This is a genomic window from Amycolatopsis sp. NPDC004747, from assembly GCF_053601335.1.
Genome location: NZ_JBSGBQ010000033.1, coordinates 1 through 57469 on the forward strand (window position 1 = coordinate 1; position 57469 = coordinate 57469).

Below are 57469 nucleotides of genomic sequence, written 5' to 3' on the forward strand. Positions count from 1 at the left end.
GCCGGGGGCCGCGCCCCCCCCGGGCGGGCGGGCGGCTCTCGGGCCCCGCGGGGTCGTGTCTTGTGTGCACCGCGGCCACCCACCCCCCAAACCCCCCCACGACGGTGTCAGTGCACGGGGTTCCACCCGTCACTGCCGGCGAGGTACTTCTGCGCGGTGTAGTTGCCGGCCTGCGCGGCGGGCAGCTGCGGCCGGTCGGCGCCGGTGCCCGCACCCGGGCCGGTGTTGCGGTACTCGGTGAACCGGGCGTCCTTCCACGAGAAGCCCGACATGTCGGTCCACGGCGCCGGCTTGATCGCCGCCGGCAACGACGTCTCGCGGAACAGGACCTGGGCGATGGCGTCGACGTCCCCGCTCGGGTGCCACGGGCGCCCGAGGTGGAAACTGGCGTTGGCCGCCGAGCTGAGCACCTTGCTGCCGACGACCAGGAAACCGTACGGGTTCGACCGGCGGGTGCTGGCCGCGGTCAGGAAGCCGTTGTTGCTGCTGGAACCGCGGTCGAGCGCGGTGATCGTCGCCCGGTCGAACACCGCGGTGGCGCGGCCGAAGAGGAAGTCGACGTCGCCGCTGATGGCGCAGTTGCGGTAGTACTGGCGGCCGATCGTGCCGACGGCCGCGGTGTCGGCGTACAGGGTGTCCTGGTGGCCGAGGAAGGTGACGTTGTCGAAGACCATCCGGTCGCCGGTGGTCTTGACCGCGACGGCCTGGGTGTCCTTGATCTCCGGGTGGGCGCCCCGGTCGAAGGAGTTGCGGAAGGTCAGCGCGGTGGCGGTGAAGCCGTTCGCGGCGATCGTCGCCGTCGCGCTGCCGGACGTCCCGTACGTCGAGCCGTCGGGCTTCTTGGTCCCGCTGGCGTTGTCGTAGTCGATGACGACGTCGGCGGCCTTCCCGGTGGTGCCGCGCACGGTGATCCCGGTCTTGCCCGACGGCACCGAGACCACTTCACGGTAGGTCCCGGGCTTGATGGAAACGGTGCCACCGGCGGAAACCGCGTTGATCCCGGCCTGCACCGTCGAGTAGTTCCCGGAACCGTCCTTGGCGACGACGACGTTCGCCTCCGCCACCCCGGCCGGCGGTGCGGCCAGCGAAACGAGCACCGACGCGACGAGCACTGTGCTGAACATGGCGCCCCTACCTGTAGGTGATGTTGGCGGCGGTGTAGAGGCAGTTCGTCGAATCCGGGCCGCTGCCGATCTTCGTCGGCTCGCCGCTGGTCACGCCCTGGTACTTCTGACAGGGCTCGATCTTGCGGCCGGAGTCGCCGACGATGGTGATCCGGGTCAGCTTCGCGGTGTCGCCGTAGTTGGTGTTGATGCCGACCAGCGCCTTGCCGGGCACGGTGGCGGTGACGTTGTCCGCGACGACGTTGCGCTTGTACTGCGTCTTGCAGTTGCCGCAGGAGCGGTACAGCTTGCCGAAGTCGTCGACCTGGAAATTGCGGATGTACATGGTGCCGGGGCCGTTGTGCTGGAACACCTTGTCCGAGGCCTTGCGCGCGCCGCCGCCGTCGATGGTCATCGTCTGCGAGGCGGCGGTGCCCTTGAAGGTCGCGGCGTCCTCGCCGACGTCCTCCCACCAGACGTTGAGCAGCGTGCAGGTGCCGAGGCAGTGCACGCCGTCGGCGGCGGGGCTGCCCAGGACGACGTTCTTCAGGGTGGTGCCGTTGGCGAGCTGGAAGATCGGGCTCTGGCCTTCGCCCTGGCCACCGCTGCCGAGGTCGCCGGTGCCGTAGAACCGCTTGAGCCCGCCGTCGTAGGTGCCGCCGGCGACCTTGATCGTCGCGCCCACCGGCACGCTGGAACTCGGCGTCGGCCACGAGGCCGCCGACGCGGTGGCGCCGGTGCCGACCGCCGCCGAAACGGCGAGCGCGGCGACCGCCACCACCCAGGTGATCCGGGACATCGCTGGGGGAACCATTCGTCACTCCCTGGTCTCGTGCGTTCAATCGGCGCTGACGGAAACGTCCGACCGGGTTGTGAAAGCGCTTTCTAGCCCCGAGTTTCGAGGGCTCGCCATGGCGTGTCAATGTCGTTCGCCGCAGCGGCGGGCATGTCGCCCGGATGGTCGCCGACGGTGGCGCGTTTCAGAAAACACCGTCCGGAACTCGAAACTGTCGGAGTTGTCAGCGACCGGGGCCGGCGCCGGCGAGCACCAGCGCCGGAACAGCCCACGCCGGATCGAGGCGTTCGACGAGGGACGGCGTCCAGCCCACGTCCGCACCGAGATCGGGATCGTTCGCCGCGTTGTATTCGGCGAGCAGGTCGACCGCGCGCGGCCACTGGTCACCTTGGGCGACCAGCGTGCCGGTCGCGTGCAGCACGGTGCCCTTCCAGTAGTGCACCAGCTGCCCCAGCGGCAGCCCGGCCGGGATCCGGAAGAAGTTGTTCTCCGCGTGGATCCGGGATTCCACGCCCACGCCGAGGGAATACGTGTAGGCGGCGGGATCCGCGACCGAATAGAGGTTGTCGTAGACGTGCACCTGGCCGTAGCGCACCCGTGGCGCGCGCTGGCCGATCTCGGAAAACAGGTTGTGGTGCAGGGTGACGCGCAGCTTGCCGACGTCGTAGGTGGGCCTGTCGGTGTTGCCGATCAGCATGGTCTTGTCGTGGTCGTGCAGCCGGTTGTAGGACACCGTGACCAGGTCCGAGCCGTTGACGATGTCGAGCAGCCCGTCGTGGACCTCGTACTTGCGGCCGAAGTACGTGGGCTGTTCGTCGTTCCCGCCGTCGCTGAACTCGTTGTGGTCCACCCAGACGTGCGTGGCGCCGACCAGGTCGAGGTTGTCGTACTCGGAGTTCCAGTTGCCGTCGGCGGTGTCGAGGGGATCCCACTGGGGGAAGCAGTCGTGGGCGTCGGCGAAGTGCAGGTTCCGCAGGATGACGTTGTCCCCGGTGACGCGCAGGGTCAGCCCGTGCAGGGTGGCCTGCCCGCCGAGCCCGACGATCGTCGTGTTCGGGCCGACGTCGAGCACGACCTGCTTGGCCTGGTTGGCCTGCGACCGCTCCCGGGCTTCTTCCAGCGGCCCGGACGGCGGCACTCTCCCCCACGTTGCCGGGTCGTAGGCGGCCAGGTACGCCGGAAGGCGGTACGCGGGATCGGCGAAACTTTCACAGCTCGCCGGCCGGTCGGCGGCGTCCACGTTGCCCTCGATCGTGCCCCGGACGTACACGATCTTGGGCGCGCCCGGGTGCGCCGCCAGCGCCGCCGCGAGCTCGGAGCGCCTGCTCACCGTGCGGACGTCCGCGGGAGCCGCGGCCGCGCCGCCGGTGGTTCCCGTGGTCGCGGCGGCCCAGCCGTCGTGCGCGCCGAGCACGACCCGCCCGGGGTCGCGGCCGTGGGCTTGGGCCGGTGCCGCGGTGAGCGTGAGCGTGAGCCCGAGCAGGGCGACGCACCCCGCGAAAGCCTTCCAGCGCACGGTGCCGATCCGGCCGAAAGCAGACCGTCCCCCGCGCGGAAAGCAGCCGTTGCCACCAAGGCGTTCGGCCGCGGCTGTGGTCGGATCAGCAACCATTGGCACAGTGGCTCCTTCGGTCGGCCGCCCGGGCCGCGAGCTCGGACAGCCGGGCGGGGTCCGGTGCGCCGTCGATGACGACGACGTGGTGGGTCAGCGCCAGCTCCGCGTCCGGCTCGAGCAGCCACGGCCGGTGGTAGGTGGCGGCGAAGCTGACCACGGGGAACGGCTCGGCCCGGACGTACCAGGCCGTCGGGTGGGCCGGGTTCGCCGGGCTGTCGGCGAACAGCAGCGTCGAGGTCCGCAGGCTTTCGTCGTGCCGTCCGGTGAAGGCCAGCCACGGCGCCCGGTGCCCCATGGCGTCGGCCGCGGGCTTCCCGTCCGACGTCCGGACCGTGCCCCCGACGAACGAGCGCGGCCCGCGCCAGAACAGCCCGCCGTAGCCGGCGGTGTCCCGTCCTTCGGTGACCGGGCTCCCCCAGCGCAGCTGGTGGCCGCTGGTGTTGCGCAGCCGGCTGGTCCAGGTGAGCGTCCAGTGCCCGCCCTCGGCCGAGACGTCGCCGAAGCGCAGCGTGCGGTGTTCGGTGAGCCAGCGGCGGCCGGCCGCGGTGCGCCAGGCCAGCTCGTGCCGGAGTTCGCAGTGGCCGGCCGCGCTGTCGACGTGCTCCCAGCGGACGTGGCCGATGGTGCCGTTGTTGTCGAGCGGGGTGTAGCCGCGGCCACGCACGTAGGTGCGCCCGCCCCAGAAGTTCTCGCCCGAAAGGTGGGCCATGGTGAACTGCAGGCCGTTGTGCCAGGTGTGGTCGTGCGGGCGGACCGCGGTCACGGTCTCCCCCGCGGTGGTGCGCAGCGGGTGCAGGTACGGCTTCGGCGAGTCCGCGGCCGGTGTCGGCGGCGAGACCACGTACTCGGCCAGGACGACCTCGCCGAGGCGGACCCGCACCCGGCCGTCGTCCGCCCCGGCCGGCTCCAGCGCCAGGTCGCCCACGGCCGCCCGGCTCACCCCGGTTCCCCGATCTCGCCGAGCAGCTCGGTCACCGCGACCGGACGGCCGGTGGCCAGCGACCGGTTCGCCGCCAGCCCGGTCAGCAGGGCCTGCAGGCCGGCGTCGTGGTCGGCCGCGCAGCCGAGCGCGTCCGGTTCGGCGTCGCCGAGCAGCTCGGCGAGCATCCGCTCGTCGCCGCCGCCGTGTCCCTCGCCGAGGAGCCCGTCGAAGACGGTTTCCGGCGGTTCCCAATGCCGTTGCAGGGTCAGCCGGGCGCGCCCCGGCTCCGGCCTCGGCTCGGCGCCTGCCGCGTACTCGTTCTCCCGGACGTCCAGCTCCAGCCGCCCTTCGCTGCCGGAGAACGCGACGCGGTAGCCCTCCCGCGGCGAATACGCGTGGAGGTGGTAGTTCAGCACCGCCCCGCCGTGGTGGCGCACGAGCACCGACAGGTCGTCTTCGATGGTGACGCCGGGCGCGAACACGTCCTGGTTCCGGACGTAGCCGTCCTCCCGCGCGGCCTCGAGGTAGAGCGCGCGCAGCTTGGGTGACGCTGCGAGGTCCAGCGCGAACCGGTCGCCGCGGTGCCCGGTCTTGTCGCCGTAGAAGAACAGCTTGCCCAGCGCGAACACCGTCTCGGGGCCGCGGCCGAGCCACCAGTTGACCAGGTCGAAGTGGTGGCCGGACTTGTGCACGAGCAGCCCGCCGGAGTTCGCCTTGTCCCGGTGCCAGCGGCGGAAGTAGTCGGCGCCGTGCGCGGTGTCGAGCAGCCAGCTGAACTCGACCGAGCCGATCTCGCCGATCGCGCCGGCGGCGAGCAGCGCACGCACCCGGCGGTGCACCGGGTTGTACCGGTAGTTGAAGGTGACCCGCACCGAGCGGCCGGTCTCGCGCCGGGCCGCGAGGATCCGCCGCGCGCCATCGACGTCGGTCGTCATCGGCTTCTCCGTGACGACGTCACAGCCGGCTTCGAGGGCGGCGACGACGTAGTCGGCGTGCGTGTGGTCCGGCGTGCAGACCACGACGACGTCGATGCGCTCCTTCGCCAGCATGGCGCCGAAGTCCGCCGGCCGGTAGCCGGGGACGTCCGTGCCGAGCCAGCCGTTGTGGACCCGCATGCGGGTCTCGTTGCGGTCGCAGAAGGCCGCGAGCTCCGCCCGCGGCGACGTGGCCAGTGCCCGGGCGAACAGCTGGGCCCGGGAGCCCAGGCCGACGATCGCGTGGCGACGCACCGCCATCACCTCATCTCGTTCGGGCGCGCGTTCCGGCGCCGGTCCAGGGCAGGGCGAGTTCGGAGAAGAGCGCGAGCCGCTCGGCCGCGGTGTCGACGGCCCGGTCGACGCCCGGCACGACGAAGTGCCGTTCGGGCCCGGTGCCCACGGCCCGGACCCAGGCGCCGGGCAGCGGCCGGGGTTCGGGCGCGTCGCGGACCGCCTCCACCAGGGCGGTGAAGGCGCGGGTGGCGGCCAGCGGGGCCAGCAGCGGCTCGCCGTCGCGGACGTGGGCGACGAGGTTGGCCAGCAGGTCACGGGGACCGGCGACCGTGCGCTCTTCGCCGCCGACGGTCACCAGATCGGTCTTGTAGTGCCAGCGGATCCGCCCGTTCGTGCCGTGGACCAGCACGTACGGGTCGTGGTCGGCCTCGGCGGCGAGCGTGGCCGCGACGACGACGTCCGGTGCACCGGTGAAGCTCAGCCGGGCGCAGGCGGTGTCGTCGGACTCGATGTCCCGCGCCCGGTAGAGCTCGACGACGGTCCGCTCCGGCAGGTCTTCGGCGGTGCCGTTGACCAGCAGGGCGGTCGCCACGGCGTGGGCGAACGGGTTGGTCAGCGCCCCGTCCACCACCGGACGGCCGCCCACCCGGCGGCGGCCCGCCCATTCGGTGCGGGCGAAGTACCGGTCGCGCCGGATCCACGCCCCGGCGGCGGCGATCCCGGTGACCGCGCCGATTTCGCCGTCGTCGATCGCGGCCCGCACGACCGGGACGGCCGCGGAGCCGAAGCTCTGGAACCCGGTCTGGCAGGCGCGGCCGCGGGCCAGCCCGGTGAGTTCGGCGAAGGCCGCGAGGTCGAGCACCGGCGGTTTTTCGACGAGCAGGTGGCAGCCCGCGGCGAGGGCGAGCTTGGCCAGGGGCAGGTGCGTGTGCGGCGGGGTCGCCACGACGGCGACGTCCGGCGTCGTGGCGGCCAGCAGCTCCGCCGCGTCCCGGGCGAGGACCGCGCCCTCGGGCAGCAGGGCGCGGGCTTCTTCCGGCGGTTCGCGGATGTCGCACGCGCCCGCGAGGACGAGCTCACCGCGGTCGTGCAGCGCGCGGGCGCGCCGAAGGTGCCGGCCCGCGTAGCCGGCCATGCCGAAGACGACCACCGCCGGCGTCATCGGCGGCCGCCGGTGGCCACCGCGGCCAGGGCGAGCGGCCCGGCCACCACGAGGGCGAGGACCGGCAGCATCCAGACGAGCAGCACGGCAAGACCGACGGCGGCGGCGAGGAGCAGGGCGTTCTTGGGGCCGGCGGCGGTTTCTCGCGCCGCTGTCGCGAACCCCCGGCGCCAGACCGGCACCCGCCCGGCACCGCTTCCCGTCGAGCCGCCCGGGGCGCCGGTGGCCACCACCTCGCACGTCCGGACCGCCACCACCACGCCCGCCACCGCGAGCACCCACAACGCCGGCCGCAGCACCTCCGCACCCGGCATCGAAGCCACCACCTCCAGGTCCACCGCGAACAGCACCACCGCCGCGACGCACCCGAGCCCGAAACCCACCCCGCCGCGAGCCGCCGAGCGGAAGCCGGCCCAGAAGGTCGTCCACAGTGGACTTCCCACGCCGTGCCGGGTCCGGTCCAGGACCCGGCAGCCCGCCACCAGCGCCGGGGCCGCCGTCACCACCGGCACCGACGCCAGCGCGACCAGCAGCCCGGCCAGCAGGCAGTCCGAGAAGTCGCCGAGCCCGGTGCGCCACGCCGTCGACCGCATCGCCGTCACCCCTTCAGGCCGCTGGTGCTGACGCCTTCGACCAGCAGGCGCTGGAAGGCGAGGAAGAACAGCACGATCGGGACCAGCGCGAGCGCGGACATCGCGAACATCGCGCCGAAGTTCGACTCGCTGCTGGTGTCGACGAACAATCGCAGGCCCAGCGGCACGGTGAACTTCTCGGTGTCGTTCAGGTACACCATCTGCGTGAAGAAGTCGTTCCACGTCCAGATGAACGTGAAGATCGACGTCGTCACCAGCGCCGGTTTCGACAGCGGCAGCACCACGTGCCAGAACGTGCGGTACACCGAGCAGCCGTCGATGATCGCCGCTTCGTCGAGCTCGCGCGGGATGCCCCGCATGAACTGGACGATGAGGAACACGAAGAACGCCTCGGTGGCCAGCAGCTTCGGCAGGATCAGCGGGACGAACGTGTTGACCAGCCCGGCCTGCTGGAAGATCACGTACTGCGGGATCAGCGTGACGTGGTAGGGCAGCATCAGCGTCGTGATCATGAACGCGAACAGCGCGCCGCGGAACCGGAACTTCAGCCGGGCGAAGGCGAACGCGGCCAGCGAGCACGACAGCACGTTCGCCGCGACCGACAGGCCGGCCACCAGGAACGAGTTCAGGAAGAACCGGCCGAACCCGACGTCCGCCGCTCCCTCCCAGCCCTTCGTGTAGCCGTCGAAGACGAACCGGGTGGGCAGCAGCGCCAGCCGGGACAGGATCTCGTCCGGCGGCTTGACCGACGCGAACGCCAGCCACACCAGCGGGTAGAGCACCACGGCGACGATCACCAGGCACAGCACGTGCCGGCCGAACGAACGAGCGGGGCGCGGGAGCACCGTCACTTCCGATCCTCCGCATCGTCGTAGAACACCCACAGCCTCGCGGTCCGGAACACGATCGCCGTCACGATCGCGATGACCACCAGCAGGACCCACGCCATCGCCGACGCGTAGCCCATCCGGAAATCCTGGAAGCCGACCTCGAACAGGTACAGCGTGTAGAACAGGTCCGCGTCGGCCGGGCCGCCGCGGCCGCCGCCGATGACGAAGGCCGGGGTGAACGCCTGGAAGGCGTGGATCGCCTCCATCACCAGGTTGAAGAAGATCACCGGCGACAGCATCGGCAGCGTGATGTGCCGGAACCGGCGGAACGCGCCCGCGCCGTCGATCGCGGCGGCCTCGTGCAGCTCCGCCGGGATCTGCTTCAGCCCGGCCAGGAAGATCACCATCGGCGCGCCGAACTGCCAGACACCCAGCAGCACGATCGAGGCCAGGCTGAACTGCGGGTCGTCGACCCAGCTCGGGGTGTGCCAGCCGAAGAACGCGAGCACCTCGTTCACCGGGCCGCCGCCCGTGAACAGCGCCCGCCACACCAGCGCCGCCGCGACGCTCGCACCGAGCAGCGAAGGCGCGTAGAACGCCGCCCGGTAGAAACCGTTGGCGCCGCGGCGGGTGTTGAGCAGCATCGCCACCAGCAGCGACACCGTCAGCTTCAGCGGCACCGAGACGAGCACGTAGACCAGCGTGACCTTGACCGACTGCAGGTAGCGGTCGTCGCCGGCGAACATGTGCGCGAAGTTGCCGAACCCGACCCACTTCGGCGCGGTGAACAGGTCGTAGTCGGTGAACGACAGGTACAGCGAGACCACCATCGGGCCGACGGTCAGCGCCACCGCGCCGAGCAGCCATGGCGTCAGGAAGGCGAACGCCTCCGGCTGGCTCTTGCGGCGGCGCCCGGCCGGGCGGTCCCGGCGCCGGACGCGCGTGGCCGACGCCGGGGGCGCGACCGGCGGGTCCGGCGTGCGCAGGGTCGTCATCGGCTACGACAGTCCCTTCTGGGCTTCGGTCATGAACCGGCTGACCGCGTCGTCGATGCTCATCCGGCCGAACGCGACCTCTTCGTACGTGCGCTGGAGGAGCTTCTGGATCGCGCCGGCCCCCTTCGGCGGCACCGGCGGCGCGGCCCCGAGCTTCGGCTCGAGCGCGGCTTCGTAGTCGTAGAGGGTCTTGTCGTTGCCCTTCGCCTCGCCCGCGAGCTGCGCGCGGACCTTGAGGTTCGGGGCGAGACCGCGGTCGGTGCCGACGATCTTGCCGACCTCGGGGTCGTTGACCAGGAAGTCGACCAGCTTGGCCGCGGCCTCCTGCTGCTCGCTGCGCGCGGACACGGCCAGGAACATCGCCGGGCGCCGGTACTGCCCGGTTTCGCCGTTCGCGCCGCTCGGGTACGGCGCCACGTTCAGCGGCTTGCCGTTCGCCTTCTGGTAGGCCGGCAGCAGGTTGTCGTAGGCGAACTCCGAGCTGGTCTGCTTCTTGCCCAGCGGGGACTGCTCGGGGGACGTGTTGTAGGACGCCGTGACGTCGGCCGGCGAGGCGGCCTTCGTCTCGCGGAACCGGCTCGCCAGCTGCCAGTAGCCGCGCAGGTCGGCACCGGTGAAACCGAGCTTGCCTTCGGCGGTGTAGAACTGCTTTCCCTGCTGGCGCAGCCAGATCTCCAGCGTCGTGTCGAGGATCCCGAAGTCGGTCACCCCGCGGGCCGGCCCCGCCGTGCCGGCCTTCTGGGCCGCCTCGGCGTACTGGTCCCAGGTCAGCCCCTTGGCCGGGTCGGCACCGGCCGCGGTGAACGCCGCCGGGTCGTAGATCATCGCCGGGGTGTTCTGCGCCCACGGGACCGCGTACCGCTTGCCGTGGTAGACGCCGGTGGCCGCCAGCTCCGGGTTGACGTCGGCGAGCGAGATCGCCTTGCCCGCCCCGGAGTTCAGGTCGGCCAGGACGTTGCGGCCGCCGTATTCGGCCAGGTAGCGGCTGTCGACGTTGAGCACGTCCGGCGGTTTGCCCCCGGCGGTCTGCGTCGCCAGCTTCTCCCAGTAGGCCGCGTAGGCCGAGAACGACGTCTGCACCTTGATCTTCGGGTTCTTCTGCTGGAAGAGCTCGACGGCCTTCTTCGTCAGGTTCGCCCGCCCTTCGCTGCCCCACCAAACGAAGTTGATGGTCACATCGCCGCCGCCACCGGAGCCCGAGCCGCAGGCGGCCGCCCCGGTCAGCAGCAGCGGGACCACCACGGCCAGCGCGGCGGCACCCCGCCCCTTGGTCCTGCGCTCAGTTGTCCGCCCCATCGAACTCTCCGTCCTCAGCCGGTCAGCACTTTTCTGAAAACGCTGTCAGCGCGTTCACGGTAGGCAGTGCGGCACACCGGTGTCAACGGACGTCAAGGTCAATAACCCCTGTGCAGCAACGGTTTTGCTCGTCTGAGGGCAGCTTGAGAAAGCGCTTACCGGAACCGGGCCGACAGCCGGGCGGCGAGCGCGGTGAGCACCGGCGGTCAGCCGGTGCGTTCGGCGGCTGGACCGCCCGCCCGCCGCCGGGCGGCACTCGCCCAGGGGACGCCGATTTCCGAAAACAGCGCCAGCCGGTCCGCGGCGACGGCGACCTCTTCGCCGATCCCGCGGACGACCGGGTGCCGGCTCGCCCCTTCGCCGACGGTGCGGATCCAGCCGGCCGGGATCCGCGACGGCGACGGCGCGTCCCGCACCGCTTCGACCACCGACGCGAACGCCCGGGTGCCGGACAGCGGCGCGAGCAGCGGCACACCGTCCGGGTCGAGGCGGTGGGCGATCAGGTTGCGCAGCAGGTCGGCCGGTTCGCCCAGGTGGCACCGCTCGTCGTCGATTTCGAGGCGGTGGCTCTTGTACCAGAACTTCGCGCGCGCCCGCTCACCGTGCACCACGACGTAGGGCTCGTGGTCCTGTTCGGCGCACAGCGACGCGGCCACGACGATTTCGGGCCCGTCCCCGAACCGGATCCGCAGGCACGCGGTGTCGTCGGCCTCGATGTCGCGCGTGCCGTACAGCTCAAGGGCGATTTCCGCCGGGTCGCGCCCGGCGACCCCGCCGACCAGCAGCGCGGTGGCCACGGCGTGGGAGAACGGGTTGGTCAGGGCGCCGTCGACGACGGCCTCGCCGTCGAGCCAGCGGCGGCCGGCCCACGGGTTCCGGCGGTAGTAGGCGTCGGTGCGGATCCAGGCCCCGGCCGCGCCGACGCCGGTCACGGTGCCGAGCCTGCCGTCCGCGATCGCCGCCCGGAGGACGGGCAGCACCGGGGAGCCGAAGCTCTGGAACCCGGTCTGGCAGGCCGCTCCGGTCTCCCCGGCCAGCCGGGACAACGTGGTGAAGCCGTCGAGGTCGAGCACCGGCGGGGTCTCCAGCAGCAGGTCGCTGCCCGCCCGCAGCACCGCGGCGCCGGTCCGGACGTGCGCGTGCGGCGGGGTCGCGACCACGGTGACGTCCGGGCGGCAGCGGCGGAGCAGGTCGTCGACACCCGCGTGCGCGGTGCCGCCCGGCGGCAGCAGCGCCGCGGCGGCGGCCGACGGCGGCCGGATGTCGGCCATGCCGGCGAACCGGACCAGTCCTTCGTCGTGCAGGATCCGCGCGCGGTGCAGGTAGCTGAAGGCGTAGCCGGACGTGCCGACGACCGCCAGCTTCGGCGGGTCCGCCACGGTGCGGCTCCGGCTCCCCGACATGGATCTCCGATCGGCGGGTGCCGGTGGGGCGCCCGCGCGGAACTGACGAATGGGTCAGGCTCTGGGAGAAACTTCCGGTCGCCACCGTAGGGCGTGCGCGACAAACGTGTCAATCATCAGGACGCCGGCGTCGAAATCGTCGATCCCCGCATACTCCGAATGGGCGTCGGCGTTTTCAGATAGCGCTTACTGGAATAGACCACCACCGGCTGCAAGCCATCCGCCCCCGTTTGCAGGATTTGTTGACAACGCACTCGGGGACTTTCCATGATGTGGCGGGAGAGCCTGCCGAGGAGTAGCCGTGACCGTGACGATTCACGACGTCGCCCGCCGGGCCAACGTGTCGATCTCGACCGTCTCGCGGGCGTTCACGTCCCCGGACCTGGTCCGGCTGCAGACCCGCACCCGGGTGCTGGCCGCGGCGCACGAGCTGGGCTACCACGCGGCAGGCGCACCGCAGCCGGGACCCGCGGCCCGCACCGGGCACATCGGGATCGTGGTCTCCGACCTGGGCAACCCGTTCTTCACCGGCGTGCTCAACGGCGTCCAGGCCCGCGCACGCCAGGACGACATCGCGGTGCTGTTCGCCAACAGCGACGAGGACCCGGCGATGGAGCAGAACCTGGTCCGCCGGATGGCCAAGCAGGTCGACGGCGTGGTGCTGTGCAGTCCGAGCATGACCGACGACCAGCTGCGGGCGCTGGCCGGGCAGACCACCCTGGTGCTGCTCAACCGGCAGGTGCCGGGGATCCCCTCGATCGTGCTGGACGCCGCGGACGGGATGCGGCAGGCGATCGAGCACCTCGCCGCGCTGGGTCACCGCCGGTGCGCCTACCTCGGCGGGCCGCGGGCGTCGTGGGCGAACCGCGCGCGCCGGCAGGGCCTGGCCGAGACCGCGGAGAAGCACGGCACGGACGTGGTCGAGTTCGGCCCGTTCCCGCCGGTGTTCGAGGGCGGCCTCCAGGGCGCGGACCTGGCCCTGGCGGCGGACGTGACGGCGATCATCGCCTACAACGACCTCGTCGCCTTCGGCGCGCTGGCCCGGCTGAACGCCCGCGGGGTGCCGGTGCCGGACGAGATCAGCCTGGTGGGCTTCGACGACCTGGTCTTCGCGGCGATTTCGGCGCCCCCGCTGACGACGATCGCGATGCCGACGGAGGCGGCGGGCCGCGCGGCGGTGACGATCCTGCTGGGCCTGCTCGACGGCGAGGCCGACGAGCACACGACCCAGGTGCTGGACACCCACCTGATCGTCCGCGCCACGACGGCCCCGCCGTCGGGTTAGCTCCCGAAGACGTTGCGGTCCAGGAAGGGGTTCCGGAACTTGCCCCGCGGATCCAGCCGCTCCGCCAGCGCCCGGAACTCCGCCAGCCGCGGGTACTCCCCCGGAACGCCGTGGAAGAGCTTGCCCCAGTGCGGGCGGGCGCCGAACGGGGCCAGGCGCTCCTCCAGCACCGGCAGCACCGCCGCCACCTCGGCCTGCCGCGGCTGCCAGGTGAAGTGCAGGGCCACCCGCTCGCCGCCGTGGCACGGGCTGAGCCACAGGTCGTCCCCCGCGATCGCGCGGATCTCCGAGACCAGCAGCAGCGGGGCCACCAGGTGCCCGATCTCGCGGACCGCCCGGATCGCGGCGGTGGCGGCGCGGTAGGGCACGAAGTACTCCGACTGCAGCTCGTCCCCGACACTCGGGGTGAACGCCAGCGCGAAGTGCGGCAGCCGCTCGTGCCACGGGCCCGGCACCCCTTGCTGCGGGGTGCAGTTGCCCGCCGGGACGCCCGCGGCGTGCGCGGGGTGGCGCGGGCCGTCGGCCGGAACCGCGCCGAACAGCTCCCGGCGCCCGGTGAAGTCGTCGACGCGGCTCTTGACCCAGACCTGGTCGATGTGGTCGTTCGCCCAGTTGGTGAACATGCTGACGCTGTAGCCGGCGTCTTCGATTTCGTCGAAATTCCCGTACGCGGCTTCCCAGGGCAGGTCGTCGAAGACGTCTTGGCGGACGTCGAAGGCGGCGACCGTGTCGAGGGTCAGCCGGGTGACGACGCCGGCCGCGCCGAGGCCGACGACCAGGCCCGCAAACTCGGCGTCGGCGCGGGTGAAGGTCCTCAGCGAGCCGTCGGCGGTGACCAGTTCGATCCCGGAGACCGCCGCGGCGAGGCCCGGCTGCCGCCGTCCGGAGCCGTGGGTGCCGGTCGCCACGCTGCCCGCGACCGTGATGTGCGGCAGGGACGCCAGGTTCGGCAGCGCGAAGCCCGCGTTGTGCAGCTGCTGCGCGAAGTCGCCGTAGCGCGCCGAGCCGCCGACCGTCACGGTGCCGTCGCCGATCTCGACACCGGCCTCGAGGGCGCGCAGGTCCAGCAGGAGCCCGCCCGGGGAGTCCGCGATCGTGTTGAAGCAGTGCCGGCTCCCGAGAGCTTTGACGTGCGTCGCGCCGGCGACGGCTTCCTGGACCTCGGCGACGGTCCGCGGGGTCGCCACCGCGTCCGCGCCGTACGTGAGGTTCCCGGCCCAGTTCGATTCGCCCACCCGCCATGTCCTTCCGCCGTACGAGATCCACTCCCGACCCTACGCGGCCGCCGCGCGCCGGAAGTCCCGCATCCGGCCCGGTGGCACGGGAGAGTCCTCGCCGACCTGGGTGAGCGGGACGGCCACGGTGCCGGTGGCCGGGGACGACGTGCGCGGTCGTGCCGGTGCCGCCGACCCACCCGTACCGGCCCGGGACGTGCCACGGCTCGGTGGTGGCGATGTCCACCGAGCCCCCATCCCCCGGCCTCGGCCGTCCGGGAAGAGTGCGCCGGTCCCGCGCTGCGCCCGGGCCACGATCGCCACCGCGCCGGGCAGCGTGCCGTCGTCGACGTGGCCTGGTTCAGCGGGCCGGGATGATCGCCTGGTGCGGGCCGCCGAGGCCGTGCGGGCTGAGCAGGCGGCCCATCCGCTTCGGCATCCGCAGGGTGATCGCCCGGTCGAGGACCCGCGCGCCGGGCGCGGCGTCCGCCAGGCGCGTCTCGTACGCCGTGCAGTCGCCCGGCACCCGCAGCCACGCCGACACGACGAGGTTGCCCTCCCCCACCACCGCGGCCGAGAGCCGGGTCTCCGGCAGCTGCGCGATCGCCGCGCCGGCGCGGTCGAGGTCCGCCGCGCGCACGTCGAGGCGGTAGCCCGCGATCACCGGCCAGCCGGCCGGGACGTGCGCGAGGTCGCACCGGAAGTCGAGCTCGTGGTTGCGCAGCATCCGCGCCAGGGTGCGCCGCACCGCCGACTCGCTCATCCCGCAGTCGCGCGCCAGCACGGCGTAGCTGCGCCGCCCGTCCTCGCCGAGCGACTCCACCAGCGCGCGCAGGTCCCGGTCGTCCCACTGCCGCGGCACGACCAGCCGGGCCTGCACGGCGGTGTCGTCCAGCACGGCCCGCTGCTCCGGGGCGAGCGCGTCCACCAGCCAGCCGCTGCCCTCCCGGTAGACGCGGGTCGCGACGGCGAACCGGACCTCCCGCACCCCGGGCAGGGTGCCGATGCGGCCGGTGACCAGCGTGTCCAGCGCGTCGAGGTCGCGGGCGGCCAGGCCGAGGAACAGCGCAAACCGGCTCGTGGTGCGCTCGACGCTGAACACCGGCGGCCAGCCGCAGAGTTCGCAGGTCAGGGCGCTCAACGCGTCCGGGCGGCAGGCGAGGTCGACGTAGCCGACCGTGGTCGTGGGCGGCGTCGAGTAGGCGGTGAGCCAGGCCAGCCCGGCGGCCTGCAGCCGCTCCCAGCGGCGGGCCGCCGTCGTCGCGTCGGTGCCGAGTGCGGCGGCGACGCGCGTCCACGGCGCCCGCGGGTCACGCTGCAGCGCCTCCACCAGCGCGAGGTCGGCCGCGCTCATCCCCGGGCGCGCAGCCTCCGGCGGCGCACCGGGCGAAACGGGCATGGCGCATTGTGACCTGGTCATGATCGGCTGCCAAGGGGCCGCCGGACCTGCCGGCGGCCCCTCGCCGTCCTACCGCCGCCGCAGCCGCGGCACCGCGGCCGCCCCGGCCACCAGCACGAGGACGCCGCCGAGCACGAACGGCAGCACGGGGACGTCACCGGGGTCCGCGGTGGGCACCGCGCGTTCCCGGCCGCCGTAGCCGCCGCCCGCGCCGTCGCGGTCGTAGGCCGAGCCCGGCAGCTTGTCCGCGTACCGCTCGTGCAGCGCCGCGCGGTAGGCCTCGAGGGAGAGCTTCGTGCCGGCGGCGAGGCCGGTGACCGAGCCGTCCAGGACCGTCACGGCGTCGCCGTGCACCGCGTACCAGGCGTTGACCTGCGGTTCGTGCAGGAGGTAGCCGCCGGCCGCGGCCTGGGCGTACTGCCGCTCGTAGTCGCCGGAGGCGACGTTGACGACGGCCCAGGCGGGGCCTTGGCGCTCCGCCCAGACGGTCGCGGCGGTGCCGTCGCCGGTCCGCGCCGGGACCGCGACGTAGGCGAGCGCCGCGGCGACGTCCGACTTCCCGGCGACGAACTCGGCCGTCGGTTCGTAGACCGCGACCTGGGTCTCCGGGTCGGCCGCCTGCTGCGCCGCGGCCGCGGCGTGGCTGCCGGGGAACTTCGTCGCGGCGAGCCGGCCGAGGGTGGCCGGACCGCCGGCGACCTGGCCGATGGCGGTGGTGTCCGCGGGGGTCGGCGCGCCCGCGGGTCCGCTCGCCGCGCTCGCGGCGGTGCCGGTGGTGAGCATCGTGGCGCCGGCCAGCACGGCCACGCCCATCGCTTTCCGCAGCATGCTCATCCCTCGATCCCGTACAGCGTGTGGGTCCACTGGAACTCGCTGTTCGAGCGGTAGGTGTCGTAGTTCATCGAGTTGTAGCGGCTGTTGTTCGGCCACGGGTCGCCGTATTCGACGCGGGTGGCGCGACCGGAATTGTCGTAGCCGTAGAGCACGTGCATGTGCCCGCCGCCGGAGCGCCAGCCGATCCGGGTGCCGACCGGTTTCCCGGCGTCGATCTGGCTTTTGACGCCGGTGAAGGAAAGCGTCTGGCCGCCCGAGTTGTAGGTCCCGACGTTCGTGAAGCCGAGGTAGCGGAACACGCGCTGCTGGTCGGACAGGTAGCCCTGGTTGTTGGCGCAGTCGCTGCCCGATTCGTTGTGCGCGATCTGGCAGAACCGGGTCTGGGTCAGGGAACTGCCCCAGTAGGCGGCGATCGTGTTGCCGCTGGCGTCCCAGCACCACTGGTCTTTCTGCTGCGCCTGCATGGTGATCCCGAGGTCGGTCCGCGCCGCGGCCGCGGCGGCCGGGGCCGGCAGCGCGACGACCGCGACCGAGAGCGCGACGAGTCCACAGAGGACTCCTGAGGTGGTTTTCACGAAGTGCTCCTCCAGCCGGTGACGATTCGACGTGGTGGCACGGAATACTCCGCGCCCGGCACGGTGATCCGGTACCTACCAAGGGAGGATTGCGTTGGCGGGAAAGCGGTTCCGGCGGATCCCGGCGGTTCCGGGACGCCGGATTCCGGCACGGGCCGGGGGCCGCCGGACGGATTCCGGCGGCCCCGGTCGGGACCCGGGTCAGGAAACGGTCGTCGTGCCGAGGGTAGCGTCCTGGTCCGGCGGGTCGAGCGTCAGCGCGACGTCGAACTCGCCGAGAGCGCTGTCGGTGACGACGTGCGTGCTCGCGGCCGCGTCGACGCTGCTGATCGCCTCTCCGGCCGGGGTGCCGGCCGGGACGGTGAAGTCGACCTGGCCGCGCGCGGTGAACTTCAGCGTGCCCTCGGCGGGCACCGGCGTCTCCGGGATCGGCAGCTCGACCGGGATGGCCACGGACTGGCCGCCGATGGCCACGTTGACCTGGGACTTGATCGTGCCGGTGAGCTTGGTGGCGCCGACCAGGCGGAGACCGTCGCCGGCGGACTGGCCGGCGTCGACGTCGAGGCTGAAGGGCACCGAGATCGGGGCGCCGGCGGTGGCGGTCGCGGGGATGTCGGCCCCGACCACGACGGTGACCGTCTGGTCGCCGATGAGCGGGAACCCGCCCCGGTAGGTGAGCGTCTTTTCGGCCGCCGCGGCGGGTGCCGCGAAAACAATGGCGAGTGCGCCGGCCAGCAGGGCGGCCACGCCGAATCCACGACGTCGGGTCTTCAGCATTGTTCGTCCTTTCCTATGTCGGGCTTCGGATACTAGGTGGAAAACTTCCCAACCGGCCACGACGTTTTTGCGTTTACCCGGAATTTGTCACGCACGTGTGCCGGTGCCGCCGGGGTTTTTGTCATTCGCCCGCGCGAGAGCGGCGGTGTAGTGGCGGTGTAGCGGCGGCACGCAGGGTTCTCCGTGTCGACGCCGGGGTGCCTGCCCCGGCCTACTGAGGGAGACACCCATGCGAAGGATCTGCCAGGCGGCCGCGCTCTCGGCCGCGCTGCTCTTCGGCGGCGCGACCGTGGCTTCGGCCGCCGTCGCGCCGTCGGAGGTCTATGCGGACGTCACGGCCGCCGACATCGCCGACCCCGGCGCGGTGATCACGGATTCGGCCGCCGACCTGGCCGCGGCGCGGACGGCCAGCCAGGCGATCGCCTGGTTCTCCAGCCGCAACGGCAGCACCGCGTACCAGGGCTACTGCGAGCGGGCGGTGCGCCTGGCGTGGGACCGCGTGACCCACCACGCGAGTGCGATCGAGCACTGGCGCTCCTCCGACGGCGCCCGCCACACGACGGGCACCCCGCCCCGCGGCGCGTTCGTGTTCTGGAACATTTCGTCGTACGGCCACGTCGGCATCGCCGACGGCAGCGGCGGAGTCTGGGCGACGAGCGTGAACGGCGCCATCGGCCACGCCCGCCAGGGCTACTTCGCGAATTACCTCGGCTGGAAGCCCGGCAACAGCAACTGACCGCACGGTGCGGGGCGCGGGTGCTCCCGCGCCCCGCACCGTGTCGTCCCGCCAATCACGAGTGATGCCCCTCCAATCACGCAAGATGCCTTCCCAATCACGGGAGATGCCTCCCGGATCACGCGAGTTACGGCCCGGATCGCACGAGTTCCGGGTTCAATCACGCGAATTCCGGCTTTGAGCACGCGAGTTCCGGCTCGCGCAGCCCGCCGGTCGGCCGGCGTGCCCGGGCGGTCGGGTGGAGTGCCCGGGTGGCCGGTTGGCATACCTGGGCGGTCGGGTCGCGTACTCCGAGGGTCGGCCGGCGTGCCTGGGCGGTCGGGTGGTGACGGTCCGGGTCAGGGGTGGGCTGTCGGGGCGGGGGTTCGGCGGCGCTGGGCCTGCTCCAGCAACTCCAGGCCCGTGGTCTCGCCCTGGTGGTTGCCCGTCTCGCGGAACACGCGCAACGCCCGGTCGCAGACGCCCCGCGCCTGGACCGGCTCGCCCGCCGCCAGCAGGGTCTGGCCGATGCCCAGCAACGCGTACGCGCTGCACCTCTCGTCGTCGAGCTCCTCCAGGATGCTCAACGCCAACCTCAAGCACGTCAACGACTCCGGGAGCCGTCCCGTGTCGCGGTGGAGGGTGCCCAGCTCCGTCAGCACCTTCGCCTCACGGTGCGGGTCGGCGATCTCGCGGGCCAGCTCACGCGCCCGGTGCAGCCACGTCTCCGCCTCCGCGAACGAGCCCAGCAACGCATACGTCGAGCCGATCGAGTTGCGCATCTGGGCGACTCCGCTCGGGTCGCCCGCCCGCTCCAGGCCCGCGAGGGCACGCCGGTAGAAGCCGAGGGCCTCGCGAGGGCGGTCGCGGACCCGGGCCACCGTGCCCAGCCCCGCCACCGCCAGTGCTTCGCCCCGGACGTCGCCCAGTTCGAGGAACAGCTCCGCCGAGCGCCGCATGTCGACGGCCGCCGCCTCGTATTCGTCGTGGTAGAGGCGGACCTGGCCGAGGCCGCGGCTCAGCACCGCGGCGCCCGTGCGGTTGCCCGACGCCTCGACCGCGGCCAACGCCGTCAGGTGGCTGCGTCGCCAGTCGTCGTACGCGCCGCGCAGGTCGTAGAACGGGACCGCGGCCGCCGTCAGCTGCCAGGACAGCTCGGCCAGGCCCGCGTCCGCCGCGAGCTGGACCGCCGCCGCCAGCAGCTTGCGCTCCGCCGTGAACCAGTCCAGCGGGTCGGCCACCAGGCGGTCCGGGACGGGCCCCGCCGCCACCGTCGGCCCGGTCATCGCGCCGAACGCCGGTGGCAGGCCCGCGGCCGCGGTCTTCGCCAGCGCCAGCAGCACCGACAGCACGCGGGCGAGCGCCTCGCGGCGGGCCGGAAGTGGTTCCGCCGCAAGGAGTTCCGACGCGTAGCAGCGCAGCAGGTCGTGCAGGCGGTACCGCGGGTGCCCGCTCGAATCCCGCCCGGTCAGCGAAACCAGGTTGGCGTCGACGAGCACGTCGAGGACGTCGTGCGTGTCCGCCCGGTCCAGCAGCGCGTCGACCACCCAGCTCGGGAAGTCCTGCGCGCCCAGCACGGCCGACCGGCCGAACGCCGTCCGCGCGGCCTGCGGCAGCTGCCGCAGGCTCAGCTCGAAGCTCGGCCGGACACCGAGGTCGCCGACGCGCAGCTCGCTCAGCCGGCTCGACTCGTCGGCGAGCCGGTCGTGCAGCGTGCGCAGGCTCCACGCCTGCCGCCCGGCCAGCCGCGCGCCGGCGATGCGGATCGCCAGCGGCAGGTACCCGCAGCACCGCACGATCGCCGCCGCTTCGGCGGGTTCGCCCGCCACCCGGTCCGTTCCCGCCAGCTCGGACAGCAGCTGCGCGGCCTCCCGCTCGCCGAACACGGGCAGTTCGACGTGCTTCGCGCCGGCCAGCTCGGGCAGCCGTCCCCGGGTCGTCACCAGCACCGCGCAGCCGGCGTCGGCAGGCAGCAGCGGGCGGACCTGCGCGGCGGTCGCCGCGTCGTCGAGCACCAGCAGCGTGCGACGCCCGGCCAAGCGCGAGCGGAACAGCGCCGCCCGCTGGCCGAGGCCGGCCGGCACGGTGTTCCCGGTGACGCCCAGTGCGTGCAGGAAGTCGGCGAGCACCTCGGCCGGGTCGCGCGGCGCGCCGGTGCCGGCGAGGTCGACGTAGAGCTGGCCGTCCGGGAACCGGGCCGCGAGGCCGTGGGCGACGTGCATGGCCAGCGCCGTCTTGCCGGTGCCCGGCGCACCGGTCAGCACGACCGGGGCCGGCCCCGCTTCGAGCGCCGCGGAAAGTTCGCGGACGTACTCCTCGCGGCCGGTGAAGTCGGGCAGGTCGGCGGGAAGCTGCCGCAGCGGTGCCACCGGCGCCGGGCCCGGCAGCGGTTCGCCGGTGAGGATCGCCGCCTGCAGGTCCCGTAGTTCCGGCCCGGGTTCGACGCCGAGTTCGGTGACGAGCCGCTCGCGGGCGGTCGCGTAGGCCTGCAGCGCTTCGGCCCGGCGGCCCGCTCCGGCCAGCGCGAGCAGGTACTGCTGCCAGAGCCGTTCGCGGTACGGGTGCTCGGCCAGCAGCACGGTCAGCTCGGCGATCGCGGGGTCGTGCCGGCCCAGCCGCACCTGCAGCGCCAGCCGCTCCTCGACGGCGGCCAGCCGGTTTTCGACGAGCCGGCCGAGTTCGGCGTCCCAGGCGGGCGCGGTCGGCAGGTCTTCCAAGGGGTCGCCGCGCCACAGCGCTTCGGCCTCGGCCAGCAGCGTCAGCGCCGTCTCGGGCGAGCCGTCCTTGTCCGCACGGGCGGCGTCGCCGACGAGCCGGGTGAACCGGTGAGCGTCGACGTCGCCGGGGTCGACGACCAGCGAGTAACCCGGGTCGTGGGTGCGCAGCACGACGCCGTCGGGCAGCAGCCGGCGCAGCCGCCACACGTACGTCTGCAGGTTGGCGGTGGCCGACGTCGGGGGTTCGCGGCGCCACAGGGTGTCGATCAGCTGCCCGGGCGAGACCGTCCGGTTCGCGTTGAGCAGCAGGTGGGCCAGCAGGACGCGCTGCTTCGCGCCACCGAGGGGCAACGCCTGCCCGCCGACCGTCACGGTCAGTGGTCCGAGCAGGTGAAACCGCACTTCAGGCCCCATCGCGCGCTCCCGTCGCCCACGGCCGCCCCCAGGCGGACCCCGCAGCCGGACTGTAACCGGACGCCCGCGCCGCTCGTGGGGAATTCGCGGACATCCGGGACATCGGGACGGCGAACGTCACTCGTTTGCCGGGATCACTCCCCTGGGCGGCGCGCGGCGACCGGGGCCGACCGGAGGTCCCCGAGCAGCTCCAGCTGGCCGCTGAGCACCTCGGTGAGGATCTTGCGGGCCACCGCCAGCAGCTCGGCGACCTCCGCACTGGTCAGCGAGTAGTGGACGGCGGAGCCCTCCTTGCGGGCGGTGACCAGCCCGGCCCGGCGCAGCACGGCGAGGTGCTGCGACAGGTTCGCCGGCTCGATCCCGACCTCCGGCAGCAGCTCCGACACCGCGTGCTCGCGCTCGCTGAGCAGCTCCAGGATCCGGATCCGCGCCGGGTGCCCGAGCGTCTTGAAGAACTCGGCCTTGACCTGGTACAGCGGTCTGCTCACGAGCCGCTCCGCCGTCCGATGGTGTGCATGGCGTCGATCCTGCCGTGCCGCCACCCGGGCCGCGCGACGCGCTCCCGGAGGCCGGTCAGAACGGCCGCTGCCGCGGGGCGGGCACGTCGGGCCCGGCCGGCGGCTCGACGTCGATACCGTGCCGCCGGGCGAGGTCGAACAGCTCTTCCAGCCTCGCCGCGTGCAGCTCGGAGGCGTAGTCCTCGCCGTCCGCCCGCGCCGCCGCGAGCTCGCGGTAGACGACGCCGACGCGGCGCCGGAGATTCCGCTCGAACTCGTTCACCAGACCCGCCTCCACCTGCGCACTTGCTGACATTCGCAATTGCTTAACAGCATACCGCGCGGGCAAGTCTCCCCAGTTCCTCCCAGCCGCCGGGTTGCCCCTCGAACAAGAGTGAGTGTACAGTCACTCACATGACGAAACGCGGTGCCACTCTCTCCACCTCCGACGCCCGGCGGGACGCCGTCGTCGACGCGGCCATCGCCGAGTTCGCCCGTGGCGGGTACCACAGCACGCCGATCAGCGCGGTGGCCGCCCGCGCCGACATCTCGCCCGCGTACGTCTTCAAGTTGTTCCCCGGCAAGGTTTCCCTGTTCGTCGCCGCACTGGACCGGTGCTACGAACTCGTCGTCCACGCGCTCTCGAACGGCGCCGCCCGCGTCGAGGGCGCCGACCCGGGGAAGGTCCTGTACGAGATGGGCGGCGCCTACGCCGACCTGATCGCCGACCGGAACCTGCTGATGCTCCAGGTGCACGCCCAGTCGGCCGCCGACACCCCCGAGATCGCCGACGCCGTCCGCCGCGGGCTGGCCAAGGTGACCGAGTTCGCCCGGGCGCGCTCCGGCGCGTCCGACGACGAGGTGCAGCGGTTCATCGCCTACGGCCAGCTCTGCCACCTCATCACCACCCTCGGCCTGGACGAGCACCCCGGCGAATGGGCCGCCCTGCTCTCCGCCGGCATCCGCCACCCCGGCAAGGACTGAAATCCCCGGCCCCGGTCCGGGGCATTTCTTCGCCCGTCGAGTGATTGACCAGTCACTCACACTGAAAGGAACCACCGATGACCGTCACCGAGATCGTCCTCCCCGGCATCGCCGAGCCGGAAGGCCTGCGCGTCGAACACCGCGAACTGCCGAAGCCCGGCGCCGGCGAAGCCCTCCTCCGCGTCGAAGCGACCGGCGTCTCCTTCGCCGAGCAGCAGATGCGCCGCGGGAAGTACTACGACCAGCCGCCGTTCCCGTTCGTCCCCGGCTACGACGTGGTCGGCACGGTGCTCGAAGCCGCCGACCCGGCCCTGGTCGGGCGCCGGGTGGCCGCGCTGACCAAGATCGGCGGCTGGAGCAGCCACCTCACCGTCCCGGCCGCCGATCTGGTGCCCGTGCCCAACGGTCTCGACTCCGCCGAGGCGGAAACCTTCGTGGTCAACGGCATCACGGCGTACCAGATGCTGCACCGGTGGGCGAAGGTCAAGGCCGGCGGCACGATCCTGGTGCACGGCGCGAGCGGCGGCGTCGGCACCACGCTGGTGCAGCTGGCCCGCGCGGCCGGGATCGAGGTGATCGGCACGGCGTCGGCTCGCAACCTCGGTGTCGTGACCGCGCTCGGCGCCACGGCCGTCGACTACCGCGGCGAGGTGCCCGCCGAGGTGCGCAAACTGGCGCCGGGCGGGGTCGACGCGGTGTTCGACCACCTCGGCGGGCCCGGCATCGCGGACTCGTTCCGGCTGCTCGCCCCGGGCGGCACCCTGGTCGCCTACGGCAGCGCGTCCACAAAGGACAAGCCGGGCAACTCGCGGCTGCCGGTGCTGAAGCTGTTCGCGCGCCTGTTGTGGTGGACCGCGCTGCCGAACCGCCGCCGGGCGCACTTCTACAACGTCTGGGGCGGCAAGCGGAACCTCGCCCGGTTCCGGGCGCGCCTGGCCGAAGACCTGACCGCCGTTTTCGACCTGGCGGCCGCGGGGAAGCTCGAGGCGCAGGTGGCCGCGCGGATCCCGCTGACCGAAGCCGCGAAGGCGCTGGCGCTGGCCGAATCCGGCACGGTGACCGGCAAGGTCGTGCTCGTCCCCTGAACGCGCCGAAGGCCACCACGGCGGGCGTGGTGGCCTTCGGGAACGCCGGAAAGGTCAGTCCGTGCCGAACTCCATCGCGGCGCTGTCGAGCAGCTCGTCGTCGTCGGTCTTGCCGCGCGAGGCGATCACCTCGGCGCCGCCCTCGGGCATCGCGCCGATCAGGCCGGTCGACGCGGCCTGGGCAGCGCCGATCAGCTTCGGGTTCGAGCCGCCGACCATGCCGAGGCTGGCGTACTGCTCCAGCTTCGCCCGCGAGTCGGCGATGTCGAGGTTGCGCATGGTCAGCTGGCCGATCCGGTCGACCGGGCCGAACGCCGAGTCCTCGGTGCGCTCCATCGACAGCTTGTCCGGGTGGTAGCTGAAGGCCGGGCCGGTCGTGTCGAGGATGGAGTAGTCCTCGCCGCGCCGCAGCCGCAGCGTCACCTCGCCGGTGATCGCGGTGCCGACCCAGCGCTGCAGCGACTCGCGCAGCATCATCGCCTGCGGGTCCAGCCAGCGGCCCTCGTACATCAGACGGCCCAGCTGCCGGCCGTGGTTGTGGTAGCTGGCGAGGGTGTCCTCGTTGTGGATCGCGTTGACGAGCCGCTCGTAGGCGGCGTGCAGCAGCGCCATGCCGGGCGCCTCGTAGATGCCGCGGCTCTTGGCCTCGATGATCCGGTTCTCGATCTGGTCGGACATGCCGAGGCCGTGCCGTCCGCCGATGGCGTTGGCCTCGAGGACCAGGTCGACGGCGGTGGCGAACTCCTTGCCGTTGATGGTCACCGGGCGGCCCTGTTCGAAGCCGACCGTGACGTCCTCGGCGGGGATCTCGACCTCGGGGTCCCAGAACGCCACGCCCATGATCGGCTTGACGATCTCGATGCCGGTGTCCAGGTGCTCCAGGGACTTGGCCTCGTGCGTGGCGCCCCAGATGTTGGCGTCGGTCGAGTAGGCCTTCTCGGTGCTGTCGCGGTAAGGAAGGTCGTGGGCGAGCAGCCACTCCGACATCTCCTTGCGGCCACCGAGCTCGGTGACGAAGTCCGCGTCGAGCCACGGCTTGTAGACGCGCAGGGAGGGGTTGGCCAGCAGGCCGTAGCGGTAGAACCGCTCGATGTCGTTGCCCTTGTAGGTGGAGCCGTCGCCCCAGATCTGGACGTCGTCCTCGAGCATCGCGCGCACCAGCAGGGTGCCGGTGACCGCGCGGCCGAGCGGGGTGGTGTTGAAGTAGCTGCGGCCGCCGGTGCGGATGTGGAACGCGCCGCAGGTCAGCGCCGCGAGCCCCTCTTCGACGAGGGCTTCCTTGCAGTCGACCAGCCGCGCGATCTCGGCGCCGTACTGACCGGCCCGGCCGGGCACCGACTCGATGTCGGGCTCGTCGTACTGGCCGATGTCGGCGGTGTAGGTGCAGGGGACCGCGCCTTTGTCGCGCATCCACGCGACCGCTACGGAAGTGTCGAGGCCACCGGAGAAGGCGATACCGACACGCTCGCCGACGGGCAGGGAAGTGAGCACCTTGGACATGCGAATGATTATGCACGCCCATGCATCGTCGTGCAATCCGGGGTGCCGCGGCTCACGGAAACCCCGTTGACGTGCGTGGTTCGGTGAGCCCATGGGCCGGATGCACGCCGACGAGCACGCCATCGACACCGCGCTGGTCCGGCGGCTGGTGCGCGGGCAGTTCCCGCAGTGGGCGGACCTGCCGGTCACTCCCCTGGCTTCGGGCGGCACGGTCAACGCGGTGTACCGCCTGGGCGGCTCGCTGACCGTCCGGCTGCCGCTCACCGCGGGCGGCGCCGGCGACATCGCGAAGGAAGGCCGGGCCCTCGGCAGCCTCGGCGAGCTGCCGGTCGCGGTCCCGGCCGTCGTCGCGGTCGGCGAACCCGCCGAGGGCTACCCGTGGCCGTGGGCGGTGCACGGCTGGCTCGACGGCACACCGGCGCGCGAAGGCCGCGACGCGCCGGCCCGCGACCTGGCGGACTTCGTGCGCGCGCTGCGGGCGCACCCGGCGGAAGGTCCCCCGGCCCGCCGCGGGCAGCCGCTGCCGGACGTGGACGCGGCCACCCGCCGGGCGATCGAGGAGCTGAGCCGTACCGACGAGCCGTTCGACCCGGAGGCCGCGCTCGCCGTGTGGGCCGAAGCGCTCGAGGCTCCACAGTGGACCGGACCGCCGTGCCGGCTGCACGGCGACCTGATGCCGGGCAACCTCCTGCTGCGCGACGGCCGGCTGACCGGGGTGCTCGACTGGGCCACGGCCGGGCTCGGCGACCCCGCCGTCGACCTGATCCCGGCGTGGAACCTGCTGACCGCGGACACCAGGCGCACCTTCCGCGACGCCGTGGTGCCCGACGACGCGACCTGGGCCCGCGGCCGCGGCCGGGCGTTGTCGATGGCCGTGATCCAGCTGCCGTACTACCGGCACACGAACCCGGTCATCTCGGCCAATGCCCGGTACGTGCTCACCGAGCTGGGCGTGCTCACCAGGTGCCGATGACCGGCAGGTCCCACCGCAGGGCGTGCAGGTTCCGGCTCAGCACCGTGCAGGCGCCGGTGACCTCGCCGCGGTCGTTGAGGTCCTCGGCACCGCACCAGGCGTTGTCCGCCAGCCGCCCCAGCGCGGTGAGGCCGCCGCCGGGCCCCCAGACGAAGTACCGGCCGGAGCCGATTTCCACGAGCGCGCTGCCCGTGTCGTTCGCGGTGACGAACCGGGTCCACCCGCCGTCCGGGTTCGGGTGCACGGTCAGCCGCCCGGCCGCGTCCCAGCGGGCCAGGTGGCGGACGCCGTCCCCCGCCTCCACGGTGCCGTAGATCGTCCCGTCCGCGCCGATCTTCTCCGCCGCGCTGGACTTCCAGGTGGTGTCGAGCAGGGTGAGGTGTCCCGCCGCATCCCACTTCGCGGCGTGGGAGCCGCTCGAGCCGACGACCGTGCCCGCGTTGTCGAGGTCGGCGGGGGTGCCGCCGCCTTCCAGCGGCACGAGGTTGCCCGCCGGGTCCCAGTACTTCGACTCCCCCTCGTAGGCACTGAGGACCGCGCCCGCGTCGTTGATCGCGAAGCCGCGGCCGTGGCCGAGAGCCGTGACCGTGCCCCGGTTCGTGTCCCACTTCACCGCGGTGTCCGGCGCCGAGGCGCCGTAGGAATACCCGACGGCGATGCCGTGGGCGTTGATCGCGGCCACGCTGGCAGACGCGTAGCCCGGCGCCGGCGGCAGGTCCACCGGCACCCCGGACGCGCCCCAGAGCGTCGCCCGCCCGGCGGAGGCACTGGCCGACATCGAGTTCCCGACCGCCACGCCGTCGCCGGTGATCGCGGTGGGGACGACCGACGCGTAGCCCGGCTGCGGCGGCAGCTCGGTGATCCGGCCGGCCGCGTCCCACCGGGCCCCGCGCGGGTTGTTCGCCTTGTCGAACGCCGTCCCGAACACCGTTCCGTCGTTCGACACGAAGTTCCCGTAGCTGGTCAGCCCGCCGGGCAGCGTGCCGAGGTCGACCGGGGCGACCGGTTCGCCCGCGCTCGCCGGGACCGCGGCGAGCACCACCGCCACCGCCGTCGTCGCGAGAACACCTCTGAACATCCCCTGCTCCTCCCCCTCGGGTGGGTTCCGGGGTGTCCACGCGCGACGGCGGTGCCCGGTTTAGCCCGGCAGGAGCGCCGGCGCCGCGAGGCGGGTGGCGTTCGCCGCCGCGTCGTCCGGGGCCTCCTGCGCCGAGCGCTCCGCTTCGACACGGGCCAGGTAGTTCGCCACCTCACGGTCGGTGCGGTGGGCATCCCAGCCCAGCAGCGGGGCCATCAGCCCGGCGACGACCGGGGCCGCCGCGACGCCGCGGTCGCGCTCCTCGATCGAAATGCGCGTCCGCCGGGTGAGGACGTCCTCCAGGTGCAGCGCGCCCTCGTGGGAGACCGCGTAGACGGCCTCCACGCGGAGGTACTCGGAGGTCTCCGTGATCGGCGAAGCCAGCGAAGGATCCTCCTCCATCAGCTCGACGAGGTTCCAGATCCGCGTGCCGTACCGCTGCAGCAGGTGCTCCACCCGGGTCAGCGAAAGGCCCGCCCGCGAGGCCACGGAGTACCGGTCCTCCCACAGCTCGTGGTAGCCCTCGGCGCCGGCGATCGGGAGGCGGTCGGTCCACGACGGCGGGGCCGGGCGGCCGATCTCCTCGACCGCGACGTCGACCGCGTCCGCGGCCATCACCCGGTAGGTCGTGTACTTGCCGCCGGCCACGATGACCAGGCCCGGCACCGGGTGCGCCACCGCGTGCTCCCGCGACAGCTTCGTCGTCGCGGCCGCCTTCGCCGCCAGCAGCGGGCGGAGACCGGCGTAGACGCCCTCGATGTCGTCGTGCGTCACGGGGGTGCGCAGGACGGCGTTGAGGTGTTCGAGCACGTAGTCGACGTCCGCCCGGCTCGCCGCCGGGTGCTCGCGGTCGAGGTCCCACTCGGTGTCGGTGGTGCCCACGATCCAGTGCCGTCCCCACGGGATGACGAACAGCACGCTCTTCTCGGTGCGCAGGATCAGCCCGGTGTCCAGGTCGATCTTCTCCCGCGGCACCACCAGGTGGATGCCCTTCGACGCGCGGACGGTGAACGGCGCGGGGATGCCGGCCGCCTCCGCCATGTCGTCGCTCCACACGCCGGTCGCGGCCACGACCGTCTTCGCGCGGATCTCGAACTCCACGCCGCTCTCGCGGTCGACCACCTTCGCGCCGACAACGCGCTCGCCGTCGCGAAGCAGCGAAGTGACGCGAGTCCGGGTGAGCACCGAGGCGCCCTGCTCGGCGGCCGTCCGCGCGATCGTCATCGTGTGGCGGGCGTCGTCGACCTGGGCGTCGTAGTACTGGATCGCCCCGATCAGCGCGTCGTCCGCGAGCCCCGGAGCCACCTTGAAGGCACCGCGCTTGGACAGGTGCCGGTGCCGCGGCAGCGCGCGGGCACCGCCGAGGGTGTCGTACAGCGTGACGCCGGCGCCGATGTAGCCGCGCTCCCACACCCGGTGCTGCAGCGGGACCAGGAACTTCACCGGCCGCACCAGGTGCGGGGCCAGCGTCTGCAGCAGCAGCCCGCGCTCCTTGAGGGCTTCGCGGACCAGCTTGAAGTCCAGCTGCTCCAGGTAGCGCAGGCCGCCGTGGATCAGCTTGGACGACCGGCTGGACGTGCCGGCGGCGAAGTCGCGGGCCTCGACCAGCGCGGTCGACAGCCCCCGGGACGCGGCGTCGAGCGCGACGCCGGCCCCGGTCACTCCCCCGCCGACCACGAGCACGTCGACCTCTTCGTTGACCAGCTTCCGCAGGGTTTCCGCCCGGTACTGCGGCGATAGCGGGGTCACGGTGTTCCTCCTCATGGTCACTGCACGTCGACCCAGTCGAGCGTGCGGCCCACGGCCTTCTGCCAGCCCGCGTAGCCCTCGGCGCGCTGCTCGTCGCTCCACGACGGCGTCCAGCGCTTGTCCTCGTTCCAGTTCTGCTCGAGCTCGTCGGTCGACTTCCAGAACCCGACGGCCAGCCCGGCCGCGTACGCGGCGCCCAACGCGGTGGTCTCGGCGACGACCGGCTTCGACACCGGCACGCCGAGGATGTCCGCCTGCAGCTGCATGCACAGCTCGTTGGCGGTGACGCCACCGTCCACCCGCAACACGTCCAGCGTGACGCCGGAGTCGTTCTGCATGGCCTCGACGACGTCGCGGGTCTGGTAGCAGATCGCTTCCAGGGTGGCCCGCGCGATGTGGGCGTTCGTCGTGGCGCGGGTGAGGCCGACGATCGCGCCGCGGGCGTCGGAGCGCCAGTACGGGGCGAACAGGCCGGAGAACGCCGGGACGAAGTAGACGCCGCCGTTGTCCTCGACCTGGCGGGCCAGGCTCTCGCTCTGGGCCGCGCCGCTGATGATGCCGAGCTGGTCGCGCAGCCACTGGACCGCCGAGCCGGTGACGGCGATCGAGCCTTCCAGCGCGTAGACCGGCTTGTCGTCGCCGAACTGGTAGCACAGCGTCGTGAGCAGGCCGTGCTGCGAGCGGACCAGCTCGTGGCCGGTGTTGAGCAGCAGGAAGTTGCCGGTGCCGTAGGTGTTCTTGGCCTCGCCGGGCCGGAAGCAGACCTGCCCGACGGTGGCGGCCTGCTGGTCGCCGAGGACGCCGGTGATGGCGACCTCGCCGCCGAGCGGGCCGTCCGCGCGGGTGGTGCCGAAGCCCGGGTTCGACGACGGCCGGATCGCCGGGAGCATCTGCCGCGGGACGTTGAAGAACGACAGCAGCTCGTCGTCCCAGTCGAGCGTCTCGAGGTCCATCAGCATGGTGCGCGAGGCGTTGGTCGGGTCGGTGACGTGCACGCCGCCGTCCGGGCCACCGGTGAGGTTCCAGATGAGCCACGAGTCGGTGGTGCCGAAGAGGGCGTCCCCCTTCTCGGCGTCCTCGCGCACGCCCGGGATGTTCTCGAGGATCCACTGCAGCTTGCCGCCGGAGAAGTAGGTGGCGGGCGGCAGGCCGGCCTTGCGGCGGATGACGTCGCCCTTGCCCTCGCGCTCCAGCGCGGAGGCGATCCGGTCGGTGCGGGTGTCCTGCCAGACGATCGCGTTGCCGTACGGGCGGCCGGTGCGGCGGTTCCAGACGACGGTGGTCTCGCGCTGGTTGGTGATGCCGAGCGCGGCGAGATCGGTCACCGTCAGGTTGGCCTTGTTGAGCGCGGTCGCGATGACCGAGCGGGTGCGTTCCCAGATCTCGGTCGCGTCGTGCTCGACCCAGCCCGGCTTGGGGAGGATCTGCTCGTGCTCGAGCTGGTGGCGGGCGATCTCGTTGCCGCCGTGGTCGAAGATCATGAAGCGGGTGCTGGTCGTGCCCTGGTCCACGGCACCGACGAAGTCCGGCATGGTCTGGCTCCTGGGTTGGCTCGGTGGGTCAGTTGGCGGGCTCGAGGTCCTTGGCGGGCATGGCGTCGAGGGGTTCGCCCGCGGGCAGGAACCGCTCGATCAGGTACTTGTAGATCGCGCCGCCGATCAGCGCGCCGAGCACCGGCGCCACGATCGGGATCCACCAGTAGGGGAAGCCGTACTGGTCGGTGAACGCCGTGTCGTAGCCGGTCAGCCAGGAGGCCAGGCGCGGGCCGAAGTCACGGGCGGGGTTGATCGCGTAGCCGGCGTCGGTGCCCCACGCCATGCCGATGGCCACGACGAGGAAGCCGACGACGACCGGGGCCAGGTTCGCGCCCGGCGAGGTGTTGCGGAGGTCGGTGATGGCGAACAGGACGATCAGCAGGATCGCGGTGCCGATGATCTGGTCGCGGAAAGCGCCCCAGTCACCCACCGGGAGCGTGCCGTTACCCGGGAGGGTGGAGAACACGCCCTGGGTCTTGATCGTCAGGCCCGGGTCCTTCGCGTTGAGGACCTCGGTGTAGTTCCAGCGCACCAGCAGCGCGGCCAGGAACGCGCCGGCCGTCTGGGCCACGGCGTAGGGAGCGACCTTGCGCCACTCGAAACCCTTGAACACCGCGAGCGCGATGGTCACGGCCGGGTTCAGGTGCGCGCCGCTGATCCGCGAAGCGACGTAAACACCGAGAGTGACGCCCAGGCCCCAGGCCCAGGCGATGCTGTCGTGGTCCCCGATCCCGGCGGCGACGACCTGCGCCACCACCCCGCATCCGAACAGGATGAGGATCATCGTTCCCACGAACTCGGCGGCCATCTCGCCGGCGAGTCCACGGGCCTTGAGGCTTCGCACCATTGCTTTCCTCCACAAAGGACCTTGTCCCCCTATTGGTGGATGAAAGTTAAGTTCGCGTGTCAGGCCGGTCAACGGACACCGGTCGGCATTGTCGAACGCCCCGAGTGGATGTTCGACATTGTCGAATCGGGGCCGGTCGGGTTAGGGTCTCGCGGTGCCCGGTCCGATCCAGTCCATCGAGCGCGCCGCCGCGATCCTGCGGTTGCTGGCGCGCGGCTCGGGCCGGCTGGGCGTCGGCGAGATCGCCGAGTCCCTCGAACTGGCGAAGGGCACCGCGCACGGGATCCTGCGCACGCTGCAGGGCGTCGGGTTCGTCGAGCAGGACCGCGACACCGGCAAGTACCAGCTCGGCGCGGCCCTGCTGCACCTGGGCACGAGCTACCTCGACGTCAACGAGCTGAGGTCCCGGGCGATCAACTGGGCGGACGCGCTGGCCGCCCGCAGCGGCGAGGCGGTCCGGATCGGGGCGCCCCTGGAGGGCCGGGTGCTCGTCGTGCACCACGTCTTCCGCCCCGACGACAGCCTGCAGACCCTCGACGTCGGCACGCTGCTGCCCCTGCACGCGACCGCGCTGGGCAAGGTCCTGCTGGCCTACGACACGACGTTGAAGGCGACCCCGGAGCCGTACACGCGCCGCACCCTGGTCACCCAGACGGCGATCAAGCGGGCGTGTGCGAAGGTACGGGAGGCGGGCTGGGCGGCCGAGAACGGCGAGATGATCGCCGGCGAGGCCGGGATCGCCGCCCCGATCCGCGGCCACGGCGGCATCGTGGTGGGCGCGATCGGGGTGTCGGGCGCGGCCGAGCGCATCTGCGAGCCCGACGGCGCCCCGAGCCCCAGACTGCTGGCCCAGGTCCGCGACGCGGCGCGCGCGGTGTCCCGCGACCTCGGCGCGTCCCGATGGTGAAGGGAGGACGATGGTCCAGCGGTACGTGATGTCCATCGACCAGGGCACCACCTCCACCCGGTGCATCCTGTTCGACGCGCGCGGCCGGCTCGTCTCCGTCGTGCAGCGGGAACACCAGCAGCACTTCCCGCGGCCGGGCTGGGTCGAGCACGACGCCACCGAGATCTGGCGGAACCTCTCCCGGATCGTCCCGCAGGCGCTGGCCGACGCCGGCGCGACCGCCGGCCAGGTGGTCGGGCTCGGGATCGCCAACCAGCGGGAGACCACCGTCCTGTGGGACCGGCGCACCGGCAACCCGGTCGGGCGGGCGATCGTCTGGCAGGACACCCGGACCGACGCCATGCTCGAACAGCTCGCCCGCGAACCCGGCGCCGACCGCGTGCGGCAGCTGTGCGGCCTCCCCCTCGCCACCTACTTCTCCGCGCCGCGCATCCGCTGGCTGCTCGAACGCACGCCCGGGCTGCGCGAGCGCGCGGAACGCGGGGACGTCCTCTTCGGCACCATCGAGAGCTGGCTGATCTGGAACCTCACCGGCGGGGCCGAGGGCGGCGTGCACGTCACCGACGTCACCAACGCCTCGCGCACGATGCTGATGAACCTGCGCTCGCTCAACTGGGACGACGAGCTCCTGGAGTTCTTCGACGTCCCGCGCGCGATGCTGCCGGAGATCCGCTCGTCGACGGAGGTCTACGGCACGACGTCACGCGTGGTCCCCGGCATCCGGATCGCGGCCGCGCTGGGCGACCAGCAGGCGGCGCTGTTCGGCCAGACCTGCTTCGCGCCCGGCGAGGCGAAGTGCACCTACGGCACCGGCAGCTTCCTGCTGCTCAACACCGGCCCGACCCCGGTGCTGTCCACCCACGGGATGCTCACCACGGTCGGGTTCAAGATCGGCGACGAGCCCGCGGTGTACGCCCTCGAAGGGTCGATCGCCGTCACCGGGTCGCTGGTGCAGTGGTTCCGCGACGGCCTGGAGCTGATCGGCAGCGCGCCGGAGATCGAGACCCTGGCCCGCACGGTCGAGGACAACGGCGGCTGCTACATCGTGCCGGCGTTTTCGGGGTTGTTCGCGCCGCACTGGCACAGCGAGGCGCGCGGGGTGATCGCCGGGCTGACGTCGTACATCACGAAGGGCCACCTGGCGCGGGCGGTGCTGGAGGCGACCGGCTGGCAGACCCGCGAGGTCGTCGACGCGATGAACGCCGACTCGGGGCTGGCGCTGTCGACGCTGAAGGTCGACGGCGGGATGACCGCGGACAACCTGCTGATGCAGTTCGTCGCCGACGTCCTCGACGTGCCGGTGGTGCGCCCGATGGTGGCGGAGACGGTGTCGCTCGGCGCGGCTTACGCGGCCGGGCTGTCGGTCGGGTACTGGCCGGACCTGGAGGGCCTGCGGCGCAACTGGCACCGGGCGGGCCAGTGGCTGCCGGCGATGGACCCGGCCCGCCGCGATTCCGAGTACGCGCACTGGCGCCAGGCGGTGGAGCTGACGTTCGGCTGGATGCGCCCGGCCCCGGCCGCGGCGGCGCCGGGTTCGGACCTGGTGGAGGTGCTGCTGGCCGACCACCGCCGGTTCGAGCAGCTGCTGCGCGACCTGCGCAACAGCGAAGCCGACCGGCCGGCCCTGGTCGCGGAGCTGTCGGCGCTGCTGGTCGCCCACGCGACGGCGACCGAGCGGATCGTCCGCCCGTCCTCCCCCGGCGCACCGTTCGCCGACGACCTCCTGGCCGTGCTGGACGGCGAAGACTTCGAAAAGGCGTTGCTGCGGCTGGAGAACGCCGTGGACGCCCACGTCCGGGGCGAGGAACGCGGACTGCTGAACGACCTGCGCCGCAGTATGTCCACTTCGGACCGGACGGGGCTGGGCCGGGCGTTCGTCGCGGAGCGCCGCCGCCAGCTGGACCTCGGCTGCGGCGACGCGGACCACATCCGCGGCCTGGGTGACCGCCTGAAGCTCTGACCGCCTGCCATCCGGGTGAAGCCGGGCCCGGACCCCTGCCCCGGCGCGGGCGGTGGGGAGAAGACTGCGGACACCGTTTCGCCACCGGAGGGAGCACTCGTGTCCGCAGCCGCCGACGAAGCCCTGCTGTCCCTGTCCACCCCGGCCGGGCTCGCCGATCCGTACCCGGTCTACGCGAAACTCCGCGAGGAGACACCGGTCTTCCGCAGCGAGGTCTACGACGGCTGGGTGCTCACCCGGTTCGCGGACTGCCAGCAGGTGCTCGCCGACGGCGACACCTTCCCCGTGCTGGACGCGCAGTGGCGCGACCGGCACCGGCCGGGCTGGCGCGACAACGCCGCGATGGCCCTGTTGTCCGATCTCCTGCCGTGGAAGAACCCACCGGAGCACACGCGCGAACGCCGTCTGCTCGTGCGCGACTTCACCGTCCGGCGCGTGCAGGAGCTGGAGCCCGCCGTCCGCCGCGCCACCGACCGGGTGCTGGACCGCTTCGCCGACGCCACCGCGGACGGGAGCGCGGCGGAGTTCGCCGGCACGGTCCTCTACCCGCTCGGCATGGCCGTGATCGGCGACCTGGTCGGCGTGCCCGAGGCCGACCACGACCGGCTCCGCCGCATCACCGACCTGATCGGCAAGCAGGTCAACCCCGCGATGTCGCCCGACCTGCGCGCCGAGGTCGACGCGGCCGCCGTCGAGTACCGGGCCTACTTCACGGAGCTTATCGCGCGCCGGCGTGCCGATTCGGGCGACGACCTGACCTCCGCGCTGCTGGCCCGGCCCGCCGACGGCGCCGAACTGATGTCCGCCGACGAAGTGCTCAACGCGCTGCTCGTGCTGTTCGGGGGCGGCTACGAGACCACCGCGGGTGCGCTGGGCAACGGCATCCACGCGCTGCTGACCCACCCGGACCAGTTCGCCCTGCTCACCGGCGATCCGGGACTGGCGGCGAGCGCGGTCGAGGAGATCCTGCGGTGGGACGGCGCCGCCCAGATGAGCCAGCGCGCGGCCGCCCGGCCGACGGTGCTCGACGGCCGGGAGATCCCGGCGGACGACGCCGTGGTGATCCTCGCCGGAGCGGCGAACCGGGACCCCGCGCGCTTCGCGGAACCGGACCGCTTCGACATCACCCGCGACGGCGGCCGCGGGCTGTTCTTCGGGCACGGCCTGCACCTGTGCCTCGGCGCGGCCTTGGCGCGGCTCGAGATGACGGTGCTGCTCGAACAGTTGGGAAAGCGGTTCCCGACGTTGCGGATCGGCGGCGAGGTGCAGCGCCGGCCCAACCCGGCGCTGCGCGGGATGGTGGCCCTGCCGCTGACCCGGTGACCTGGTGCCGTACCGCAACCGGCCGCGAGTGCCCTCGGCGCCTCGCCCGCCCGCGTTCGATGCGGTCTAAGCACCTTTGAGGCAGCGGCTGCTCTCCCGCACGACCAGCTCGGCCTCGACCGTTCCCCAGGCCGGCGTCGCCACGCCGTCGATGCGGGCCGCCAGGGTCGACAGGGTCCGGCGGCCCGCCGCCAGGTAGTCCTGGCGGACCGTCGTCAACGGCGGGGCGAAGTACGCCGCCTCGGGGACGTCGTCGAAGCCGACGACGTGGGCGTCGCGCGGGACTCGCATGCCCGCCTCCGCGAACGCCGCCAAGAGCCCCAGTGCCATGTGGTCGTTCGCCGAAAACACCGCACCCACGCCGGATTCCACCGCCAGTGACTGGCCGGCGCGGAACCCCGACCGGGCGGACCAGTCGCCGCGGACCACCGGGGGCACCTCCGCGCCGTGGCGTTCGAGCGTCTCGCGCCAGCCGCGCTCGCGGGCGCGGGCCACCGGGCCCTCCTCCGGGCCGCCGAGGTGCCAGACCGTCTGGTGGCCGAGCTGGAGCAGGTGCTCGGTCGCCTGGCGGGCGCCCGCGTACTGGTCGGTGGAGGCCGCGGGCACCAGCGGGATGCCGGCGACCGGGGCCAGCTCGGCCAGCAGGTGCCCGTCGAGCACGACGATCCCGGCCACCCCCTGCAGCTGCAGGCCCGCCACCGCGGCCAGCACCGCCGCGCTGCTCTCGCTCGACACGCTGAAGACGCTGAGCACGTACTCCTGCTCGCGGGCGGCCGCGCGGAGGCCGTGCAGCACCGGGCCGGACGCCGACTGGCCGGTCGCGATCACCCCGAGCGTGCCCCGGCGCGGGACGGGCCGCGCGCGGAGCGGGCCGTCGGGACCTGCGTCGTCCACGGGCATGCGTCGATGTTAGCGATCACAGGGCAAGACGTGAACTTTGTTCACCTTCCGTAAATAACGAAAAGGTAACGGCGGGGTCGCGGCTTGAACCGGCCCCGAACCGGGTCCGTTCACCCCAATGCCGGAACCAGTGACACCGGGCGGGTTCCCCCGATGCCCGCGCCCGATGCTCACTCCCCGGGTTCCGCGCGTTTCCAGACCGGGTACGCAGGCTCTCTTCGGCGTGCCCGGACAATCGAACGAGGTGAACATGGCCCGGAATACTTCCCGCACCCCCGCCACGGGCAGACATCGCATCACCCGCCGCACGAAGATCGCGACCGGTGGACTGGCTCTCGCACTGGCCGTCGGCGGCATCGTCGTCGCGACCACCGCCGGCCGCACCGGCGAGGCGAGCGCCGACGAGGCCGACGCGTCGTTCTTCATCGACATCGCGAAGGTCCCCTCGGGCATCAACGTGAACAAGGCGCTGCAGCAGAAGGGCGCTCGCGGCACGTTCACCGTGGACTGCGGCCGCAACGAGAACCAGCACTTCAACCCGGACAACTTCATCGCCCAGCCCGGGATCAAGAACGGCGCCCAGCACCTGCACGACTACGTCGGCAACCTCTCCACCAACGCCGACTCCAACAACAAGAGCCTGGTCAAGGCCGGCACCACCTGCAAGAACGGGGACAAGTCCGCCTACTTCTGGCCCGTCGTCCGCATCGACACCGGCGACGCCGAGAAGAACCCGCCTGCCAAGCAGCCCGACCGCGCCGGCAGCGCCAAGGACAAGGCGAGCGCGCAGGTCGACTGCCCGGACGTCGCGAGCAAGCTGCCCGACGTCCCGGACCAGGCCATGGACGAGGTCAACCGCAACCTCGACCTGCTCGACAAGCAGATCGACGAGGCCAACCAGCGGATCGCGAACGGCGACCTCAAGACGCCGCAGGACATCCAGAACGCCGTCGTCGGCCCGCTCAAGGACAAGCGCGCGGCCACCATCGACCGGATCGCCATCGCGATCGGCCGCCGGGCCGCGAAGCCGACCAACCTCGGCGGGCTCGCGCAGTGCGCGCTCAAGCAGAACGGCAAGGGCGGCCTGGACAACGGCGGGCAGAACAGCAACGGCCAGCCGGCGGAGCTGCCCGGCGTCAACGACAAGAACGAGGTCGGCGACAACGACGGCGAGATCCAGCGCGTCCAGTCGGCGACGATCACGTTCACCAGCGGCGGCGCGCAGAAGGTCGTCGCGATGCCGCAGTTCCTCCGGATCCTCTACGGCGACGCCAAGCAGAGCACCAACGGCCCGGCCAACGCCCGGCCGAGCTGGACCTGCACCGGCTTCGAGGACCGGCTCACCGACCACTACCCGATCTGCCCGCAGAACAGCAAAGTGGAGCGGATCCACGCCTTCCCGAACTGCTGGGACGGCAAGAACATCGACAGCACCAACCACCGCACGCACATCGTGTTCGCCGACCAGCAGGGCAAGTGCCCGAAGGGGTTCCAGAACGTGCCCCAGCTGGTGATCAAGCTGGTCTACAACATCCCGCACGACATCCAGGTCAAGGGCCAGTACAAAGTGGACGCCTTCGCCCAGGAGAAGCACAACCCGCGCTCGGACCACGACGACTTCGCCAACGTCATGGGCCAGCGCCTGATGAACCAGGTCGTCAACTGCATCAACACCGGCAAGCGCTGCAACCAGTAGTCCCGCGGGGGCCGCGCCGACCGGCGCGGCCCTCGTGTCGTCCCCTCAATCACGCATGATGCCCCTCTGATCACGAGTGATGCCTCTCCAATCACGCGCGATGCCTTTCCGCGCACGAGCGAAGCCCGCGGCCCGGCGTGATCGAGCACGTAACTCGCGCGTCCGGCCGCGGATCTCGTGTGATCGCGGGCGGATCTCGCGTGATTGGAGGGGCATCACGTGTGTCTGGAAGGGCATCACATGTGATTGGGGAGGCATCACTCGTGATTGGAGGGGCGACACGGCGAAAGGCCGCCTCGGGGTGTGAACCCCGAGGCGGCCTTCGCGGACGAACCTGGTCAGGAAGCTGCGCGGCGCTTGGTCCAGATGTCGTAGGCCACCGCCGCCAGCAGGACGACGCCCTTGACCAGCATCACCCGCTCGCTCGGGGCGCCGATCAGGGACATGCCGTTGTTGATCACGGCCATGATCAGGCCACCGGTGATCGCGCCGACCACCTTGCCCACGCCGCCCTGGACCGCCGCGCCGCCGATGAAGGCCGCCGCGATCGCGTCCAGCTCGAAGTTGACACCCGCCGTCGGGCCCGCCTGGTTGAGCCGGCCCGCGAAGATGATGCCGGCCAGCGCCGCCAGGACGCCCATGTTGACGAAGATCCAGAACGTCACCTGCTTGACCTTGACGCCCGAGAGCGTCGCCGCCTGCAGGTTGCCGCCCACGGCGTAGATGTGCCTGCCGAACACCGACTTCCCGGCCACCAGCGAGTAGCCGAGCACCAGCGCCGTCAGCAGGATCAGCACCCACGGCAGGTTCTTGAACCGCGCCAGCTGGACCACCAGCGCCAGCACCAGCACCGCGATCCCGGCCAGCTTCAGCACGAAGACCGGGAAGGGGTCCACGTCCTGGCCGTAGCCGAGCCGGCCCGTGCGCTTGCGCCACTGGGTGAACACGATCCCGGCCACCGCGGCGACGCCGGCCAGCAGCGACACCAGGTCGGCACCGCCCAGCGGGCCGAGGCCGATGTTGCCCAGGTAGCCGTCGGTGAAGCCGTTGGACAGCGTGCGGATCGCGTCCGGGAACGGGCCGATGCCCTGGTTGCCCAGCACCGTCAGGGTCAGCGCCCGGAACGCCAGCATGCCGGCCAGCGTCACGATGAACGCCGGGATGCCGAAGTAGGCGACCCAGTAGCCCTGCCACGCGCCGATCGCCGCGCCGACGACGAGGGTGATCAGCACCGCGAGGAACCACGGCATGTGCGAATTCACCATCAGCACCGCCGACACCGCGCCGGTCATCGCGACGACCGACCCGGCGGACAGGTCGATGTGCCCGGAGATGATCACCAGGATCATCCCGATCGCGAGGATCAGCACGTAGCTGTTCTGCACGATGATGTTGGAGATGTTCTGCGGTTCCAGCAGCGCGCCACCGGTGAGCACCTCGAACAGCACCACGATCAGCGCGAACGCGACGTAGATGCCGCTCTGGCGCGGGTTGATCGAGATCCTCCGCTTGGAGCGCTCAACCGGGGGCACGGCGGGCCGCGCTTCGGTCGTGGTCATTCCCGTTCCTTAGTCATGTACTGCATCAGCAGTTCCTGAGTGGCTTCTTCACGCTTGGCCTCGCCGGTGATCCGCCCCGCCGAAAGCGCGTAGATCCGGTCGCAGAGCCCGAGCAGCTCCGGCAGCTCGGAGGAGATGACCAGGACGGCCTTCCCCTGCGCGGCGAGGGAGTTGATGATCGTGTAGATCTCGAACTTCGCGCCCACGTCGATGCCGCGGGTCGGTTCGTCCAGGATCAGCACGTCCGGATCGGTGAAGATCCACTTCGCCAGCACGACCTTCTGCTGGTTGCCGCCGGAGAGCTTGCCGGTCACGCTCTGCACGCTCGGTGCCTTGATCCGCAGATCGCGGCGGAAGCGGTTCGCGGTGTCGTGCTCGGCGTGCTCGTTGACCCAGCCGCGCTTGGCCAGCTTGCCCAGCCCGGCCGCGGACACGTTGCGCTGGATGTCCTCGATCAGGTTGAGCCCGTAGCGCTTCCGGTCCTCGGTGGCGTAGGCGATGCCGTGGCGGACGGCTTCCTGCACCGACCGGACCTCGATCTCCTCGCCGTGCTTGATGATCCGGCCGGAGATGTCCTTGCCCCACGACCGGCCGAACACGCTCATCGCCAGTTCCGTGCGGCCCGCGCCCATCAGCCCGGCCAGGCCGACGATCTCCCCGCGCCGCAGCGAAAGCGACGCGTGATCGACCACGACCCGCCCCGCCTGGGTCGGGCTGTGCACGGTCCAGTCCTCGATCCGCAGCACCTCTTCGCCGATGTCCGGCTCCCGGGGCGGGAACCGGTGCTCGAGGTCGCGGCCGACCATGCCGGTGATGATGCGCTCTTCCGTCAGCCCCGCCGCGTCGAGCGTCTCGATCGTCTTGCCGTCACGCAGGATCGTGACGGTGTCGGCGATCGCCGTCACCTCGCCGAGCTTGTGCGAAATGATCACGCACGTGACGCCCTCGTCCCGCAGCCCGCGCAGCAGCTCGAGCAGGTGGGCCGAGTCGTCGTCGTTGAGCGCCGCGGTGGGCTCGTCGAGGATCAGCAGCTTGACCTCTTTGGACAGTGCCTTGGCGATCTCGACGAGCTGCTGCTTGCCGACACCGAGCTCCTGCACCGCCCGCGTGGCGTTTTCGGCGAGGCCGACGCGCTTGAGCAGCGCGCCGGCCTCGTGGTTGGTGCGGTTCCAGTCGACCCAGCCCCGCTTGGCCTGTTCGTTGCCGAGGAAGATGTTCTCCGCGATCGACAACTGGCCGCACAGCGCGAGTTCCTGGTGGATGATCACGATCCCGCGCCGTTCGCTGTCGCGCACCGACCCGAACTCGCACCGCTGCCCGTCGAAGGTGATCTCGCCGTCGTACGTCCCGTGGGGGTAGACGCCCGAGAGCACCTTCATCAGGGTGGACTTCCCGGCGCCGTTCTCCCCGCAGATCGCGTGGATTTCCCCGCGGCGCACGGAAAGGTTGACGTCCGACAGCGCCTTGACCCCGGGGAAGGTCTTGGTGATCCCGCGCATGCCGAGCAGTTCGGTCATTTCAGCTGACCTGCCGTGTAGTAGCCCGACTCGACGAGTTCCTTCTCGTAGTTGGCCTTGTCCACGGTGACCGGCTGCAGCAGGTAGGACGGGACGACCTTCTTGCCGTTGTCGTAGTCCTTGGTGTTGTTGACCTCGGGCTTGCCGCCCTTCAGCACCGCGTCGGCCATCTTGACGGTGGTGTCGGCGAGCTTGCGGGTGTCCTTGAAGATCGTCGAGTACTGCTCACCGGCGATGATGGACTTGACCGAGGCGACCTCGGCGTCCTGGCCGGTGACGATCGGGTACGGCTGGCCGGCGGTGCCGTAGCCGTTGCTCTTCAGCGCCGACAGGATGCCGATCGACAGGCCGTCGTACGGCGAGAGCACGGCCTGGACCTTGGCGCCACCGGTGTAGGTCTTGGTGAGCAGGTCCTCCATGCGCCGCTGCGCGGTGGCGGGGTCCCAGCGCAGGATGGCCGCGCGGGCGAAGTCGGTCTGGCCGCTCTTGACGACCAGCTTGCCGCTGTCCATCAGCGGCTTGAGGACCGACATCGCGCCGTTGAAGAAGAAGGTCGCGTTGTTGTCGTCCGGCGAACCGGCGAACAGCTCGATGTTGAACGGGCCAGCACCGTCACCCAGGCCCTTGACCAGCGAGTTCGCCTGCTCGACGCCGACCTTGAAGTTGTCGAAGGTGGCGTAGTAGTCGACGTTCGGTGAATTGCGGATCAGCCGGTCGTAGGCGATGACCGGGATCTTCTTGTCGGCCGCTTCCTGCAGCTGGGTGGTGATCGCGGTGCCGTCGATCGAGGCGATGACCAGGAGCTTGGCGCCCTTGGTGATCTGGTTCTCGATCTGGTTCACCTGCGTGGGGATGTCGTTCTCGGCGTACTGCAGGTCGACCTTGTAGCCGAGCTTCTCCAGGGCGGCCTTGATGTTGTCGCCGTCGTGGATCCAGCGTTCCGACGACTTCGTCGGCATGGTGACGCCGACCAGGCTGCCCTCGGCGCCGGCGCCGGGCGCGGCCGTCTGGTCCGCGGTCTTCTGGCTCGAACCGCACGCCGACAGCGTGAGCGCGAGCCCCGCGGCGGCGAGCGCCGCGATTCCTCTGGTGAACTTCATCGTTCTTTCTTCCTTTCTCAGAAGCCTTCTCAGAAACCCTGGGCGAGCCGGTGGTAGGCCTGGTTCCACCGGATCCGGTCGGCGAAGTCGTGCGGGGTCGTGTCCTTGTCGATGACCAGCAGTTCGACGCCGAGCAGGTTCGCGAAGTCGCGAAGGGTTTCCGTGCTCACGGCCTGGGTGAGCACGGTGTGGTGCGGGCCGCCCGCGGTGATCCAGGACTCCGCGGACGTCGCCAGCGACGGCGCCGGCTCCCAGACCGCCCGCGCCACCGGCAGGTTCGGCAGGGGCTCGTCCGGCGCGACGACGTCGATCTCGTTGGCCACCAAGCGGAACCGGTCGCCGAGGTCGACCAGGCCGAGGACGACACCGGGGCCGGGGGCGGCGTCGAACACCAGCCGGACCGGGTCCTCCCGGTTGCCGATGCCCAGCGCGTGGATCTCGCAGGACGGCTTCTCGGCGGCGATGCTCGGGCAGACCTCGAGCATGTGCGCGCCGAGGATCTTCGGCGTGCCCGGCCCGAAGTGGTAGGTGTAGTCCTCCATGAACGACGTGCCGCGGTCGCGGCCGACGCTCATCGCCTTGACCGCGGCGAGCAGCGCCGAGGTCTTCCAGTCGCCCTCGCCGCCGAAGCCGTAGCCGTCGGCCATCAGCCGCTGCACCGCGAGGCCAGGCAGCTGCCGGAGCCCGCCGAGGTCTTCGAAGTTCGTGGTGAACGCGCCGAACCCGCCGTCGGTGAGGAACTTCCGCAGCCCGGCCTCGATGCGGGCGGCGTACTGCAGCGACTCGTGCCGCGCTCCCCCGGCCGCCAGCTCCGGCACAACGTTGTATTCCTCGGCGTACCGCTGCACCAGCGAGTCCACCTCGGATATCGCGTCGACCTGTTCGACCAGCTCGTTGACGCCGTAGGTGTTGACCGAGACGCCGAACCGCAGCTCGGCCTCGACCTTGTCGCCTTCGGTCACGGCGACGTCGCGCATGTTGTCGCCGAACCGGGCCAGCCGCAGGTTGCGCAGGTGGTCGGCGCCGATCGCCGCGCGCGCCCACGCGTCGATCCGCGCGACCACGGCCGGGTCGGACACGTGCCCGGCCACGGTCTTGCGCGGCACGCCGAGGCGGGTCTGGATGAACCCGAACTCCCGGTCGCCGTGCGCGGCCTGGTTGAGGTTCATGAAGTCCATGTCGATGGTGGCCCACGGGAGCGCCTCGTTGAGCTGCGTGTGCAGGTGCAGCAGCGGCTTGCGCAGGGCGTCCAGGCCGGTGATCCACATCTTCGCCGGCGAGAAGGTGTGCATCCAGGCGATCACGCCGACGCAGGAGGCGTCGGCGTTGGCTTCCTGCAGCACCCGGCGGATGGCGGAGGCCTCGGTCAACACCGGCTTGCCGACGATCTCGGCGGGCAGCCCGCCGGAGGCGGCCAGCAGCTGCTGGATGCGCAGGGACTGGCCGGCCACCTGCTCCAGGGTCTCCTCACCGTAGAGGCCCTGGCTGCCGGTGAGGAACCAGACTTCGGGTTTCGACGCGCGCGTCATCGTTCTCCTTGGAAGATCAGTGCTGGCCGTAGACGTTCTGGTACCGGGCGTAGAGCCGGTCGACGTCCTCGGGCGGGAGGGGTTCGGGCGTGCCGAGCTCGAAGGCCTTGTGGACGGTGCGGGCCACGTCCTCGACCATCACCGCGGCCTTGACCGCGTCGCGCGCGGTGCGGCCGACGGTGAACGGGCCGTGGTTGCGCATCAGCACCGCCGGCGAGCGGCTGGAGCGAAGCGTTTCGACGATGCCGCGGCCGATGGAGTCGTCGCCGATCAGGGCGAACGGCCCGATCGGGATCTCCCCGCCGAACTCGTCGGCGATCATCGTCAGCACGCACGGGATCGGCTCGCCACGGGCCGCCCACGCCGTGGCGTAGGTCGAGTGGGTGTGCACGACCCCGCCGATCTCCGGCATGTGCCGGTAGACGTAGGCGTGCGCGGCGGTGTCGGACGACGGCGCGAGGTCGCCTTCGACCAGCTCGCCGTGCAGGTCGGTGACGACCATGGTGTCGGCGGACAGGTTGTCGTAGGACACGCCCGAGGGCTTGATGACCAGCAGGTCCCGGCCCGGTACCCGCGCCGAGACGTTGCCCGCGGTCCAGATCACCAGCTCGTTGCGGGTCAGCTCGCCGTGCAGTTTCGCGACCGTCTCGCGCAGTTCGGCGACGGTGTCGAGCACTTCACCGGTCAGCGACATCAGGACCGTCCTTTCGCGACCTCGCGGCGGCGGGCCGCCAGGCGGTGCATGACATCGTTGCCGCCGCGGCCGAAGTAGTCGTGCAGCTGCGTGTACTCGGCGTACAGCTCGTCGTAGGCCACCACGTGGGCGGACACCGGCCGGTACACCGCCCGCTCGACCGAGCCCATCGCGGCGGCGGCCACGCGGATGTCGGCGTGGGCCCCGGCCGCGACGGCCGCGTGGATGGCCGACCCGAGCGCGGGTCCCTGCGCCGAGCCGATCACCGACAGCGGCAGGTTGGTGACGTCGGCGTAGATCTGCATGAGCAGCGCGTTCTTCGCCAGCCCGCCCGCGATGATCAGCTCGGTGACCGGGACGCCGGCCTCGGTGAACGTCTCGATGATCTTCCGGGTGCCGAAGGCGGTGGCCTCCAGCAGCGCGCGGTAGACGTCCTGGGGGCGGGTCGCGAGCGTCTGCCCGACGATCACCCCGGACAGCTCGTGGTCCACCAGCACCGACCGGTTGCCGCTGTGCCAGTCCAGGGCGATCAGGCCGTGTTCGCCGATCTCCTGCTGGGCCGCCAGCCGGGTGAGCTCCTCGTGCGAGGCATCGGCGAAGTGCTCGACGAACCAGCCGAAGATGTCGCCGACGCCGCTCTGGCCTGCCTCGTACCCCCACAGCCCGGGCACGATCCCGCCTTCGACGACCCCGCACATCCCGGGGACCTCGTGCAGCTCGGCGCCGTTCATCACGTGGCAGGTCGAGGTGCCCATGATCGCCACCATCTGGCCGGGCTCGACGGCCTGCGCGGCGGGGGCGGTGACGTGCGCGTCAACGTTGCCAACGGCGACGGCGATGCCTTCGGGCAGCCCGGTCCAGGCGGCGGCCTCGGCGGTCAGCGAGCCGGCCCGGGAACCCAGCTGGCCCAGCGGGTGCTCCAGCTTGTCGGCCACGAAGTCCTCGAAGCCGGGGGCGAGCTCGCGGAGGAAGTCGCGGCTCGGGTACTGGCCGTCCTGCAGGATCCCCTTGTAGCCGGCCGTGCAGGCGTTGCGGACGTAGGACCCGGTGAGCTGCCAGACGATCCAGTCGGCCGCCTCGACCCAGTGCCGCATGGCGGCGTAGACCTCGGGCGCCTCTTCGAACAGCTCCAGGCCCTTGGCGAACTCCCATTCCGAGGAGATCAGGCCGCCGTAGCGCGGGAGCCACTTCTCGCCGCGGGTGCGGGCCAGCTCGTTGATCCGCACGGCCTGCGGCTGCGCCGAGTGGTGCTTCCAGAGCTTCACGTACGCGTGCGGGTTGCCCTCGAACTCGGGCAGTTCGCACAGCGGCGTCCCGTCCGCCGTCGTCGGCACCATCGTGCACGCGGTGAAGTCGGTGGCGATCCCGACGACGTCGGCGGCGTCGACGCCGGCGTCCCGCAACGCCGCCGGTACGGCGTTGCGGAGCACGCCGACGTAGTCCGCCGGCACCTGCAGCGCCCATTCCGGCGGCAGCGCGCGGCCCGTGGCGGGCAGCGTCTCGTCGAGCACCCCGTGCGGGTACTCGAAGACGCCGGAGCCGAGTTCGGCCCCGTCAGCCACGCGCACGACCACCGCGCGGCCCGACAGCGTACCGAAGTCGACGCCGACGGTGAGTGGTTCTCCCACGGTGTCTTCCCTCCTGGTTGGTGACCGGGACGCGGCGCGGGCGGCGGTGAACGCGCCGCGTCCCGGGGTCTTAGCGGCCGGTGAGGACCAGCGTCGTCACCGAGTTGGCCGGCAGCGTCAGCTTCGACGTCGCGGCCAGCCCGGTGATCTCCCTGGTCTGCGGCACGATGGCGGTCGGCGTGGCGAGGCTGTTGCGCCCCGCCGGATCGCCGGTGAGCGTGGTGAGCGTCCCGGTGCCGTCGACGGCGGTGACGCCGGTGAGCGACAGCCGGGCTGTTTGCACCTGAGGAGTCGGATTGACGAGTTTGACCGTGAAGGTCTTCCTTCCGCTCTTCGTGGTCACGTTGACCACCTGCCGCAGGGGGCTGCCCTGGTTGAGGCGGCTGGTGACGATCTGCTTGCCCAAGGTGCTGGAGAACATCTGCTGCACCCAGTACGACGGCGAGGCGTAGCTCGTCCCGGCGTCGAAGCCGATCAGGTTGACCGGCCAGTTGGACTGGTTCTCCTGCACCAGCACCGGCGCGTACATCGAGCCGATGACGACGTCGCTGTTGCGTTCGAGCCCGGTGAGGAACGCGGCCTCGCCGATGGCGGCGGCCAGGGTGCCGGTGGGCCGGCCGTCCTGGGCGCCGTACTCGCCGACGAGGATGTCCGGGCCGCTGCGGTCGGCGGTGTCGTAGCGGGTCGAGTTGTCGGTGAACCACTGCGGCGACTGGTAGTAGTGGTCGTCCGCGGCGTCCGGCCGCATGCCCGGCGCGGTCGACGCGGCCCCGCCCTGCAGGCCGCCGGTGGTGGCGACGACGGTCAGCTGCGGGTACTTCGCTTTGATGGCGTTGTACATGTCCGTGTAGCGCCAGGCGTAGCTGCCCGAGCCGTCGAACCAGTCCTCGTTGCCGACTTCGACGTAGTGCAGGTCGAACGGCGCCGGGTGGCCGTCGGCGATCCGCTTGGCGCCCCACGTCGTGGAGCTGTCGCCGATGGCGTACTCGATCTCGTCGAGGGCTTCCTGGACGTACTGCGGGTAGTCGGCTTGGTCGACGTGCTGGCCGTTGAGGGTGTAGCCGGCGAACAGCGCGAGCAGCGGCTGGGCGCCGACGTCCTCGGCGAGCTTCAGGTAGTCGAGGATGCCGAAGCCGTCGGTGGACCAGTAGCCCCACGCGGTGTTCTGGTGGCCGGGCCGCTCTTCGAGCTTGCCGATGGTCTTCTTCCACTCGAAGCGGGTGTCGAGGGTGTTGCCCTCGAGGTAGTTGCCGCCGGGGACGCGGAACAGGCCGAGCTTCATCGCGGCGAGCTTCTGCCCGAGGTCCGCGCGGACGCCGTTGGGCCGGTTCTTGAACGTCGGCGGGAACAGCGACACCTGCTGGAACCAGGCGTCCCCGCTCAGCGCGGTCCGGCCCTTGTTCACCAGCGACACGACGATCCGGTTGTCGGTGGAGGCGCCGATCGTCGACGGCGTGGTGAAGCTGAACGTCTGCTGTGCCCACGCGGGCCCGACCGGCTGGAGGTCCTTGCTCGCCAGCACGGTGCCGTCCGGCTTCTCCAGGCTGACCCGGACGCCACCGGTCCAGGTGCCCTTGGCGAAGAAGCTGCCGGTGTACTTGGTGGCGGGCTTCGCGGCGACGCCGTAGAAGCCGACGTTCGCGGCGGCCACCCGGCCCGCCGCCGGGACGGTGTCGGCGTGCAGCTTCAGCGCGCGGTCGAGCGCGGTGTTCAGCGGGTTCGCGGTGTCGACCGAGTACGTCCCGGTGGCGCCCGCCGAGGTGAGCAGCGACCAGTACGGCACCGGCGTGTTGCCCGCGCCGCTGCCGGGCTGGTAGCCCTCCTTGAAGGTGCGGTTGCGGACGAGCTCGGCGTAGAGGCCGCCCTCGACCGAGTGGCTGATGTCTTCGAGGATCGAGCCGTAGGTGGTCGGCCGGGTGTTGGCGCGGACGACGTTGGCGTCGACGGCCAGCTGGTTGGCCCCGGCCAGGGTGCCGATCTGGGCCGCGGTGAGCGGGAAGCGGCGCAGCTCCACCTCGTCGACGGCGCCGGTGAAGCCGGAGCCGACGGTGAACGGCGCCGCCGCGGTGCCTGAGGCCGGGCAGGCGGAGACGTCGAGGGTGGTACCGGTGGGGGTACCGCAGGTGCTGGTGAGCACGGCCGCGTCGCCGTCGGCGTAGACGGTGAGCCGCTGCGACGCGCGGTCCAGGACGAGGGCCGCGTGGTGCCAGTTGCCGTCGGCGAGCCCGCCGCCGGTGGTGGTCACCTGGATCGTGCCGACGCGGGCGGTGAGCTTGCCGCCGGTGACGCCGAGCGCGTAGCCGTCGCCGTGGTCGGCCAGGGTGCCGTCCGCGGTGGTGCGGAACCACGCGGCCAGCGAGAGCGAGCCGGTGCCGGCGTCGAACGCCGGCGAGCTGCCCATGTCCACACTGGACTTGCCGTCGAGCTGGACGGCCTTGCCGGCCGCCCCGGCGGTCCAGGTCGCGCCCTTCAGCGTGCCGTCGGCGGCGTTGGCCGAGGAGTCCCGCGCCACCGTGCCGGCGCCTTCGTCGAAGTGCCAAGAGCCGCCGGCGGCCAGCGCGGCGACGGCGGAGGCGGTCAGCGGCGTCGGGTACGCGCGGACGTCGTCGATCCCGCCGGCGAACCAGTCGGCCGGGCTGCCGGCCCACTTGCCGCGGCCGATTTCCAGGTGCCCGGCCGCGGTCCACGGCGCGGTGAACGGGACGCTCTGCTGCAGGATTCCGTTGACGTACAGGGAAAGCGTGCCGGCCGCACGGCTGTAGACGCCGACGATGTGCTGCCACTGGTCCGCCTGCGCGGGCAACGTCGAGACCGCCGAGGACGAAGCGGTGTCACCGTCGCCCGCGCGGCGGGTGAAGGCGAACCGGCCGTCGGCGGCGCGCTGCAGGTAGAAACCGCTGATGGTGCTGCCGTCCACGCTCACCGCGGTGCGGAAGCCGCCCGCCGCGGTGGGCTTGACCCACGCCGACACCGAGAAGCTCTGCGCGGTGTCCACGACCGGGCCCGGGACGTCGACCGCGGCGTCGGTGCCGTTCAGGGCGACGCCGTGGGGACCGACGACGCCCTCGCCCCAGGCGGCACCGCCGGTCAGGGTGGCGGTCCGCGCGTCGAGGGAGTCGTCCGCGGTCGTCGTGCCGGTGCCCTCGTCGAGGCGCCAGTGCCCGGCGGTGGCCAGGCGGGCGGCGTCCGCGGCGGACAGCGGGCCCGAGTAGGCGCGGACGTCGTCGATCGAGCCGTCGACGAAGTCCACCGGGTTGCCGCCGTACTTGCCGCGGCCGATCACCAGGTGGCCGGTGCCCGCCCAGGCCGTGGGCGCGGCGACGGTGGCCTGGCGGGTGCCGTCGACGTACAGCGACAGCGTCGACGCGCTCGCGTCGTACACCCCGGTCAGCTGGTACCACTGGCCCGCGACCGGGTCGAAGTTCGCGCCCGCGACGACGCCGTCGGTCGGCGCGTCCCCGGCCAGCCGGGTGAAGGCGAACCGGCGGGAGTCGTCGCGGAACTGCAGGAAGAAGTTGCTCACCTGGGTGCCGTCGACGCTGACGAACGTCTGGTAGCCCGACGTCTTGTCGAGCTTCACCCAGCTGCTCACCGAAAAGCTCTTGGTCGTGTCGAGCACCGGCGCGCCCGCGTCGGCGAACCCGTTCGCCCCGTCGGTCGTCAGTGCCCCGCCGCGGACGCCCGGACCCCAGCCCGCTCCCCCGGTCAGCGTCGCCGGATGGCTGCCCGCGGTGTCGGCGGCCGTCGTCCCGCTGCCGTCGTCGAACGTCCAGTGCCCCGCGAGCGCCGGGTCGGCATCGGCCGCGGCGGCCGGCGCCGCCGCGAGGGGGACGGCGGAGCACAGCGCCAAAGCGGCGAGCACGGCCATGGGCCGCCGCAGTCTGCGGAGCATGACTCTCCTTTGAGTGTGAGCGCTCACATGGTCCACCCGGGGGTCGGACCGGGTGTCAGCGGGTCCGTCGGGTGACGAGGCGTTGCAGGACGATGAAGACGAACAGCAGGGCCCCGGTGATGATCGAGGTCCACCAGGAGTTGAGGGTGCCGTCGAAGGTGATCAGGGTCTGGATGATGCCCAGCACCATGATCCCCAGCACGGTGCCCAGGACGTAGCCGGAACCACCCGTCAGGATGGTGCCGCCGATGACGACCGCGGCGATCGCGGTCAGCTCCAGGCCGACGCCGTTGAGCGGGTCGCCCGAGGACTTGTACAGCACCAGCAGCAGCCCGCCGAGCGCCGAACAGACCCCGCTGATCGTGTACACCGCGATCTTGGTGCGGCCGGTCTTGAGGCCCATCAGCATCGCGGACTGGGCGTTTCCACCGATCGAGTACACCGTGCGCCCGAACCGGGTGAACGCCAGGACGTAGGCCGCGGCCGCGACGACCACGAGCGCGACCACCACGCTGATCGAGATGTGCAGCTCGCCGCCGAGCGGGATCTGCGTCTGGGCCAGGGTGGCGATCGTCGCGTTGTCGATCGAGTAGGCCTCGGTGGTGATCGTGTAGCAGAGGCCGCGGGCGAAGAACATCCCGATCAGCGTCGCGATGAACGGCTGGATTTCGAAGAAGTGGATCAGCGCGCCCATCCCGGCGCCCAGCACCGCCCCGACCACCAGCACCACCGCGATGGCCGCATACGCCGGCCAGCCGTGCTTCTGCATCAGGTCGCCGGAGATCACCGTGGACAGCGCGACCACCGACCCGACGGACAGGTCGATGCCGCCGGTGAGGATCACGAACGTCATCCCGACCGCGACCACGAGCAGGAAGGCGTTGTTGATGAACAGGTCGAGGATGACCTGCCCGGATCCGAAGGCCTCGTACTGGACCGCGCCGAACACGTACGCGGCGATCAGCAGCGCCAGCGTCGCGAGGATCGGGACGTGCCGCTGCTGCGGCCGGTAGCCCTTGACACGGGCGAGGGTGGTCATGCGGTGACCTCGACCTTCTCCGGAGCGGGGGTGGGCGCCGGGGCGACCGGGTGGGCTCCGCGCCGGCGGAACTTGCGGCGGAACGCGGGCGACTGCAGCAGGCACACCACCAGCACGACGATGGCCTTGAAGAGCATGATCGACTCCGGCGGGATGCCAAGGGCGTAGACGGTGGTGGTGAGCGTCTGGATGAGCAGCGCGCCGATCACCGCGCCGCCGAGGGAGAACCGGCCGCCGGTCAGCTGGGTGCCGCCGACGACGACGGCGAGGATCGCGTCGAGTTCGATGAACAGCCCGGCGTGGTTGGCGTCGGCGCTGTGCACGTTCGCGCTGATCATCAGCCCGGCGATGCCCGCGCAGAGCGCGCAGAAGACGTAGACGAGCCAGGTCAGCCGCGCCGAGCGGAGCCCGGCCAGGCGGCTGGCTTCGGGGTTGCCGCCGACGGCCTCGACGAGCAGGCCGAGCGCGGAGCGGCGGACGAGCACCGACGCCAGCACGAACACGGCGAGCGCGATGAGGATGGCGCTGGGCAGGGTGAACAGGAACCCGCTGCCGATCCACTCGAACGAGTGGGAGTTGACGGTGATGATCTGCCCGCCGCTGATCAGCTGCGCGATGCCCCGGCCGGCGACCATGAGGATCAGGGTGGCGATGATCGGCTGGATGCCCAGTGCCGCGACGAGCCAGCCGTTCCACACCCCGAGGACCAGCGAGAGGCCCAGCGCCAGGCCGAACGCGACCAGCGTGGTGCCGGCACCGTCCGGGTTGTCGCTGATCCACAGGCAGGCGAGCGAGCCGCTGATCGCCACGACCGCGCCGACCGAGAGGTCGATGCCGCGGGTGGCGATCACCAGCGTCATGCCGATCGCGATGAGGATCAGCGGGGCGCCGTTCTTGAGGATGTCGACGAGGTTCCCGTACAGGTGCCCGTCGCGCAGCTCGATCTTGAAGAACGACGGGCTCGCGATCAGGTCGCCCAGCAGCAGCACCAGCAGGGCCACCACGGGCCAGAAGAGCCGCTGTTTCGTCAAGCCTTTCAAGGCAGTCACGCCTGCACCCCCTCGGCCATGGTGGCCATGATGTCGTCCGCGGTGAGCGCCTGGTTTTCGCGCTCCGCCACGACCTTGCGGTCCCGCAGCACCACGACCCGGTGGCTCAGCCGCAGGACCTCTTCCAGTTCGGCGGAGATGTACACGACGGCCATGCCGTCGCCCGAGAGCTGGGTGACCAGCCGCTGGATCTCCGTCTTGGCGCCGATGTCGATGCCGCGCGTGGGCTCGTCGAGGATCAGCAGCCGCGGTTCGGTGATGAGCCAGCGGGCCAGCAGCACCTTCTGCTGGTTGCCGCCGGAAAGGTTGCCCACCAGCGCTTCGGGGTTGGCGGGCCGGATGTCGAGCGCCTTGACGTACTTCTCGGCGATTTCGTCCTGGCGGCGGCGCGACAGCGGCCGCGCCCAGCCGCGCGAGGCCTGCAGCGCCAGGACGATGTTCTCCCGGACGGTGAGCTCTTCGACCAGCCCTTCGGCCTTCCGGTTCTCCGAAAGGAACGCGATCTTGTGGTCGAGGCCGGCGCGGGGGGTGCGCAGCGCGGTGGTTTCGCCGTCGACCTGCACGGTGCCGCTGTCGGCGTGGTCGGCGCCGAAGAGCAGGCGGGCGAGCTCGGTGCGGCCGGAGCCGAGCAGCCCGGCCAGCCCGACGACCTCGCCGGCGTGGATGGTGAGGTCGAAGGGCGCGACGCCGCCCTTGCGGCCGAGACCTTCGGCGGCCAGCAGCACGGGTGCATCGGCGACCTCGGCCCGGCTGGGGCCGGAGTCCTCCAGGTCCTCGAGGACCTGGAGCTCCTTGCCGATCATCTTGGTGACCAGTTCGACCGGCGTGATGTCCGCGATGGGGTACTCGCCGATCAGCTTTCCGTTGCGCAGCACGGTCATCCGGTCGGCGATGGCGAAGACCTGGTCGATGAAGTGGGACACGAACAGGATCGCCATGCCGCTTTCGCGCAGGGACCGGACGACCTTCAGCAGCTGCTCGACCTCGCCGGCGTCCAAACTGGACGTCGGCTCGTCGAGGACGAGCACCCGCGCGTCGACGTCGAGCGCGCGGGCGATCGCGACCAGCTGCTGCACGGCGATGGAACAGGTGGACAGCTCGGCCGAGACGTCCACGTGGACGTCCAGCCGGGCCAGCAGTTCCTCGGCGCGCTTCCGCATCGGGCCCCATTGGATGCGGCCGAAGCGGCGGGGTTCGCGGCCGAGGCAGACGTTCTCCGCCACCGACAGGTTCGGGCAGAGGTTGACTTCCTGGTAGACGGTGCTGATGCCGGCCTGCTGGGCCTCTCCGGGCCCGCTGAAGGCGACCTGGTCACCGTCCAGTTCGATGGTGCCCGCGTCCACCCCGTACACGCCGGTCAGCACCTTGATGAGGGTGGACTTGCCGGCACCGTTCTCGCCCATCAGGGCGTGCACTTCGCCGGGGAACATCCGGAAGTCGACCCCGTCCAGGGCGAGGACGCCGGGGAACTCCTTGCGGATACCGCTCATCCGCACCATGGGTTGCGGTTCAGGCATTTGCTGTGCTCCGGGTGGACGCGGGGGTCGTGAGTGGCAAGGCGGGTTCCAACGCGCCTCACCACTCACGACCCGCAGGCGAGTGTCAGTACTGGCGCGACGGGAGAGCAGCCTTGGCGGCCGCCTGGTCGAACTCGGTCTCCTTGGTTTCGATGCGGGCGGGCACCGACTCACCGGCGGCGACCTTCTTCACCAGGTCCATCAGCTGCGGGCCGAGCAGCGGGTTGCACTCGACGATGTGGGTGATCTTGCCGTCGGCCAGCGCCTGCATGCCGTCCTTCACGGCGTCGACCGAGACGATCTTGATGTCCTTGCCCGGGACCTTGCCCGCGGCTTCGATGGCCTCGATGGCGCCGAGGGCCATGTCGTCGTTGTGGGCGTAGAGGACGTCGATCTTCGGCTGGGACTTCAGGAAGGCCTCCATGACCTCCTTGCCCTTGGCGCGGGTGAACTCACCGGTCTGCGAGGCGACGATCTTGTACTTCGGGTCCGCGGCGATGACGTCGCCGAAGCCCTTCTTGCGGTCGTTCGCCGGAGCCGAGCCCGTGGTGCCCTGCAGCTCGACGATGTTCACCTGGCCGGTGGCGCTGCCGAACTCCTTGGTCAGCCACTCCCCCGCCTTCTTGCCCTCGGCGACGAAGTCGGAGCCGAGGAAGGTCTTGTAGAGGGACTTGTCCGGCGAGTCGATCGCACGGTCGGTCAGGATGACCGGGATGTTGGCCGTCTTGGCTTCCTTGAGGACGGTGTCCCAGCCGGACTCGACCACCGGCGAGAAGGCGATGACCTTGACCTTCTGCTGGATGTACGAGCGGATCGCGGAGATCTGGTTCTCCTGCTTCTGCTGCGCGTCCGAGAACTTCAGCTCGATCCCGGCGGTCTTCGCCGACTCCTGGATCGACTTCGTGTTCGCCGTCCGCCAGCCGCTCTCGGCGCCCACCTGGGCGAACCCGAGCGTGGTCGCCCCGCCCGAGCTGCCGGACGAACCGCCACTCCCGCAGGCGGTGAGCAGCACGAGTCCGGCCGCCGCGGCCGCCGCGGCGGCCCATCGCTTCTTCAGCACGTTCACTCCTCGATCGACGATGATCAGTGGGAAAACCTTTGTGGGGACTATCAGGGGTGAAAACCGGTTGGTGCGTGTTAGCGCTAACAATCCCTCGGGAACCACAGGTCCCGCCGGCCGCGGCGCTAGCGCGGTCCGGTGCTCTCGCGCACGATCAACTCGGGGACGACCAGGGCGCGCGCGTTCCGGTCGCCTCCGTCCATCCGCCCGGCCAGCAGGCCGAACGTACGCCGTCCGACTTCGATGAAGTCCTGGCGCACCGTCGTGAGCGGCGGCGTGAAGTACGCCGCCTCGGGGACGTCGTCGAAGCCCGCCACGCGCACGTCCCGCGGCACCGAGATGCCCGCTTCGGCGAACGCGCGCAGCAGGCCCAGTGCCATCTGGTCGTTGCCGGCGAAGACGGCGTCCAGATCCTTTTCCTTGGCGAGGGATCGCCCCGCCTCGTAGCCCGACCGCGAGCTCCAGTCGCCGCGGATCACCCGCGGGGCCCCGACACCGTGGCGCTCCAGGGTTTCCCGCCAGCCGAGCTCGCGGTCGCGGGCCTCCAGCCAGTCCTCCGGCCCGGCGATGTGCCACACCGTGCGGTGGCCCAGCGCCAGGAGGTGTTCGGTGGCGCGGCGGGCGCCGTCGCGCTGGTCGACGGAGATGACCGGCACCGGTGCCGCCTCCCCGCCGCCGACCGCGACGACCGGGAAGTCCGCGGGTGCGGCTTCCAGGGCCCGGCCGGCGCTGACGTGCGGGGCGATCACGATGACGCCCTCGACCGCCTGGCGGCGCAGGTTCTCCACCGCGTCGGCGATCGACGACCGGCCGGGCCGGCTGACGCTCGAGATCGTGATCGCGTATCCGGCTTCCCGGGCGGCGTTCTCGATGCCGTAGAGCGTGCTGGCCGGACCGTACAGATTGGACTCGAGCGCGACCACGCCGAGCGTGCCGGTCCGCCCGGTGACCAGCGCGCGGGCCGCGGAATTGGGCCGGTAGCCCAGTTCTTCGATCGCCGCGAGCACCCGGGCCCGGGTCTCGGGGCGCACCGGCCCGGTGCCGTTGATCACCCGGGACACGGTCATGTGGGACACGCCCGCCACGCCCGCGACGTCGGTCAGGCTGGGCTGCCGCGTCCCGGCGGCGGTCGCCTTCAGGGGTCCGCCGGAGCGGGGTCGTTCGGCCACCGGCGTCCCCTTCCCGTCCGCTCCGACATGGTCTGCGTCACCTGTTCCGGTGACGACGAGGAGTTAGTGTTAGCGATAACACCCACGGGGTCAAGACCGGGTCGCGTAACGGTCTAGTCACATGCCCTTCACACGGGCCCGCCGACGAATTCGACGGCGCGACCTGCGCGGAGCGTCGTTTGAAATTCACCGCCCGTCAGCACGGGCCGGTGTTCAACGGCATGTTCGCCGCGTACCACAACGGACGACACGCGTACCCGGAGGGACGACACAGCTGCCCCGGCAGGCTCGGTCCGTGTCGTCCGTCCAGGTACGCGAGTCGTCCGTCGGAGTACGCGTGTCGTCCGGTTCAGAACGCCACGGTGGCGGCGACGGGGAGGTGATCGCTGCCGGTCGCGGGCAGGGTCCAGGCCGCCAGCGGCCGCACCCCGGAGACGAAGACCTGGTCGATCCGGGCCAGCGGCAGCGCGGCGGGCCAGGTGAAGCCGAAACCGTCGCCGGACTCGTCCTGCGCGGCTTGCATCCGCGCGGTGATCGGGCGCAGCGCGCGGTCGTCCGCGGTGCCGTTGAAATCGCCGACCAGCACGGTCCGCGGTGCGGATTCCCCGGCGATCGCGTCGGCCAGCAGTCCCATCGCCTCGTCACGGCCGACCGCGGTGAACCCGGCGTCGAGGCGCACGCGCACCGAAGGCAGGTGCGCCACGAACACCGCCACCGGGCCCTTCGGAGTGTCCACAGTGGTCTGCAGCGCGCGGGTCCACGGCATGATCGCCACCGGCCGCGTGCCGCGCAGCGGGAAGGTGCTCCAGATCCCGACGGTGCCCTG

The 57469-nt window shown here is 71.7% G+C and carries 47 protein-coding genes (1 of these 47 cut by a window edge); 9 read left to right on the top strand and 38 right to left on the bottom strand.

Going from position 1 to position 57469, the window contains the following annotated elements; all coding sequences use genetic code 11:
- Positions 1-107 precede the first annotated feature (107 nt).
- The 11 genes from ACWEGE_RS37365 to ACWEGE_RS37415 all read right to left on the bottom strand — a co-directional run bounded on the left by ACWEGE_RS37365 (position 108) and on the right by ACWEGE_RS37415 (position 11926).
- Complete coding sequence (locus tag ACWEGE_RS37365; protein ID WP_449665201.1) at positions 108-1124, bottom strand: pectinesterase family protein; 1017 nt, start codon at positions 1122-1124, stop codon at positions 108-110.
- Between the two features lie 7 nt (positions 1125-1131).
- Positions 1132-1902 carry a pectate lyase gene (locus ACWEGE_RS37370; RefSeq protein WP_449665279.1) on the bottom strand — a complete coding sequence of 257 codons (771 nt, stop codon included), beginning with the start codon at positions 1900-1902 and terminating at the stop codon, positions 1132-1134.
- A 220-nt stretch (positions 1903-2122) separates the two neighbouring features.
- Complete coding sequence (locus tag ACWEGE_RS37375) at positions 2123-3415, bottom strand: pectate lyase family protein (protein WP_449665202.1); 1293 nt, start codon at positions 3413-3415, stop codon at positions 2123-2125.
- Between the two features lie 85 nt (positions 3416-3500).
- A complete protein-coding gene (locus ACWEGE_RS37380; RefSeq protein WP_449665203.1) occupies positions 3501-4454 on the bottom strand; it encodes a DUF6807 domain-containing protein in 954 nt (317 codons plus the stop codon).
- Complete coding sequence (locus ACWEGE_RS37385) at positions 4451-5671, bottom strand: Gfo/Idh/MocA family protein (RefSeq protein ID WP_449665204.1); 1221 nt, start codon at positions 5669-5671, stop codon at positions 4451-4453. Before ACWEGE_RS37385 ends, ACWEGE_RS37380 begins: the two co-directional genes overlap by 4 nt.
- Positions 5672-5675: 4 nt before the next feature.
- A complete protein-coding gene (locus tag ACWEGE_RS37390; protein ID WP_449665205.1) occupies positions 5676-6809 on the bottom strand; it encodes a Gfo/Idh/MocA family protein in 1134 nt (377 codons plus the stop codon).
- Positions 6806-7402, bottom strand: coding sequence for a DUF624 domain-containing protein (locus ACWEGE_RS37395; RefSeq protein WP_449665206.1), 597 nt, complete (start codon positions 7400-7402; stop codon positions 6806-6808). The genes ACWEGE_RS37390 and ACWEGE_RS37395 overlap by 4 nt, the downstream gene beginning before the upstream one ends.
- A gap of 5 nt (positions 7403-7407) precedes the next feature.
- Positions 7408-8253, bottom strand: a complete 846-nt coding sequence (locus ACWEGE_RS37400) for a carbohydrate ABC transporter permease (RefSeq protein WP_449665207.1) — start codon at positions 8251-8253, stop codon at positions 7408-7410.
- Positions 8250-9227, bottom strand: a complete 978-nt coding sequence (locus tag ACWEGE_RS37405; protein ID WP_449665208.1) for a carbohydrate ABC transporter permease — start codon at positions 9225-9227, stop codon at positions 8250-8252. Before ACWEGE_RS37405 ends, ACWEGE_RS37400 begins: the two co-directional genes overlap by 4 nt.
- A 3-nt stretch (positions 9228-9230) precedes the next feature.
- Positions 9231-10523, bottom strand: a complete 1293-nt coding sequence (locus ACWEGE_RS37410) for an ABC transporter substrate-binding protein (protein WP_449665209.1) — start codon at positions 10521-10523, stop codon at positions 9231-9233.
- A 206-nt stretch (positions 10524-10729) separates the two neighbouring features.
- Complete coding sequence (locus ACWEGE_RS37415; RefSeq protein ID WP_449665210.1) at positions 10730-11926, bottom strand: Gfo/Idh/MocA family protein; 1197 nt, start codon at positions 11924-11926, stop codon at positions 10730-10732.
- A gap of 301 nt (positions 11927-12227) precedes the next feature.
- Between ACWEGE_RS37415 and ACWEGE_RS37420 the strand changes: the two genes are divergently transcribed.
- Complete coding sequence (locus ACWEGE_RS37420; protein ID WP_449665211.1) at positions 12228-13211, top strand: LacI family DNA-binding transcriptional regulator; 984 nt, start codon at positions 12228-12230, stop codon at positions 13209-13211.
- Here the strand turns inward: ACWEGE_RS37420 and ACWEGE_RS37425 are convergent.
- The 5 genes from ACWEGE_RS37425 to ACWEGE_RS37445 all read right to left on the bottom strand — a co-directional run bounded on the left by ACWEGE_RS37425 (position 13208) and on the right by ACWEGE_RS37445 (position 18010).
- Positions 13208-14446 carry an FAD-binding protein gene (locus ACWEGE_RS37425; RefSeq protein ID WP_449665212.1) on the bottom strand — a complete coding sequence of 413 codons (1239 nt, stop codon included), beginning with the start codon at positions 14444-14446 and terminating at the stop codon, positions 13208-13210. The two genes, ACWEGE_RS37420 and ACWEGE_RS37425, sit on opposite strands and share 4 nt — an antisense overlap.
- A gap of 340 nt (positions 14447-14786) precedes the next feature.
- Positions 14787-15845 (bottom strand): Lrp/AsnC family transcriptional regulator, encoded by a 1059-nt coding sequence (locus ACWEGE_RS37430; RefSeq protein WP_449665213.1) that lies wholly within the window; start codon positions 15843-15845, stop codon positions 14787-14789.
- A gap of 48 nt (positions 15846-15893) precedes the next feature.
- Positions 15894-16658 (bottom strand): hypothetical protein, encoded by a 765-nt coding sequence (locus tag ACWEGE_RS37435; RefSeq protein WP_449665214.1) that lies wholly within the window; start codon positions 16656-16658, stop codon positions 15894-15896.
- Positions 16655-17233, bottom strand: coding sequence for a papain-like cysteine protease family protein (locus ACWEGE_RS37440; RefSeq protein WP_449665215.1), 579 nt, complete (start codon positions 17231-17233; stop codon positions 16655-16657). The genes ACWEGE_RS37435 and ACWEGE_RS37440 overlap by 4 nt, the downstream gene beginning before the upstream one ends.
- A 201-nt stretch (positions 17234-17434) precedes the next feature.
- Positions 17435-18010 (bottom strand): DUF6801 domain-containing protein, encoded by a 576-nt coding sequence (locus ACWEGE_RS37445; protein WP_449665216.1) that lies wholly within the window; start codon positions 18008-18010, stop codon positions 17435-17437.
- Positions 18011-18239: 229 nt separating this feature from the next.
- On the opposite strand from ACWEGE_RS37445, the gene ACWEGE_RS37450 reads away from it, so the two are divergent.
- On the top strand, positions 18240-18746 hold the full coding sequence (locus ACWEGE_RS37450; RefSeq protein WP_449665217.1) for a hypothetical protein: 507 nt from the start codon (positions 18240-18242) through the stop codon (positions 18744-18746).
- Positions 18747-19084: 338 nt separating this feature from the next.
- Here ACWEGE_RS37450 and ACWEGE_RS37455 read toward each other — a convergent pair whose 3' ends face one another.
- From ACWEGE_RS37455 to ACWEGE_RS37465, 3 genes are all read right to left on the bottom strand, one after another.
- Positions 19085-21856 carry a BTAD domain-containing putative transcriptional regulator gene (locus tag ACWEGE_RS37455; RefSeq protein ID WP_449665218.1) on the bottom strand — a complete coding sequence of 924 codons (2772 nt, stop codon included), beginning with the start codon at positions 21854-21856 and terminating at the stop codon, positions 19085-19087.
- A gap of 134 nt (positions 21857-21990) precedes the next feature.
- Entirely contained in the window at positions 21991-22344 is a 354-nt protein-coding gene (locus ACWEGE_RS37460; RefSeq protein ID WP_449665219.1) for an ArsR/SmtB family transcription factor, read from the bottom strand.
- An 85-nt stretch (positions 22345-22429) separates the two neighbouring features.
- The gene (locus ACWEGE_RS37465; protein ID WP_449665220.1) at positions 22430-22669 is read right to left on the bottom strand and encodes a hypothetical protein; all 240 of its coding nucleotides are present in this window, start codon (positions 22667-22669) and stop codon (positions 22430-22432) included.
- Between the two features lie 98 nt (positions 22670-22767).
- Between ACWEGE_RS37465 and ACWEGE_RS37470 the strand changes: the two genes are divergently transcribed.
- Both ACWEGE_RS37470 and ACWEGE_RS37475 read left to right on the top strand, forming a co-directional pair.
- On the top strand, positions 22768-23337 hold the full coding sequence (locus tag ACWEGE_RS37470) for a TetR/AcrR family transcriptional regulator (protein ID WP_449665221.1): 570 nt from the start codon (positions 22768-22770) through the stop codon (positions 23335-23337).
- Positions 23338-23414: 77 nt separating this feature from the next.
- Positions 23415-24422, top strand: coding sequence for a medium chain dehydrogenase/reductase family protein (locus ACWEGE_RS37475; protein ID WP_449665222.1), 1008 nt, complete (start codon positions 23415-23417; stop codon positions 24420-24422).
- Positions 24423-24476: 54 nt separating this feature from the next.
- Here the strand turns inward: ACWEGE_RS37475 and argG are convergent, their stop codons facing one another.
- Positions 24477-25922 carry an argininosuccinate synthase gene (gene argG / locus ACWEGE_RS37480; protein WP_449665223.1) on the bottom strand — a complete coding sequence of 482 codons (1446 nt, stop codon included), beginning with the start codon at positions 25920-25922 and terminating at the stop codon, positions 24477-24479.
- 91 nt (positions 25923-26013) lie between these two features.
- Here argG and ACWEGE_RS37485 point away from each other — a divergent pair, with 91 nt between their 5' ends.
- Entirely contained in the window at positions 26014-26895 is an 882-nt protein-coding gene (locus ACWEGE_RS37485; protein ID WP_449665224.1) for an aminoglycoside phosphotransferase family protein, read from the top strand.
- On the opposite strand, the gene ACWEGE_RS37490 is transcribed toward ACWEGE_RS37485, so the two are convergent.
- Genes ACWEGE_RS37490 through ACWEGE_RS37505 form a run of 4 tightly spaced genes read right to left on the bottom strand, consistent with a single transcriptional unit; the run spans position 26879 to position 32104 of the window.
- Complete coding sequence (locus ACWEGE_RS37490) at positions 26879-27973, bottom strand: hypothetical protein (RefSeq protein WP_449665225.1); 1095 nt, start codon at positions 27971-27973, stop codon at positions 26879-26881. The genes ACWEGE_RS37485 and ACWEGE_RS37490 overlap by 17 nt on opposite strands.
- Before the next feature lie 60 nt (positions 27974-28033).
- Positions 28034-29737, bottom strand: a complete 1704-nt coding sequence (locus ACWEGE_RS37495) for a glycerol-3-phosphate dehydrogenase/oxidase (protein ID WP_449665226.1) — start codon at positions 29735-29737, stop codon at positions 28034-28036.
- Between the two features lie 2 nt (positions 29738-29739).
- The gene (gene glpK, locus ACWEGE_RS37500) at positions 29740-31254 is read right to left on the bottom strand and encodes a glycerol kinase GlpK (RefSeq protein WP_449665227.1); all 1515 of its coding nucleotides are present in this window, start codon (positions 31252-31254) and stop codon (positions 29740-29742) included.
- A 28-nt stretch (positions 31255-31282) separates the two neighbouring features.
- Complete coding sequence (locus tag ACWEGE_RS37505) at positions 31283-32104, bottom strand: MIP/aquaporin family protein (RefSeq protein WP_449665228.1); 822 nt, start codon at positions 32102-32104, stop codon at positions 31283-31285.
- A gap of 154 nt (positions 32105-32258) precedes the next feature.
- On the opposite strand from ACWEGE_RS37505, the gene ACWEGE_RS37510 reads away from it, so the two are divergent.
- The 3 genes from ACWEGE_RS37510 to ACWEGE_RS37520 all read left to right on the top strand — a co-directional run bounded on the left by ACWEGE_RS37510 (position 32259) and on the right by ACWEGE_RS37520 (position 36294).
- A complete protein-coding gene (locus ACWEGE_RS37510; RefSeq protein WP_449665229.1) occupies positions 32259-33011 on the top strand; it encodes an IclR family transcriptional regulator in 753 nt (250 codons plus the stop codon).
- Positions 33012-33021: 10 nt separating this feature from the next.
- Positions 33022-34971 carry a glycerol kinase GlpK gene (gene glpK, locus ACWEGE_RS37515; protein WP_449665230.1) on the top strand — a complete coding sequence of 650 codons (1950 nt, stop codon included), beginning with the start codon at positions 33022-33024 and terminating at the stop codon, positions 34969-34971.
- Positions 34972-35070: 99 nt separating this feature from the next.
- Positions 35071-36294 (top strand): cytochrome P450, encoded by a 1224-nt coding sequence (locus tag ACWEGE_RS37520; RefSeq protein ID WP_449665231.1) that lies wholly within the window; start codon positions 35071-35073, stop codon positions 36292-36294.
- Positions 36295-36360: 66 nt separating this feature from the next.
- Here ACWEGE_RS37520 and ACWEGE_RS37525 read toward each other — a convergent pair whose 3' ends face one another.
- Positions 36361-37194, bottom strand: a complete 834-nt coding sequence (locus ACWEGE_RS37525) for a substrate-binding domain-containing protein (protein ID WP_449665232.1) — start codon at positions 37192-37194, stop codon at positions 36361-36363.
- A 250-nt stretch (positions 37195-37444) separates the two neighbouring features.
- On the opposite strand from ACWEGE_RS37525, the gene ACWEGE_RS37530 reads away from it, so the two are divergent.
- Positions 37445-38890, top strand: coding sequence for a DUF1996 domain-containing protein (locus ACWEGE_RS37530; protein ID WP_449665233.1), 1446 nt, complete (start codon positions 37445-37447; stop codon positions 38888-38890).
- A 338-nt stretch (positions 38891-39228) separates the two neighbouring features.
- Here ACWEGE_RS37530 and mmsB read toward each other — a convergent pair whose 3' ends face one another.
- From mmsB to ACWEGE_RS37595, 13 genes are all read right to left on the bottom strand, one after another.
- On the bottom strand, positions 39229-40449 hold the full coding sequence (gene mmsB, locus ACWEGE_RS37535) for a multiple monosaccharide ABC transporter permease (RefSeq protein ID WP_449665234.1): 1221 nt from the start codon (positions 40447-40449) through the stop codon (positions 39229-39231).
- Entirely contained in the window at positions 40446-41966 is a 1521-nt protein-coding gene (mmsA, locus tag ACWEGE_RS37540; RefSeq protein WP_449665235.1) for a multiple monosaccharide ABC transporter ATP-binding protein, read from the bottom strand. Before mmsA ends, mmsB begins: the two co-directional genes overlap by 4 nt.
- Positions 41963-43066 (bottom strand): multiple monosaccharide ABC transporter substrate-binding protein, encoded by a 1104-nt coding sequence (gene chvE, locus ACWEGE_RS37545; RefSeq protein ID WP_449665236.1) that lies wholly within the window; start codon positions 43064-43066, stop codon positions 41963-41965. Before chvE ends, mmsA begins: the two co-directional genes overlap by 4 nt.
- Positions 43067-43095: 29 nt before the next feature.
- The gene (gene araA, locus ACWEGE_RS37550) at positions 43096-44595 is read right to left on the bottom strand and encodes an L-arabinose isomerase (protein WP_449665237.1); all 1500 of its coding nucleotides are present in this window, start codon (positions 44593-44595) and stop codon (positions 43096-43098) included.
- Between the two features lie 16 nt (positions 44596-44611).
- Positions 44612-45289: an L-ribulose-5-phosphate 4-epimerase gene (locus ACWEGE_RS37555; protein WP_086850157.1), complete on the bottom strand. Its 678-nt coding sequence runs from the start codon at positions 45287-45289 to the stop codon at positions 44612-44614.
- Positions 45289-46917, bottom strand: a complete 1629-nt coding sequence (gene araB, locus ACWEGE_RS37560; RefSeq protein ID WP_449665238.1) for a ribulokinase — start codon at positions 46915-46917, stop codon at positions 45289-45291. Before araB ends, ACWEGE_RS37555 begins: the two co-directional genes overlap by 1 nt.
- Positions 46918-46987: 70 nt before the next feature.
- Positions 46988-50809: a LamG-like jellyroll fold domain-containing protein gene (locus ACWEGE_RS37565; RefSeq protein WP_449665239.1), complete on the bottom strand. Its 3822-nt coding sequence runs from the start codon at positions 50807-50809 to the stop codon at positions 46988-46990.
- Between the two features lie 55 nt (positions 50810-50864).
- Complete coding sequence (yjfF, locus tag ACWEGE_RS37570; protein WP_449665240.1) at positions 50865-51848, bottom strand: galactofuranose ABC transporter, permease protein YjfF; 984 nt, start codon at positions 51846-51848, stop codon at positions 50865-50867.
- On the bottom strand, positions 51845-52897 hold the full coding sequence (locus ACWEGE_RS37575) for an ABC transporter permease (RefSeq protein ID WP_449665241.1): 1053 nt from the start codon (positions 52895-52897) through the stop codon (positions 51845-51847). Before ACWEGE_RS37575 ends, yjfF begins: the two co-directional genes overlap by 4 nt.
- Complete coding sequence (locus tag ACWEGE_RS37580; RefSeq protein WP_449665280.1) at positions 52894-54396, bottom strand: sugar ABC transporter ATP-binding protein; 1503 nt, start codon at positions 54394-54396, stop codon at positions 52894-52896. Before ACWEGE_RS37580 ends, ACWEGE_RS37575 begins: the two co-directional genes overlap by 4 nt.
- A gap of 103 nt (positions 54397-54499) precedes the next feature.
- The gene (locus ACWEGE_RS37585) at positions 54500-55480 is read right to left on the bottom strand and encodes an ABC transporter substrate-binding protein (protein ID WP_449665242.1); all 981 of its coding nucleotides are present in this window, start codon (positions 55478-55480) and stop codon (positions 54500-54502) included.
- Positions 55481-55599: 119 nt separating this feature from the next.
- Positions 55600-56643 (bottom strand): LacI family DNA-binding transcriptional regulator, encoded by a 1044-nt coding sequence (locus ACWEGE_RS37590; protein ID WP_449665243.1) that lies wholly within the window; start codon positions 56641-56643, stop codon positions 55600-55602.
- 349 nt (positions 56644-56992) lie between these two features.
- Positions 56993-57469: the 3' portion of an endonuclease/exonuclease/phosphatase family protein gene (locus ACWEGE_RS37595; protein WP_449665281.1), read on the bottom strand. Its footprint extends 474 nt past the window's final position; only the last 477 of its 951 coding nucleotides appear in the window; the start codon falls outside the window, past its right edge; it ends in the stop codon at positions 56993-56995.

Excerpts from the sequence above, each read along its gene's own strand:
- ACWEGE_RS37435 (WP_449665214.1), bottom strand. The coding sequence starts at position 16,658 with ATGAGCATGCTGCGGAAAGCGATGGGCGTGGCCGTGCTGGCCGGCGCC.
- ACWEGE_RS37405 (WP_449665208.1), bottom strand. The coding sequence starts at position 9,227 with ATGACGACCCTGCGCACGCCGGACCCGCCGGTCGCGCCCCCGGCGTCG.
- ACWEGE_RS37385 (WP_449665204.1), bottom strand. The coding sequence starts at position 5,671 with ATGGCGGTGCGTCGCCACGCGATCGTCGGCCTGGGCTCCCGGGCCCAG.
- ACWEGE_RS37525 (WP_449665232.1), bottom strand. The coding sequence starts at position 37,194 with ATGCCCGTGGACGACGCAGGTCCCGACGGCCCGCTCCGCGCGCGGCCC.
- ACWEGE_RS37475 (WP_449665222.1), top strand. The coding sequence starts at position 23,415 with ATGACCGTCACCGAGATCGTCCTCCCCGGCATCGCCGAGCCGGAAGGC.
- ACWEGE_RS37530 (WP_449665233.1), top strand. The coding sequence starts at position 37,445 with ATGGCCCGGAATACTTCCCGCACCCCCGCCACGGGCAGACATCGCATC.
- ACWEGE_RS37495 (WP_449665226.1), bottom strand. The coding sequence starts at position 29,737 with ATGAGGAGGAACACCGTGACCCCGCTATCGCCGCAGTACCGGGCGGAA.
- ACWEGE_RS37485 (WP_449665224.1), top strand. The coding sequence starts at position 26,014 with ATGGGCCGGATGCACGCCGACGAGCACGCCATCGACACCGCGCTGGTC.
- ACWEGE_RS37415 (WP_449665210.1), bottom strand. The coding sequence starts at position 11,926 with ATGTCGGGGAGCCGGAGCCGCACCGTGGCGGACCCGCCGAAGCTGGCG.
- argG (WP_449665223.1), bottom strand. The coding sequence starts at position 25,922 with ATGTCCAAGGTGCTCACTTCCCTGCCCGTCGGCGAGCGTGTCGGTATC.
- ACWEGE_RS37445 (WP_449665216.1), bottom strand. The coding sequence starts at position 18,010 with ATGCTGAAGACCCGACGTCGTGGATTCGGCGTGGCCGCCCTGCTGGCC.
- ACWEGE_RS37580 (WP_449665280.1), bottom strand. The coding sequence starts at position 54,396 with ATGGTGCGGATGAGCGGTATCCGCAAGGAGTTCCCCGGCGTCCTCGCC.
- ACWEGE_RS37555 (WP_086850157.1), bottom strand. The coding sequence starts at position 45,289 with ATGTCGCTGACCGGTGAAGTGCTCGACACCGTCGCCGAACTGCGCGAG.
- glpK (WP_449665230.1), top strand. The coding sequence starts at position 33,022 with ATGGTCCAGCGGTACGTGATGTCCATCGACCAGGGCACCACCTCCACC.
- ACWEGE_RS37455 (WP_449665218.1), bottom strand. The coding sequence starts at position 21,856 with ATGGGGCCTGAAGTGCGGTTTCACCTGCTCGGACCACTGACCGTGACG.
- mmsA (WP_449665235.1), bottom strand. The coding sequence starts at position 41,966 with ATGACCGAACTGCTCGGCATGCGCGGGATCACCAAGACCTTCCCCGGG.
- ACWEGE_RS37490 (WP_449665225.1), bottom strand. The coding sequence starts at position 27,973 with ATGTTCAGAGGTGTTCTCGCGACGACGGCGGTGGCGGTGGTGCTCGCC.
- ACWEGE_RS37365 (WP_449665201.1), bottom strand. The coding sequence starts at position 1,124 with ATGTTCAGCACAGTGCTCGTCGCGTCGGTGCTCGTTTCGCTGGCCGCA.
- mmsB (WP_449665234.1), bottom strand. The coding sequence starts at position 40,449 with ATGACCACGACCGAAGCGCGGCCCGCCGTGCCCCCGGTTGAGCGCTCC.
- glpK (WP_449665227.1), bottom strand. The coding sequence starts at position 31,254 with ATGCCGGACTTCGTCGGTGCCGTGGACCAGGGCACGACCAGCACCCGC.
- ACWEGE_RS37465 (WP_449665220.1), bottom strand. The coding sequence starts at position 22,669 with ATGTCAGCAAGTGCGCAGGTGGAGGCGGGTCTGGTGAACGAGTTCGAG.
- ACWEGE_RS37395 (WP_449665206.1), bottom strand. The coding sequence starts at position 7,402 with ATGCGGTCGACGGCGTGGCGCACCGGGCTCGGCGACTTCTCGGACTGC.
- ACWEGE_RS37470 (WP_449665221.1), top strand. The coding sequence starts at position 22,768 with ATGACGAAACGCGGTGCCACTCTCTCCACCTCCGACGCCCGGCGGGAC.
- ACWEGE_RS37565 (WP_449665239.1), bottom strand. The coding sequence starts at position 50,809 with ATGCTCCGCAGACTGCGGCGGCCCATGGCCGTGCTCGCCGCTTTGGCG.
- chvE (WP_449665236.1), bottom strand. The coding sequence starts at position 43,066 with ATGAAGTTCACCAGAGGAATCGCGGCGCTCGCCGCCGCGGGGCTCGCG.
- ACWEGE_RS37390 (WP_449665205.1), bottom strand. The coding sequence starts at position 6,809 with ATGACGCCGGCGGTGGTCGTCTTCGGCATGGCCGGCTACGCGGGCCGG.
- ACWEGE_RS37505 (WP_449665228.1), bottom strand. The coding sequence starts at position 32,104 with ATGGTGCGAAGCCTCAAGGCCCGTGGACTCGCCGGCGAGATGGCCGCC.
- araA (WP_449665237.1), bottom strand. The coding sequence starts at position 44,595 with ATGACGCGCGCGTCGAAACCCGAAGTCTGGTTCCTCACCGGCAGCCAG.
- ACWEGE_RS37370 (WP_449665279.1), bottom strand. The coding sequence starts at position 1,902 with ATGTCCCGGATCACCTGGGTGGTGGCGGTCGCCGCGCTCGCCGTTTCG.
- ACWEGE_RS37430 (WP_449665213.1), bottom strand. The coding sequence starts at position 15,845 with ATGACCAGGTCACAATGCGCCATGCCCGTTTCGCCCGGTGCGCCGCCG.
- ACWEGE_RS37410 (WP_449665209.1), bottom strand. The coding sequence starts at position 10,523 with ATGGGGCGGACAACTGAGCGCAGGACCAAGGGGCGGGGTGCCGCCGCG.
- yjfF (WP_449665240.1), bottom strand. The coding sequence starts at position 51,848 with ATGACCACCCTCGCCCGTGTCAAGGGCTACCGGCCGCAGCAGCGGCAC.
- ACWEGE_RS37450 (WP_449665217.1), top strand. The coding sequence starts at position 18,240 with ATGCGAAGGATCTGCCAGGCGGCCGCGCTCTCGGCCGCGCTGCTCTTC.